The sequence below is a fragment of the Galbibacter sp. PAP.153 genome, assembly GCF_037029175.1.
GTDB classification, from domain to species: Bacteria; Bacteroidota; Bacteroidia; order Flavobacteriales; family Flavobacteriaceae; genus Galbibacter; species Galbibacter pacificus.
The window spans coordinates 115,344-173,014 of the sequence record NZ_JAZEUN010000006.1; the positions used below are offsets into that span (position 1 = coordinate 115,344).

Annotated in this window: 60 protein-coding genes (1 of these 60 only partly in view); 51 read left to right on the forward strand and 9 right to left on the reverse strand. The window is 37.0% G+C overall.

What is annotated here, in order from left to right:
• Window positions 1-10 precede the first annotated feature (10 nt).
• The 37 genes from UXI14_RS05000 (at window position 11) to UXI14_RS05180 (ending at window position 37,287) form a co-directional block, all read left to right on the forward strand.
• Window positions 11-1,537: an aromatic amino acid ammonia-lyase gene (locus UXI14_RS05000; RefSeq protein WP_335965149.1), complete on the forward strand. Its 1,527-nt coding sequence runs from the start codon at window positions 11-13 to the stop codon at window positions 1,535-1,537.
• Between the two features lie 46 nt (window positions 1,538-1,583).
• The gene (locus UXI14_RS05005) at window positions 1,584-2,714 is read left to right on the forward strand and encodes a WG repeat-containing protein (RefSeq protein ID WP_335965150.1); all 1,131 of its coding nucleotides are present in this window, start codon (window positions 1,584-1,586) and stop codon (window positions 2,712-2,714) included.
• 21 nt (window positions 2,715-2,735) lie between these two features.
• Window positions 2,736-3,491: a 3-oxoacyl-ACP reductase FabG gene (fabG, locus tag UXI14_RS05010; protein ID WP_335965151.1), complete on the forward strand. Its 756-nt coding sequence runs from the start codon at window positions 2,736-2,738 to the stop codon at window positions 3,489-3,491.
• A gap of 29 nt (window positions 3,492-3,520) precedes the next feature.
• On the forward strand, window positions 3,521-4,741 hold the full coding sequence (locus tag UXI14_RS05015; RefSeq protein WP_335965243.1) for a beta-ketoacyl-[acyl-carrier-protein] synthase family protein: 1,221 nt from the start codon (window positions 3,521-3,523) through the stop codon (window positions 4,739-4,741).
• Between the two features lies 1 nt (window position 4,742).
• Window positions 4,743-4,988 carry a phosphopantetheine-binding protein gene (locus tag UXI14_RS05020; protein ID WP_335965152.1) on the forward strand — a complete coding sequence of 82 codons (246 nt, stop codon included), beginning with the start codon at window positions 4,743-4,745 and terminating at the stop codon, window positions 4,986-4,988.
• Entirely contained in the window at window positions 4,981-5,874 is an 894-nt protein-coding gene (locus UXI14_RS05025; RefSeq protein ID WP_335965153.1) for a lipid A biosynthesis acyltransferase, read from the forward strand. Before UXI14_RS05020 ends, UXI14_RS05025 begins: the two co-directional genes overlap by 8 nt.
• 540 nt (window positions 5,875-6,414) lie before the next feature.
• The gene (locus tag UXI14_RS05030; RefSeq protein ID WP_335965154.1) at window positions 6,415-6,948 is read left to right on the forward strand and encodes a hypothetical protein; all 534 of its coding nucleotides are present in this window, start codon (window positions 6,415-6,417) and stop codon (window positions 6,946-6,948) included.
• A 23-nt stretch (window positions 6,949-6,971) separates the two neighbouring features.
• A complete protein-coding gene (locus UXI14_RS05035; RefSeq protein WP_335965155.1) occupies window positions 6,972-8,102 on the forward strand; it encodes a beta-ketoacyl-ACP synthase III in 1,131 nt (376 codons plus the stop codon).
• A gap of 58 nt (window positions 8,103-8,160) precedes the next feature.
• The gene (locus UXI14_RS05040; RefSeq protein ID WP_335965156.1) at window positions 8,161-8,535 is read left to right on the forward strand and encodes a hypothetical protein; all 375 of its coding nucleotides are present in this window, start codon (window positions 8,161-8,163) and stop codon (window positions 8,533-8,535) included.
• A gap of 10 nt (window positions 8,536-8,545) precedes the next feature.
• Entirely contained in the window at window positions 8,546-8,977 is a 432-nt protein-coding gene (locus UXI14_RS05045; RefSeq protein WP_335965157.1) for an ABC transporter permease, read from the forward strand.
• 5 nt (window positions 8,978-8,982) lie between these two features.
• Entirely contained in the window at window positions 8,983-9,390 is a 408-nt protein-coding gene (locus tag UXI14_RS05050) for a hypothetical protein (protein WP_335965158.1), read from the forward strand.
• Window positions 9,380-10,375 (forward strand): BtrH N-terminal domain-containing protein, encoded by a 996-nt coding sequence (locus UXI14_RS05055; protein WP_335965159.1) that lies wholly within the window; start codon window positions 9,380-9,382, stop codon window positions 10,373-10,375. The genes UXI14_RS05050 and UXI14_RS05055 overlap by 11 nt, the downstream gene beginning before the upstream one ends.
• A gap of 9 nt (window positions 10,376-10,384) precedes the next feature.
• On the forward strand, window positions 10,385-11,128 hold the full coding sequence (locus UXI14_RS05060; RefSeq protein WP_335965160.1) for an ABC transporter ATP-binding protein: 744 nt from the start codon (window positions 10,385-10,387) through the stop codon (window positions 11,126-11,128).
• Window positions 11,121-12,386 (forward strand): ABC transporter permease, encoded by a 1,266-nt coding sequence (locus UXI14_RS05065; protein ID WP_335965161.1) that lies wholly within the window; start codon window positions 11,121-11,123, stop codon window positions 12,384-12,386. Before UXI14_RS05060 ends, UXI14_RS05065 begins: the two co-directional genes overlap by 8 nt.
• On the forward strand, window positions 12,364-12,813 hold the full coding sequence (locus UXI14_RS05070; RefSeq protein WP_335965162.1) for an acyl-CoA thioesterase: 450 nt from the start codon (window positions 12,364-12,366) through the stop codon (window positions 12,811-12,813). Before UXI14_RS05065 ends, UXI14_RS05070 begins: the two co-directional genes overlap by 23 nt.
• A complete protein-coding gene (locus tag UXI14_RS05075) occupies window positions 12,806-13,960 on the forward strand; it encodes a beta-ketoacyl synthase N-terminal-like domain-containing protein (RefSeq protein ID WP_335965164.1) in 1,155 nt (384 codons plus the stop codon). The genes UXI14_RS05070 and UXI14_RS05075 overlap by 8 nt, the downstream gene beginning before the upstream one ends.
• The gene (locus UXI14_RS05080) at window positions 13,953-14,573 is read left to right on the forward strand and encodes a 3-oxoacyl-ACP synthase (protein ID WP_335965165.1); all 621 of its coding nucleotides are present in this window, start codon (window positions 13,953-13,955) and stop codon (window positions 14,571-14,573) included. The genes UXI14_RS05075 and UXI14_RS05080 overlap by 8 nt, the downstream gene beginning before the upstream one ends.
• A 1-nt stretch (window position 14,574) precedes the next feature.
• The gene (locus tag UXI14_RS05085) at window positions 14,575-14,832 is read left to right on the forward strand and encodes a phosphopantetheine-binding protein (protein ID WP_335965167.1); all 258 of its coding nucleotides are present in this window, start codon (window positions 14,575-14,577) and stop codon (window positions 14,830-14,832) included.
• Window positions 14,833-14,847: 15 nt separating this feature from the next.
• Window positions 14,848-16,053, forward strand: coding sequence for a beta-ketoacyl-[acyl-carrier-protein] synthase family protein (locus UXI14_RS05090; protein WP_335965168.1), 1,206 nt, complete (start codon window positions 14,848-14,850; stop codon window positions 16,051-16,053).
• Window positions 16,054-16,107: 54 nt separating this feature from the next.
• Window positions 16,108-17,169 carry a beta-ketoacyl synthase N-terminal-like domain-containing protein gene (locus UXI14_RS05095; RefSeq protein WP_335965170.1) on the forward strand — a complete coding sequence of 354 codons (1,062 nt, stop codon included), beginning with the start codon at window positions 16,108-16,110 and terminating at the stop codon, window positions 17,167-17,169.
• Complete coding sequence (locus UXI14_RS05100; protein WP_335965171.1) at window positions 17,163-17,942, forward strand: polysaccharide deacetylase family protein; 780 nt, start codon at window positions 17,163-17,165, stop codon at window positions 17,940-17,942. The genes UXI14_RS05095 and UXI14_RS05100 overlap by 7 nt, the downstream gene beginning before the upstream one ends.
• Window positions 17,932-18,552, forward strand: a complete 621-nt coding sequence (locus tag UXI14_RS05105) for an outer membrane lipoprotein carrier protein LolA (RefSeq protein WP_335965172.1) — start codon at window positions 17,932-17,934, stop codon at window positions 18,550-18,552. Before UXI14_RS05100 ends, UXI14_RS05105 begins: the two co-directional genes overlap by 11 nt.
• Before the next feature lie 52 nt (window positions 18,553-18,604).
• Window positions 18,605-19,138 carry a hypothetical protein gene (locus UXI14_RS05110; RefSeq protein WP_335965173.1) on the forward strand — a complete coding sequence of 178 codons (534 nt, stop codon included), beginning with the start codon at window positions 18,605-18,607 and terminating at the stop codon, window positions 19,136-19,138.
• Window positions 19,139-19,162: 24 nt separating this feature from the next.
• Window positions 19,163-19,531 carry a 3-hydroxyacyl-ACP dehydratase gene (locus tag UXI14_RS05115; RefSeq protein WP_335965174.1) on the forward strand — a complete coding sequence of 123 codons (369 nt, stop codon included), beginning with the start codon at window positions 19,163-19,165 and terminating at the stop codon, window positions 19,529-19,531.
• A gap of 25 nt (window positions 19,532-19,556) precedes the next feature.
• Window positions 19,557-20,036, forward strand: coding sequence for a hypothetical protein (locus UXI14_RS05120; protein ID WP_335965175.1), 480 nt, complete (start codon window positions 19,557-19,559; stop codon window positions 20,034-20,036).
• Window positions 20,037-20,047: 11 nt separating this feature from the next.
• Window positions 20,048-20,506 carry a hypothetical protein gene (locus UXI14_RS05125; RefSeq protein WP_335965176.1) on the forward strand — a complete coding sequence of 153 codons (459 nt, stop codon included), beginning with the start codon at window positions 20,048-20,050 and terminating at the stop codon, window positions 20,504-20,506.
• Between the two features lie 41 nt (window positions 20,507-20,547).
• Window positions 20,548-21,747: a DUF2062 domain-containing protein gene (locus UXI14_RS05130; RefSeq protein ID WP_335965244.1), complete on the forward strand. Its 1,200-nt coding sequence runs from the start codon at window positions 20,548-20,550 to the stop codon at window positions 21,745-21,747.
• A 58-nt stretch (window positions 21,748-21,805) separates the two neighbouring features.
• Complete coding sequence (locus UXI14_RS05135; RefSeq protein WP_335965177.1) at window positions 21,806-25,417, forward strand: 1-acyl-sn-glycerol-3-phosphate acyltransferase; 3,612 nt, start codon at window positions 21,806-21,808, stop codon at window positions 25,415-25,417.
• A gap of 40 nt (window positions 25,418-25,457) precedes the next feature.
• Window positions 25,458-27,005, forward strand: a complete 1,548-nt coding sequence (locus tag UXI14_RS05140; RefSeq protein ID WP_335965179.1) for an NAD(P)/FAD-dependent oxidoreductase — start codon at window positions 25,458-25,460, stop codon at window positions 27,003-27,005.
• Window positions 27,006-27,011: 6 nt separating this feature from the next.
• Window positions 27,012-27,878: a cupin-like domain-containing protein gene (locus tag UXI14_RS05145; protein ID WP_335965181.1), complete on the forward strand. Its 867-nt coding sequence runs from the start codon at window positions 27,012-27,014 to the stop codon at window positions 27,876-27,878.
• Between the two features lie 10 nt (window positions 27,879-27,888).
• A complete protein-coding gene (locus tag UXI14_RS05150) occupies window positions 27,889-29,571 on the forward strand; it encodes a C45 family peptidase (protein ID WP_335965182.1) in 1,683 nt (560 codons plus the stop codon).
• Entirely contained in the window at window positions 29,568-30,863 is a 1,296-nt protein-coding gene (locus tag UXI14_RS05155) for an AMP-binding protein (protein WP_335965184.1), read from the forward strand. Before UXI14_RS05150 ends, UXI14_RS05155 begins: the two co-directional genes overlap by 4 nt.
• A gap of 638 nt (window positions 30,864-31,501) precedes the next feature.
• Window positions 31,502-31,924, forward strand: coding sequence for a VOC family protein (locus UXI14_RS05160; protein WP_277900039.1), 423 nt, complete (start codon window positions 31,502-31,504; stop codon window positions 31,922-31,924).
• A gap of 156 nt (window positions 31,925-32,080) precedes the next feature.
• Window positions 32,081-32,518 (forward strand): VOC family protein, encoded by a 438-nt coding sequence (locus UXI14_RS05165; protein ID WP_335965186.1) that lies wholly within the window; start codon window positions 32,081-32,083, stop codon window positions 32,516-32,518.
• Between the two features lie 31 nt (window positions 32,519-32,549).
• Window positions 32,550-33,278, forward strand: a complete 729-nt coding sequence (locus UXI14_RS05170) for a sulfite exporter TauE/SafE family protein (protein ID WP_335965187.1) — start codon at window positions 32,550-32,552, stop codon at window positions 33,276-33,278.
• Window positions 33,279-33,425: 147 nt separating this feature from the next.
• Complete coding sequence (locus UXI14_RS05175) at window positions 33,426-35,084, forward strand: DUF1254 domain-containing protein (protein WP_335965188.1); 1,659 nt, start codon at window positions 33,426-33,428, stop codon at window positions 35,082-35,084.
• A 319-nt stretch (window positions 35,085-35,403) separates the two neighbouring features.
• Window positions 35,404-37,287: an OmpA family protein gene (locus UXI14_RS05180; protein ID WP_335965189.1), complete on the forward strand. Its 1,884-nt coding sequence runs from the start codon at window positions 35,404-35,406 to the stop codon at window positions 37,285-37,287.
• Window positions 37,288-37,436: 149 nt separating this feature from the next.
• Here UXI14_RS05180 and UXI14_RS05185 read toward each other — a convergent pair whose 3' ends face one another.
• Complete coding sequence (locus UXI14_RS05185; protein WP_277900024.1) at window positions 37,437-38,033, reverse strand: riboflavin synthase; 597 nt, start codon at window positions 38,031-38,033, stop codon at window positions 37,437-37,439.
• 268 nt (window positions 38,034-38,301) lie between these two features.
• On the opposite strand from UXI14_RS05185, the gene pdxA reads away from it, so the two are divergent.
• The 11 genes from pdxA to UXI14_RS05240 all read left to right on the forward strand — a co-directional run bounded on the left by pdxA (window position 38,302) and on the right by UXI14_RS05240 (window position 47,390).
• On the forward strand, window positions 38,302-39,348 hold the full coding sequence (pdxA, locus tag UXI14_RS05190; protein WP_335965190.1) for a 4-hydroxythreonine-4-phosphate dehydrogenase PdxA: 1,047 nt from the start codon (window positions 38,302-38,304) through the stop codon (window positions 39,346-39,348).
• A 99-nt stretch (window positions 39,349-39,447) separates the two neighbouring features.
• The gene (locus UXI14_RS05195) at window positions 39,448-39,984 is read left to right on the forward strand and encodes a DUF177 domain-containing protein (protein WP_277900022.1); all 537 of its coding nucleotides are present in this window, start codon (window positions 39,448-39,450) and stop codon (window positions 39,982-39,984) included.
• Between the two features lie 9 nt (window positions 39,985-39,993).
• Window positions 39,994-40,191 carry a 50S ribosomal protein L32 gene (gene rpmF / locus UXI14_RS05200; protein WP_277900021.1) on the forward strand — a complete coding sequence of 66 codons (198 nt, stop codon included), beginning with the start codon at window positions 39,994-39,996 and terminating at the stop codon, window positions 40,189-40,191.
• A 174-nt stretch (window positions 40,192-40,365) separates the two neighbouring features.
• Window positions 40,366-41,361 (forward strand): beta-ketoacyl-ACP synthase III, encoded by a 996-nt coding sequence (locus UXI14_RS05205; protein WP_335965191.1) that lies wholly within the window; start codon window positions 40,366-40,368, stop codon window positions 41,359-41,361.
• A gap of 30 nt (window positions 41,362-41,391) precedes the next feature.
• A complete protein-coding gene (gene accB, locus UXI14_RS05210; RefSeq protein ID WP_335965192.1) occupies window positions 41,392-41,898 on the forward strand; it encodes an acetyl-CoA carboxylase biotin carboxyl carrier protein in 507 nt (168 codons plus the stop codon).
• Between the two features lie 91 nt (window positions 41,899-41,989).
• On the forward strand, window positions 41,990-43,342 hold the full coding sequence (accC, locus tag UXI14_RS05215; RefSeq protein WP_277900018.1) for an acetyl-CoA carboxylase biotin carboxylase subunit: 1,353 nt from the start codon (window positions 41,990-41,992) through the stop codon (window positions 43,340-43,342).
• A 131-nt stretch (window positions 43,343-43,473) separates the two neighbouring features.
• Entirely contained in the window at window positions 43,474-44,604 is a 1,131-nt protein-coding gene (locus UXI14_RS05220; RefSeq protein ID WP_335965193.1) for an FAD-dependent oxidoreductase, read from the forward strand.
• Entirely contained in the window at window positions 44,597-45,283 is a 687-nt protein-coding gene (gene mtgA / locus UXI14_RS05225) for a monofunctional biosynthetic peptidoglycan transglycosylase (protein ID WP_335965194.1), read from the forward strand. Before UXI14_RS05220 ends, mtgA begins: the two co-directional genes overlap by 8 nt.
• 15 nt (window positions 45,284-45,298) lie before the next feature.
• A complete protein-coding gene (locus tag UXI14_RS05230; protein ID WP_335965196.1) occupies window positions 45,299-45,763 on the forward strand; it encodes a 3-oxoacyl-ACP synthase in 465 nt (154 codons plus the stop codon).
• A gap of 96 nt (window positions 45,764-45,859) precedes the next feature.
• Window positions 45,860-46,411: a DUF5004 domain-containing protein gene (locus UXI14_RS05235; protein ID WP_335965197.1), complete on the forward strand. Its 552-nt coding sequence runs from the start codon at window positions 45,860-45,862 to the stop codon at window positions 46,409-46,411.
• 148 nt (window positions 46,412-46,559) lie between these two features.
• Window positions 46,560-47,390: a hypothetical protein gene (locus UXI14_RS05240; protein ID WP_335965198.1), complete on the forward strand. Its 831-nt coding sequence runs from the start codon at window positions 46,560-46,562 to the stop codon at window positions 47,388-47,390.
• A gap of 14 nt (window positions 47,391-47,404) precedes the next feature.
• Here UXI14_RS05240 and UXI14_RS05245 read toward each other — a convergent pair whose 3' ends face one another.
• From UXI14_RS05245 to UXI14_RS05260, 4 genes are all read right to left on the reverse strand, one after another.
• Entirely contained in the window at window positions 47,405-48,346 is a 942-nt protein-coding gene (locus UXI14_RS05245; RefSeq protein WP_335965199.1) for an ABC transporter ATP-binding protein, read from the reverse strand.
• Window positions 48,347-48,384: 38 nt separating this feature from the next.
• On the reverse strand, window positions 48,385-48,918 hold the full coding sequence (locus UXI14_RS05250) for a DUF1697 domain-containing protein (protein WP_277900011.1): 534 nt from the start codon (window positions 48,916-48,918) through the stop codon (window positions 48,385-48,387).
• A gap of 201 nt (window positions 48,919-49,119) precedes the next feature.
• Entirely contained in the window at window positions 49,120-50,670 is a 1,551-nt protein-coding gene (locus tag UXI14_RS05255; protein WP_335965200.1) for a M20/M25/M40 family metallo-hydrolase, read from the reverse strand.
• A gap of 11 nt (window positions 50,671-50,681) precedes the next feature.
• A complete protein-coding gene (locus UXI14_RS05260; RefSeq protein ID WP_335965201.1) occupies window positions 50,682-52,841 on the reverse strand; it encodes a prolyl oligopeptidase family serine peptidase in 2,160 nt (719 codons plus the stop codon).
• Here UXI14_RS05260 and UXI14_RS05265 point away from each other — a divergent pair.
• On the forward strand, window positions 52,840-52,992 hold the full coding sequence (locus UXI14_RS05265; protein ID WP_335965203.1) for a hypothetical protein: 153 nt from the start codon (window positions 52,840-52,842) through the stop codon (window positions 52,990-52,992). The two genes, UXI14_RS05260 and UXI14_RS05265, sit on opposite strands and share 2 nt — an antisense overlap.
• A 21-nt stretch (window positions 52,993-53,013) precedes the next feature.
• Here the strand turns inward: UXI14_RS05265 and UXI14_RS05270 are convergent, their stop codons facing one another.
• The 4 genes from UXI14_RS05270 to UXI14_RS05285 form a co-directional block, all read right to left on the reverse strand.
• Entirely contained in the window at window positions 53,014-54,003 is a 990-nt protein-coding gene (locus UXI14_RS05270; protein ID WP_277900007.1) for an aspartate-semialdehyde dehydrogenase, read from the reverse strand.
• 203 nt (window positions 54,004-54,206) lie between these two features.
• Window positions 54,207-54,629, reverse strand: coding sequence for a large-conductance mechanosensitive channel protein MscL (gene mscL / locus UXI14_RS05275; RefSeq protein ID WP_335965204.1), 423 nt, complete (start codon window positions 54,627-54,629; stop codon window positions 54,207-54,209).
• A 133-nt stretch (window positions 54,630-54,762) separates the two neighbouring features.
• On the reverse strand, window positions 54,763-55,869 hold the full coding sequence (gene alr / locus UXI14_RS05280) for an alanine racemase (RefSeq protein ID WP_335965205.1): 1,107 nt from the start codon (window positions 55,867-55,869) through the stop codon (window positions 54,763-54,765).
• A complete protein-coding gene (locus UXI14_RS05285; protein ID WP_277900004.1) occupies window positions 55,835-56,518 on the reverse strand; it encodes a thymidine kinase in 684 nt (227 codons plus the stop codon). Before UXI14_RS05285 ends, alr begins: the two co-directional genes overlap by 35 nt.
• Before the next feature lie 310 nt (window positions 56,519-56,828).
• On the opposite strand from UXI14_RS05285, the gene UXI14_RS05290 reads away from it, so the two are divergent.
• Window positions 56,829-57,521, forward strand: coding sequence for a hypothetical protein (locus UXI14_RS05290; RefSeq protein WP_335965206.1), 693 nt, complete (start codon window positions 56,829-56,831; stop codon window positions 57,519-57,521).
• Between the two features lie 135 nt (window positions 57,522-57,656).
• Window positions 57,657-57,671, forward strand: partial view of a 16S rRNA (cytidine(1402)-2'-O)-methyltransferase gene (rsmI, locus tag UXI14_RS05295; protein WP_335965207.1) — the 5' end (the start) only. Its footprint extends 657 nt past the window's final position; the window shows 15 of its 672 coding nt (coding positions 1-15); the start codon lies at window positions 57,657-57,659; the stop codon falls past the right edge of the window.

Below are 57,671 nucleotides of genomic sequence, written 5' to 3' on the forward strand. Positions count from 1 at the left end.
AACTTTTTAGATGTTAACACTCAATGGTAAATTGGAGATAGAAGACTTTTATAGTGTTCTATTCCAGGGTTGCACAGTTCGAGTAGATGAAGGTGTATATAAAATAATTGATAAAAGCCATAATTTCTTAAAAAAATTCTCCGAAAATAAGATTATATATGGTGTTAATACAGGCTTTGGCCCAATGGCCCAATACAAGATAGAGGATTCCAAGAGGGTTCAGCTACAATATAATTTAATAAGAAGTCATGCATCGGGAACAGGAAACCCTATCCCTCCCTTATATGTAAAAGCGGCAATGTTGGCCAGGTTAAACACATTGTCGTTGGGGAATTCGGGGGTCCATAAGTCTGTTATTGAATTAATGACAGTATTAATAAACAAGGACATTACACCTCTGATATACGAGCATGGTGGCGTTGGTGCGAGCGGGGACTTGGTTCAGTTGGCTCATTTGGCACTGGTGTTAATTGGTGAAGGAGAAGTTTTTTACAAAGAAGAATGGAAAAAAGCCTCAGAAGTGTATAAGGCAGAAGGCATAACTCCCATTAATGTTGTATTGCGTGAAGGGCTTGCATTGATAAACGGGACTTCTGTAATGACGGGAATAGGAATTGTGAATTCCATATATGCCCGACGACTATTGAATTGGTCTATTGGTTGCTCTGCAGCAATAAATGAAATTGTACAAGCCTACGACGATCATTTATCTCAGGAGCTAAACAATACAAAAAAACATATTGGCCAACGGGCTATCGCTAAAATAATGAGAGATCATTTAAAAGACAGTTCGCTGACCAGAAAAAGGGAACACCATTTGTATGATGTGAAGGAGGAAGTATCGGTATTTGAAGACAAAGTACAAGAATACTATTCATTACGTTGTGTGCCACAAATTTTAGGACCTGTTTTAGACACGCTTAATTGTACCGAAAGGATTTTAATAGAAGAAGTAAATTCAGCTAACGATAACCCTATTGTGAGCATTGAAAGCGAGCACGTATATCATGGGGGGAATTTTCATGGCGATTATGTGTCGCTAGAAATGGACAAATTAAAAATTGTAGTGGCCAAAATGAGCATGCTGGCCGAAAGACAATTAAACTATCTTTTAAATTCTAAATTAAACAATATACTTACACCATTTGTTAACTTAGGTACGTTAGGGCTCAATTTTGGGATGCAAGGCGTGCAATTTACAGCAACTTCCACAACTGCCGAAAACCAAATGTTGTCCAATTCCATGTATGTGCACAGCATCCCTAACAATAACGACAATCAGGATATTGTGAGTATGGGGACAAACTCGGCTCTTATCACAAAAAAAGTTATAGAAAACACATTTGAAGTTATAGGTATTGAGCTTATTACCATTGTGCAGGCCATAGAATATTTAGGTGTCCAGAATAAAGTATCCTCAAAAACTAAAGCCATGTACGATACAATTAGAAAAGTTGTTCCGGCTTTTAAAGAAGATCTTGTTATGTACCCATATGTAAATAAGGTAAAAGAGATTATAATGAATAGCGAAATTTAAATTTTTTAAGTAATTTATTGGCATACAAACACTAAAATTCAATCAGATGAAATCATTAACGCAATTATTTGCTATTCTATTGTTTCTTAACGTGCACTATATTGATGCTCAGGAGCTGGCCTTAATAAGGCAGAATGATCTTTTTGGATATATAGACAATTCGGGGCAATATGTTATAGAGCCTCAATTTGAAAAAGCCGACAGCTTTTCCGACGGCCTTGCACCAGCATTAAAAGACGATAAATGGGGGTTCATCGATAAATCGGGGAACTGGTCCATAAAGGCAGCGTATGACAGGGTGAAAGCGTTTAACTCGGGATATGCCTTGGTATTGAAAGACGATAAGTGGAATTATATAAATGGAAAAGGAGAAATACTGCATACACCGGTTACCGATAAATTTTATGATTTTCAGGAAGGCGGGATTGCATTTTTTAGAAAAGAAGACAAAGTTGGTTTGATAAACACTTCCGGAAAAGTCGTTTTAGAACCGAAATATTCAGAAATAAAACCATTTCATAATGGGCATGCAAAAGTGAGAGAAGATGACTTGTGGGGGCTGATCAACAGTTCTGGAAAAGAGACAGTTCCAGTTTTGTATGAAGAAATTGGAAATTATAGTAAAAATGGGATTTGGGCCCGTAAAGGAGATGTATTCGGCATTTTTGTTGATAGTGAGTTTAAAGAAATTGAAGGCGTTGACAAAATTTGGGATTTTCCCCAAAGTTCTACTTTGACGTATGCCCGGAGTAATAAAAAAATAGGTTTTATAAACAATATTGGAAATTGGGTCGTTGAGCCTATTTACCAAGGAGCCAAAGCTTTTAATAAGGGATATGCACCCGTAAGTATTAAAAACAAGTGGGGTTATATAGACGAAAACGGAAAACAGCTGGTAGATTTTATTTATAAAGATGCTGAAGTGTTTTCAAATGATGGATTGGCAGCAGTAAAGGTAAAACGGTGGGGATTTATCACTACCGAAGGAACGCTTGTAATTCCTATGGAATATGATATTACAGCTGGTTTTTCATTCTTCGACAAGAATCAGCAAAAAGGATTTATAAACGGATTGGCACGTGTGAAATATAATAAACAATGGGGGTTTCTTAAAAAAGACGGGGAAGTTCTGGGCGATAAATGGTTTCAAAATGCCGAATTATTTTGTAAGCACTAAACAGAAAAACTACTAATACACATGAATGAGGCTAAAAAAGAATTAAAAAAATATGCACTCGTTACGGGAGGTTCCCGGGGAATAGGGCGTGCAATATGTATTCAATTAGCAAAAGATTTCGATTATAATATTCTTATAAATTACCATCAAAATGAAAGTGCAGCGCAAGAAACACTTAAATTAGTCAGGACAATAGGTGGTAATGGTGAAATAATCCAGTTTGATGTAGCTTCCATCAACGACGTTAAAATAAAATTGGATGATTGGCAGGAAAAAAACAAGGAAGGTATTATTGAAGTTATTATCAATAATGCCGGAATAACAAAAGACGGTTTGTTTATGTGGATGCAGCCAGACGACTGGAAAAATGTTATAGACACTAGTTTGCAGGGCTTTTTTAACGTAACCAATCATTTAATTCAAAAGTTATTAGTGCATAGGTACGGAAGGATTGTAAATATAGTCTCGGTTTCGGGTTTAAAAGGAACACCCGGTCAAACCAACTATTCTGCCGCAAAAGGAGCTATTGTGGCAGCAACCAAAGCATTATCTCAAGAAGTTGCAAAAAGAAATATTACTGTAAATGCTGTTGCTCCGGGGTTTATAGAAACCGATATGACGACCGATTTGGACGAAAAAGAGTTAAGAAAGTTAATTCCGGCAAATAGATTTGGTAAACCTGAAGAGGTGGCTCATGCAGTTTCTTTTTTAACTTCAGAAAAATCATCTTATATTACCGGCGAAATTATAAATATAAATGGGGGGATATATTCATAATATAATATTATAAATAGAATGCTATTGTGATGAGAAGAGTGGTGATTACAGGAATGGGAATTTATTCTTGTATCGGTAAAAACTTACAGGAAGTAAAAACATCCTTATATAATGGAACTTCCGGGATTATTCTGGATGAAGACCGAAAGAATTTTGGTTATAGATCTTGCTTGACGGGAATGGTAGGGCTACCGGATTTAAAAAAACATTTGTCTAGAAGACAAAGAGTAAGTATAGGAGATGAAACAGCCTATGCATATACAGCTACCGTTGAAGCACTGGAAAATGCAAAATTAGATCAAGATTTTTTAAACAATAATGAAGTTGGGATTATTTATGGAAACGACAGCACAGCTAAATCCGTAATAGAGTCTGTAGACACCATAAGAGAAAAAAAAGATACAGCCCTTGTAGGTTCTGGTGCTATATTTAAGGGCATGAATTCTACCGTAACCATGAACCTTTCTACTATATTTCAATTAACGGGAATCAACTTTACCATAAGTGCTGCCTGCGCAAGTGGTTCTCATGCAATCGGGATAGCATATCAGTTTATTAAGAGTGGCATGCAGGATTTTATAATTTGTGGGGGCGCACAGGAGATTAATAAATTTGCCATGGGCAGTTTTGACGGCTTAGGTGTATTTTCAACAAATGCCAATCCCGTTAAAGCTTCAAGACCATTTGATGCAGGTAGGGACGGATTGGTGCCAAGCGGAGGAGCCGCCACGTTGATAATAGAAAGTTATGAAAGTGCCATTAAAAGAGGGGCCCCGATTTTAGGGGAAATTGTAGGATATGGATTTTCTTCAAACGGGGGACATATTTCAACACCCAATGCCGAGGGGCCAGCAACTGCAATGCAAAGGGCTTTAGACCAAGCTATGCTAGCACCGCAAGATATCGATTATATAAATGCCCATGCTACATCAACCCCGGTAGGAGATGCCAACGAAGCCAAGGCAATTTGTAAGGTATTTGGAGATAATGGCCCTATGGTGAGCTCGACAAAAGGAATGACAGGGCATGAGTGCTGGATGGCCGGCGCCAGTGAAATAGTGTACTCTATGTTGATGATGCAAGATTCTTTTGTGGCGCCCAATATAAATTTTGAACAATCTGACGAGGATACAGAGAAATTAAATATTGTTAAAAAAACCTTAAATAAAAAAATAGATGTATTTTTGTCGAATTCTTTTGGGTTTGGAGGTACAAACTCAGCGTTAATTGTGAAGAAAAATGGAAGTTAAAATGAATATAGAAGAGATTAAGGAAAAAGCTAACCTTATTTTTGTTGACGAATTTGAAGTAGAACAGGAGAGTTTGGTTTCTGATGCAGTATTGAAAGACGCTTTAGAGTTGGATAGTTTGGACTATGTAGACCTTGTTGTGGCCATAGAATCTTGTTTTTCTATTAAATTGGTAGCTGAGGATTTTAAAGGGGTGGAAACACTACAAAACTTTTACGATTTATTAGAAGAAAAGATAAATGACTAAATGGTCTGGGAAATCCAAAGGTACTGTTTTAGGGTATAAAATTTTTATTTTCTTTATTAAAAACGTAAATGTCCAAGCGGCATATTTTATACTTTATTTTGTAGCCCTATATTATTTCCTTTTTTCATTTAAAAGCAATAAAGCCATCTATTATTATTTTAGCAAAAGGCGGCAATATCCCTTTCTTAAATCAATAATCGCCATTTACAAAAGCTATTTTATTTTTGGGCAAACGCTAATCGATAAAACAGCAATTTCGGCCGGATTAAGAAATAACTTCACATATGAATTTGACGGCATAGACAAGTTAAAAAAACTTCTTGATGATGGAAATGGGGGCATTTTAATTAGTGCTCATGTTGGTAATTTTGAAATAGCCGAGTTTTTTTTGAATGAAATTGATGAAAATTCACAGATAAACATAGTTACGACAGACAGTGAGCATAAGGCAATAAAAAATTACCTTGAAACGGTTACCTCCAAATCAGAAATAAAATTTATACTCATTAAAGACGATTTATCCCACATTTACCATATAAACAGCGCCCTGAATAATAATGAGCTGGTATGCTTTACTGGAGATCGTTACTTTGAAGGAACTAAATATTTAGAGATTGATTTTTTAAATAAACCAGCAAAATTTCCAGCAGGACCATTTCTTTTGGCATCAAGATTACAAACACCCGTAGCTTTTGTGTATGTAATGAAAGAAACCCTAAAACATTATCATTTATATACCCGAATGTCTCCGGCAAAACATAGAGACGAAAAAGGGTTGCTTAGAAGCTATGTTGAAAGTGTAGAAGAAATGTTGAACAAGTATCCTTATCAATGGTTTAATTACTACGATTTTTGGGAGGATAAAACACAAAAACTAAATTTATAAATAAGAAGCTAATAGAATTTTAACCAAACCCAAACTACTAAAATATAGAAATTTTTTAATGATATCCCACATTAAACCGGAACAAAACTTCTGTACGAGATTGAAATAATTTTGATGACGCTGTTTTTAATCGGGATTGTTGAAAATGTTAAGCTCATGAAAAATATACTTATAGTCTACTACTCTCAATCCGGTCAATTGTCTGAAATAATGGAGTCGGTCTCAAGCACCATGGATATTACAAATGGCATAATTGTAACAAGGCATAAAATAGAGATGGAGGAGCCATTTCCTTTCCCTTGGTCAAAAAAAGATTTTTTTAGTGTTTTTCCCGAATCATTTCTACAAGTTCCTGCCAAACTAAAACCCATACCCGAACATATTTTGAATACTAAGTTCGATTTGATTCTTTTGGGGTATCAAGTATGGTATTTGAGCCCGTCAATTCCTGTTAATTCTTTTTTAAGCATGCCGGAGGTAAAACAACTTTTTTCAAAAACCCCAGTAGTTACCGTAATTGGGTGCAGGAATATGTGGGCAATGGCTCAGGAAAAAATTAAACGGTCGCTAAAATCATGCCAAGCACAGTTGGTCGGGAATATAGCATTGGTGGATAAGCATATTAATCATATAAGCGTAATAACCATTGTACATTGGATGCTTACAGGAAGTAAAGACCGCCTTTGGCATATATTTCCAAAACCGGGTGTTTCAAAAAAAGATATTCAAGGTGCTTCAAAGCATGGAGAGGTTATAATAAATCATTTGAAAAATGACACTTTGCCCACATTAAACGGTGCACTCATAAAACAAAAGGCGGCATATATAAGTTCATTTTTACTTTTTGCCGATAAAAGAGGAAATGTGTTGTTTAATAAATGGGCAAAATATATAAAATCTAAAGGGGCTCCAAATACCATCAAACGAGATTTTTGGCTGAAAATTTTTAAATTTTATCTATTATTAGCTATTTGGATTATTATGCCAATAGTTTTTATTCTATTTTTGCTTGGATACATACCATTTTATGGAGCAATAAAAAAAGCAAAACAAAGAATTTACCAATTGAACTAAATATGGGTAACCAAAAACCTATAGTGTACATAACAAGAGTTTCCAAATTTTTACCTAATAATGCCGTGTCCAATGATGAAATGGAGAGTGTTTTAGGGCAAATTAACAAAACACCTTCAAAAGCACGTCGAATAGTTTTGCGTAATAATGGCATAAAAGAGCGTTATTATGCGATTGACAAAGAAGGAAATATAACTCACACAAATGCCGAATTAACAAGGAAGGCGGTAGAAAATCTTTTTGACGGTTCTTTTACCGGTCAAGATATCGAGGTCCTTTCCTGTGGAACTTCCTCTCCAGACCAAATAGGACCATCTCATGCCGCAATGGTTCATGGACTGCTGGCCAATAAGAATTTAGAACTAAACTCGGCCTCGGGAATTTGCTGTGCCGGAATTGCATCCTTAAAATATGGCTTTTTGTCTATTAAGGCCGAAAATTCTAATAATGCTGTCTGTACGGGATCGGAAAGGATTTCTACTTGGATGTTGGCAGATAAATACGATAAAGAAACAGAAAACTTAAAGAAACTCAAAGCACAGCCCATAATAGCATTCAAAAAAGACTTTTTACGTTGGATGCTGTCTGATGGAGCTGGTGCCATGTTGCTTGAAAACAAAAAAAATGAAAAAGGCATTTCTTTAAGAATAGACTGGATAGAAATATATTCTTATGCGCATGAACTAGAAACCTGTATGTATGCAGGAGCAGAAAAACAAGAAGACGGAACCTTAAAGTCTTGGAGCGAATACCCTTCAGACGAATGGTTGAAACAGTCGTTGTTTTCTGTAAAACAAGACGTAAAGCTTCTCGATGAAAACATTTTGGAAAAAGGAGTGGACAGCTTAAAAATGGCTTTTGAAAAAAACAGGGTGGACGAAACAAAAATAAACTATTTTTTGCCACACATTTCATCTTTCTATTTTGCTGATAAGCTAAATAAACTCTTTAAAGAAAGGGGCTTAAATATTCCTGATGAGGCATGGTTTACTAATTTAGACCGAGTTGGAAATATAGGCTCTGCTTCCATATATGTAATGTTGGAAGAGCTTTTTAATTCTGGAAAGCTACAAGAAGGAGACACAATTATACTTTCAGTTCCAGAAAGCGGCAGGTTCTCTTATGCTTATGTACATTTAACCGTATGTTGTTAGTTTGATGATTGCTATAAATAAAATTGAACACTTAATACCTCAAAAAAAACCATTCGTAATGGTAAATAAACTTGTTGATTATGCAACAACTAAAATTATATCGTCTTTTACGCCTTCAATAGACAACATTTTTTTAAAAGAAGGCATTTTTATTGAAGCAGGGATAATAGAAAACATGGCACAAACCGTTGCACTGCACACAGGCTATACATATTTTTTAAAAGGAGAAGAGCCGCCAACGGGGTACATCGGCTCAATTAAAAGAGTAACAATAAATAAACTTGTGGGTATAGGGGAACAAATAACAACTGAAGCTAATATTCTACATGAAATTATGGGAGTAACTTTGGTAGAAATAAAAGTAAAAAACGCTCATAGTGAAGAAATTGCTATAGGCGAAATGAAAACGGTCATTGCAAGCCCAAATGAGTAAAAACCGTATTTTGATAGATATCACTCAATTTTTACCACATAGAAAACCATTCCTTTTTGTAGATAAAGTACAGTTGTTGGAGGCCGAAAAGGTAACAACTTCTTTTCATATAAAAAAAGACTGCATTTTTATAGATAACAACTATTTTACTGAAATTGGCTTAATTGAAAATGCCGCACAAACATGCTCTGCAATTGTAGGGAAAAGCTATTATGACAATGACCTTAATGTAAAATTAATAGGTTTTATAAGCGCAATTAAAAATGTAAAAGTATATAAGCTCCCTAAAGTAAATACCAAAATTACGTCAAAAGCATCTCAAAAAAACAGGTATGACTTTGAAGAACACAGTATTTCCACATTACAATGTAATATCTTTGATGAGGTTAAAACAGAATTATTATCTTGTGAGATAAACTTGTTTATTCAAAAATCACCGTAGTTTTTATGAAGAAAGAAGAAGTGCCACAGGATAAAAGTAGCTTAAACACCATGAATGCCAAAGAGCTTTATTATGCTGTTGATGAGGACGGGAATTACACAACCGCAAAAAGCTCAGGGTGGGAAGCAAAAACCATTGCATTAAAAAACGCGATACAAGAAATTAATGAGCGTATTGAAGCCGCAAGACAACAAGTTATAACCGGAAAAGCAAGCCCAATAGTATATTATATGGAATTCCATAAAATGGAAATAGGTATATTGTCCAGCTATGTTGGCATGTGTAGGTGGAGGGTGAAAAGACATTTCTCGCCCAGAAATTTTAAAAAACTTTCAATTAAAGTTTTACAAAGATATGCTGATGTATTTGAAGTTAGTATTGAAGAATTAAAAGAAATACCTAATGAAGATTAATTTTACACACCATCAATCGGCGCACTGCGAGAATGGAGTGGTATCAAATCTGATGAAATATAATGGTTTTGAAGTAAGCGAGCCAATGGTCTTTGGCATAGGTTCAGGGCTTTTGTATTGCTATATCCCGTTCTTGAAAATCAATCATGGTCCTGCAATTACCTATAGAATATTACCGGGACACATATTCAATAGGTTCGCAAAACGAGTTGGGGTTAAAGTTAAGCGGGAAAAATTCAAAAACACGTCAAAGGCTAAGGCCCGGTTAGACCAAAACCTAGAAAACAATAATCCGGTAGGGGTACAAGTAGGCGTGTATAATTTAGTGTATTTTCCCGATGCGTACCGTTTTCATTTTAACGCCCATAATTTGGTAGTTTATGGAAAAGAGAACAACGAATACCTTGTGAGCGATCCGGTTATGGAAAACACAACCAAGCTTACCGAGAAACAACTGGAGAAAGTAAGATTTGCAAAAGGGGCATTTGCACCAAAAGGGCATTTGTATTATCCGATAGATTTCCCTAAAAAACTTAAATTAAAAGGCGCTATTGTAAAAGGGATAAAAAATACATGCAAAGATATGTTGGCGCCTATTCCCATAGTTGGGGTTAATGGCATGAAACTGGTAGCAAGGCTCATTAGAAAATGGCCTGAAAAAAGAGGAGTGAAAAAAGCCAATCATTATTTAGGTCAGATTGTAAGGATGCAAGAAGAAATAGGTACTGGGGGCGGGGGTTTTAGATATATTTATGCGGCTTTTTTACAGGAGGCCTCGGAAGTACTTAAAAACAAAAAATTAGCAGAGCTATCAAAAGAAATGACCATTATCGGTGATCTGTGGAGGGATTTTGCCTTAGAGGCTTCTCGGATTTATAAAAACCGAAATGCTAAAAGCGAATCATATGAATCGGTAGCTCTTCAATTGGAAAATTTAGCGATGAAGGAAAAGGAATTTTTTAAAAAATTGAGAAAAGCAGTATAAATTGGCACGATGATTCACATTCAAAAACTATCAAAAAAATATAAAGGGACCGATAAATTTTCGCTGAAGGACTTTGATTTAAATGTTCATGAAAATGAGATTTTTGGCATAATTGGGCCAAACGGTGCCGGAAAAACCACATTAATATCAATTTTATGTGCTTTAATCGAGCCTACATCAGGACGCTTTACCATTAATGGGCTTAATTATAAAAACAATAAAAAGCAATTGAAAAAAATGCTTGGCGTTGTTCCACAGGAATACGCTTTATACCCTTCGTTAACTGCTTTTGAAAACTTGATGTATTTTGGTAGTATGTACGGATTAAAAGGCGCTGTTTTAAAATCCAAAATTACCGAAATAATAAAAAAACTAGGGTTGGGGCAATTCTCAGGAAAAAAAATAGAAACATTCTCTGGGGGAATGAAAAGGAGAATTAATTTAATTGCAGGAATATTGCACAGCCCTAAAGTTTTGTTTTTAGATGAACCTACGGTAGGCGTAGATGTCCAGTCTAAAAATGTTATTATAAACTACCTTCAAGAGCTTAATAAAAACGGAACTACAATTGTTTATACATCGCACCATTTAAACGAAGCCGAAAACTTCTGTACTAGGGTGGGAATTGTAGATTACGGGAAAATAATTGCCAAGGGAACTCCAAAAGAGCTTATCGATACATATGAAAATGCGCATAATCTTGAGGATGTATTTATAACGCTTACCGGAAAAAATTTAAGAGACCATGCATAAATTTTGGGCTTCAGTTAATAAAGAGATTTTATTGCTCAGCAAAGATTTGGGTGGGCTGGTCATACTTTTTATTATGCCCATAGTCTTGATAATTACAATTACGCTAATTCAAGACAGTACCTTTAAAGCGGTTGGGGAAATTAAAATTCCAATAGTATTGGTAAACAATGACGGAGGAGAAGTTTCAAAAACCATTCTTGAGGGCATGGAAAGTTCAGGTTCCTTTAATATAATAACTATAACGAACGAAGAACAAGCAAGGGAAGCCGTGCATAAAGGGACATACCAGATCGGGATTGTAATACCTGAAAATCTATCTGCAAACCTGCAAGTAAAAGTTGAGAGAAACGTAAATGGGATTTTAGAAAGATTTATGGGCGAAGATTCAGTACCTATAAATAAAGGCAGGTCGGTGCCTGAAAATGAAATAAAACTCTATTTTGACCCTACAACCCAAAGTTCTTTTAAAAGTGCCGTAAAAAATGAAATAGATAAAATGATTTATAAAATTGAAACCGAATCAATTTATAAAGCATTTCAAGACCAATTGTCGGATGATAGTGAACCCATTTTTGAAAGAGGAGACATTATTACATTCAAGGAGGTTTCTCCAATGGCTGAGACAGAAGCATTGGTTCCTAATTCTGTTCAACATAATGTTCCTGCGTGGACACTTTTTGCCATATTTTTTATAATTGTACCATTATCTATTAATATTGTAAAAGAAAAAAATCAAGGGACCAATGTCCGCTTGAGAACATGTCCGGTTTCGTATACTACAATTATTGGGGGTAAAACAGCGGTATATTTACTAGTTTGCATCATACAATTTATGTGTATGCTTGGCATAGGCGTTTACCTTTTTCCAGAAATGGGGTTGCCGGCACTCGAGATATCTGGTAAAATAATACGCCTCTTTTTAGTAGCCATAGCTGCTGGAACGGCTGCAATTGGTTTGGGCATACTTTTGGGCACACTTGCAAAAACCCAAGAACAGTCGGCACCATTTGGAGCTACTTTTGTTGTAATTTTGGCAGCCTTGGGCGGTGTTTGGGTCCCGGTTTTTGTAATGCCAGAATTTATGCAAGCTTTGTCTCGGATATCTCCCATGAATTGGGGGCTAAATGCATTTTATGATGTATTTTTGAGAAATGCCGGGTTTGCTCAAATATTGCCTGAAATAATATTGCTGATTTTATTTTTTGTCGTAACAACATTAATTGCCATAATTTATAATGAAAAGAAAAATGCTGTTTAAACAGAACAAGGAGATAAGTTATACCATTAAAGTAAGGGTCAGGTTTGTTGAAACAGATCCTTTAGGGATTGTATGGCATGGAAATTACATTCAATATTTTGAAGACGGAAGAGAAGCATTTGGCAGGCACCATGGAATTTCATATCTCGATCAAAAGCGAAATGGATACACTACACCAATAGTAAAATCTACTTCAGAGCATAAACGCCCATTACGTTATGGAGATACAGCAACCGTAAAAACAATTTTTGTTGATAGCCCAGCCGCCAAACTGATTTTTAGATATGAGGTTTTTAACGAACAGAATGAATTGGTATGTACTGGAAGTACCGTACAAGTTTTTGTAAACGATTCAGGAGATCTGTCGTTAAATATGCCGGAGTTTTTTATTGAATGGAAGAAAAAGATAGGGCTTATAAATGAATAATGCTTACTTGTCATACAACAATATAGTTTCTGCATTGGGGAATAATTCGAATGATGTTATAGATAAAATTACGAATGAGCAAAGCGGACTTGAATTAATCGATGATAAGAAAATTCTTTCCGAGCCCTTTTGCGCATCGCTTATAGACAATTTGGCTTTGAATACTATTTTTGAAGATTTTTCCGATAAGAAAAACGAATATACCCGCCTTGAAAAAATAATGATAGTTTCATTAGGGCAAGTTATTCAGAAGGCAAACATTTCCTTAACCGAAAGAACAGGACTTATAATTTCTACAACAAAAGGGAACATAGACGTACTGGAAAAAAACAGTATTTTTCCTAAAAACAGGTCTTATTTGCATGTTTTGGGGCAGGCCATAAAAAAACATTTCGGTTTTATAAACGATGCTATTATTGTATCAAACGCATGTGTTTCGGGAATCTTATCGGTTGCTATTGCAAAACGGTATATAGATGCTAATGTTTATGATGATGTTTTAATTGTTAGTGGCGACATGGTAACCCGTTTTGTCCTTTCGGGATTTCAATCGTTTCAAGCATTAAGTCAAACACCATGCAAACCTTATTCTATTTACCGAAGCGGTATTAATATAGGCGAAGCGGCAGCTAGTGTTCTGGTAACGGGCAAAATAAACAATTTAACCACCGAATCGGTAGAAATATTGGGCGATGGTTCTTGTAATGATGCCAATCATATATCTGGTCCCTCCAGAAAAGGGGAAGGTTTATACAGGAGCATTAAAATTGCCATTAAAGAGGCAAAAATATCACCAGCTGAAATCGATTATATTTCTGCTCATGGAACAGCAACCTTGTTTAATGATGAAATGGAAGCGATTGCTTTTAATAGATTAGGATTAAGCAAAACACCTCTTAATAGTTTAAAAGGCTATTTTGGCCATACACTTGGAGCCTCCGGGCTAATTGAAACTATTGTAGGCATGCATGCATTAAAAAATAACATGCTGTATACCTCATTAGGGTTCGATAAATTGGGGGTGTCGCAAAACATAAATATTATAAAAAAAGGTGCAAACCAAAAGCTCGACATTTTTTTAAAAACAGCCTCAGGTTTCGGGGGTTGCAATACAGCCGTAATTTTTAAAAAAGTACAATATGCATAAAAGAGAATGGTATATTAAATCATATTGTACAATTAAGAATCAAACAATTGTATTGGATGATAAGGTGGTTTTCCAAGATAATGAGAAGGAATTTTTAAAATTCATAAAAACAGCCTATAAAGAAAAGCTTGACCAGTATCCAAAATTTTACAAAATGGATGCGCTCAGTAAACTTGCCTTTGTAGCCTCAAATATATTATTCGAGAGCGAAGACATAAATCCCGAAGGTGAAAATAATATAGCCGTCGTGTTTTCAAATAGGGCCTCTAGTTTGGATACAGACAGAAAACACCAAGCTTCTATTGAAAATACTGGAGGGTATGGGGCGAGCCCTTCGGTTTTTGTTTATACATTGCCCAATATTTGTATAGGAGAGATAAGTATAAAATATAAACTTTATTCTGAAAATAGTTTTTTTATCTTTGACCGCTTTAATGCAACTCATTTACACCTGAATGCCGAAAGCTTAATGCGGGCAGGAAAAGCAGATAAAGTTTTATGCGGATGGGTTGATATGGATAAAGATTCTTATAATGCATTTGTGTATTTAGTTTCTTTTGAAGGAAAAATTAAACACAACGAAGAAGAAATTTATAGACTTTATAACAAATAATATGGATGCTTTAAAACTGGAATTAAAAAATAAGATACTCGATCAGCTTAATATTGAAGATATGACTGCCGACGATATAGCCGATAACGATGCGCTTTTTGGAGAAGGGCTAGGCTTAGACTCTATTGATGCATTAGAGCTTATAGTTTTGATGGATAAAGTATATGGAATAAAATTATCCGACCCCAAAGAAGGGAGGGCTATTTTTCAGTCAATAGAGGTAATGGCCAAATATATTTCAGAAAACCGGTCCAAATAATTAATATCAAATTCAATGGGCAAGGGCATAGCAATTACGGGCATGGGAATTATTTCTGCAATAGGAAATAATTTGGAAGAAACCTATACGTCGCTCATTGAAGAAAATACCGGTATTTCTAAGGTTAAAAAAATAGATACAGTCCATAAGGATAGTATACTTGTTGGCGAAATAAGCGCCACAAACCAAGAATTGGCACAGCATTTAGATCTTTCTGTAGATAACAACTATACCCGAACTGCACTGTTGGGTGCATACGCAGCTAAACAGGCCATAAATAATGCAGGAATAACCAATATAAACATGTATAGAACAGGCCTTATATCGGCTAGCAGTGTTGGGGGAATGGATATGACAGAAAAGTATTATTACAGATACTTGGAAGATAAAAGTGTTCAAAAATATATTGAAGCCCATCCTATTGGCGATTCTACCCATAAAATTGCACAATATATAGGCATACAACAATCCATGATTACATCTATAAGTACGGCATGTTCATCTGGAGCCAATGCAATTATGTTGGGGGCAAGGCTTATAAAATCAGGAAAACTAGACAGGGTAATTGTAGGAGGTGCAGACTGCCTGTCTAAATTTACAATAAACGGTTTTAAAACGTTAATGATTTTATCAGATGGCCACAATACACCTTTTGATGCCAATAGAAAAGGATTAAACTTGGGTGAAGCAGCTGCCTTTCTGGTTTTGGAATCAGATGAAGTAATCAAAAAGAGCAAAAAAAAAATACTGGGATATGTAAGAGGATATGGAAACGCAAACGATGCTTTTCATCAAACAGCTTCATCAGAAAATGGAAACGGCGCTACGCTGGCAATGAAAAAGGCAATTCAAGTAGCAAAACTAAAGCATAATGAAATTGATTATATTAATGCTCACGGGACTGCCACGGAAAATAATGACTTATCAGAGGGGAGGGCTATTATACGTGTTTTTGGTGAAAATAACATTCCTGATTTTAGTTCGACAAAACCTTATACGGGACATACTTTGGCTGCCGCAGGGGCAATTGAGGCCGTTTTTGCAGTTTTTGCACTTCAAAACAATGTCGTTTTTCCGAGTTTGAACCATAACACCCCCATGAATGAACTTGATTGCATTCCTCAGACAAGCCTTAAAAAGAAGGAGATCAGGAATGTATTATCAAATTCATTAGGCTTTGGTGGTAATTGTACGGCAATCATTTTTTCTAAGGAGCCATAGAAAAGAAGAATGCTGTAATCGAAACATATAAAAAACATTAAGAAATTTAAACGCGTGAAAAATGTTTATGTAAATAGTGTAGCGTCTATTTCGCCTCAAGAAACCCTAGATAATACTATTTTTTTATCTGAAACCATTTCTTATAATGATAATGTACTTTTTGCCTTAGAACCAAATTATAAGGAATATATCTCTCCAATAGCGGCCAGAAGGATGGCAAAAGGAATAAAAATGGGCGTGGTAGCTGCAAAAAAAGCAATTAAAGAAGCCGGGGCAAATACCATTGAAGCAATTATAATGGGGACTGGAATGGGCTGCGTAAGAGACTCAGAACGATTTGTAAGTGCAATAATAGATAATCAGGAAAACTATCTAACCCCAACATCGTTTATACAATCAACCCACAATACCGTTGGCGGGCAAATTGCATTAGAATTACAGTGTAAGGGCTATAATTATACATATGTACAAGGGAGTACTTCTTTTGAAACAGCCCTTTTAGATGCTATAATGCTTATTTCAAGCAATGAAAACAATACTGTTTTACTGGGCGGAGTGGACGAAATAGGTGACCAAACTTTAGAATTCTACAAAAAAATTAACCATGTAAAGGTCGAAAAAATAATAACAGAAGAATTGTTGGATAGTAAAACCAAAGGAGCGGTTTTTTCTGAAGGGGCAAATTTCTTTATGCTGTCCGGAACGAAACAAACCTCCACATATGCCGAGGTGATTGATGTACAAACCTATAATACAGTTACCGATAGAATAAGCGATGTAGCAAAACAGTTTATAGAAACACACGAATTAACAACCGAGGATATAGATGTTGTCGTATTAGGGTATAACGGCGATATTGATTTTGATTTTTATTATGATGAATTGAAAAGTGAACTGTTTAAAAACACACAACAGGTTTTCTATAAACATTTGTCGGGAGAGTTTAATACAACATCTGCCTTTGGCTTTGGATTGGCTCTAAAAATTATAAAGAATCAACATATCCCCGATTGTGTAAAATTAAATTCAACTGTACAAAAACCTATTAAAAAGATATTATTGTACAATCAATACAGAGGAAACGACCATAGTTTTATCCTGCTTCGTCAATGTTAAAATATAGAACTGTAAATATAGTTGCCACCTTACTTATATTAATTGCAGCAGTTGCAAACTATATAATAGGGTCTACGCCATGGACAATAGGTGTTATAGCAATATGTTGGTTACTGCTTACAGTTATCGGGTCTTTCCATGTGCGGTGGAATTATCATATAAACCATTATAATAAAAACGGATTAACAAAAAGGGATATAGTGTCTATTACTTTTGATGACGGACCTAACCCCGACTTTACACCGCAAATTATTTCTATTCTAAAGAAATATAAGGCAAAAGCAACTTTTTTTTGCGTAGGAGAGCAAGTAAAAAAACATCCTGAAATTTTAAAAAAGATAATAAGCGAGGGCCATACAATAGGGAATCATACCTATTCCCATGCTAAAAATTTTGGCTTTTTTAGCACGAATAAAGTGGTTGACGAATTAAATAGAACAAACACAATTGTTAAAGAAATAACGGGACTCAACATGAAAATGTACCGCCCTGTATATGGTGTTACAAACCCCCATATTAAAAAGGCCCTAAAAACCACAAAACACCACCCTGTTGGCTGGAGCATACGCTCTTTGGATACAACAGGGATAAGCTCCAATGCCGTATACAGCAGAATAACAACCCGAATAAATAAAGGAGATATTATTTTATTACATGACACTAACCTAAAAACCATTGAAGTATTGGAACGGTTATTGCTATTTCTAACGCAAAAGGGAATACAATCTGTTAGTGTAGATTCGCTATTAAAAATCAATGCATATGATAACTAAAATTAGTTGCTTTTTTTTATTGCTTGGAATTTCGGTGGCCGCTCAAAACAAGATGGCACCGGAAGAAATAAAAGACTTGACGGTTACCGTAAAAGAAAGAGCTGCGCTAACTGAAACCATTACGTGCGATTTTGTTCAGTACAAACACCTCGATTTTTTAGCCAACGACATTGAAACATCAGGCCGTTTGGCATATAAATCGCCAAATATAGTTAAATGGGAATATAAGGCACCGTTTAAATATGCAATACTTTTTAAAGGAGAAACGCTGTATATTAACGACGAAGGAAAGAAAAGCGACATAGACATGAGCTCTAATGAGTTGTTCGAACAGCTAAACAAACTTATTGTAAATAGTATAAAAGGAGATATGTTTAACAAAAGCGAATTTAATATTTCATACTATAAAGATGGAGCGAATGCCGAAGTGCATTTTAACCCTAAAAAAGAGGGATTTGCTAAATATATTAAAACCTTTCTTATATGGTTCAACCAAAAGGGGGACGTAGAGACATTTAAAATGATAGAGCCTTCTGGAGATTATACCAAAATTCTTTTCAAGAACAGAGTAATTAACAAACCGTTACCCGATGAGGTCTTTACTCCTTAGTTTATGCATTTTCTTACTTTCGTGTGGAAACTACCCTAAAAGCAATGACTTTATGCCAAAGCAGATGCTTGAGGGGGAGGTAATCAATCCGTATTTTTCAAATGAATTAACAGACTATGTTTATAAAGTATCGATTAGCTTACAAAAGCAATCCTTTAGTGGGATATTAATACTGAAAAAAATAGACACTAATCATCATAGGGTCGTATTTACTACAGAAATGGGAAACAAGATTTTTGATTTTTCTTTTTTTGAAAATGACTTTAAAGTGAATTTTATCCTTAAAAAAATTGATAGAAAAATGCTTGTAAATATGCTTAAAAACGATTTCAACACCCTGACAAAAGAGGTAAATCCAGTTACAGGCACCTATATAAAAGAGAACACAATAGTCTACCAAACAAATATGTACGAAAAAAACCATTATTATTTTATCCGCAACGAACAACTGATTAAAATTGTGAAGACCGTTGGCAGAAAGGAAAAAACAATATTTCTGTTTTCGAAAATAAATAATAATATTGCACAAAACATTCAAATTTTGCATAATAGCCTTAAATTAAAAATCAATTTAACGGCATTATAACAAGCATTAAAACAAATCCAAAATATGCTTTTAAAAGATTTCTATAAAGTAAATACCTTGGTAATGGAAGAAGGTAAATTAAAGGCTTCAATTACTATAAACAAAAAGCACGAGGTATTTAAGGGGCATTTCCCGGGCAATCCGGTTACGCCTGGCGTATGTATGATGCAGATTATAAAAGAATTGGTAGAAGAGATAACAGGTAAAAGTTTGTTTATGGAATCTTCCAGTAATGTTAAGTTTATGGCAATAATAAATCCGGAAATTACACCCGATTTAAATTTGACAACAGAATTTACAGAAATCGAGAACGGGGTTAAAATAAAGAACATCACAAAATTTAACGATACTATAGCACTTAAATTGAACGCAGTTTTTATAGAGAAACCATAAATTTAGAGCAAAAAACATATCTAAAATGAAAATTTTACTAATAGTGCTTTTTTCCGTGAACTTTATAGTGCAGCCTAATATAGATACCATTAGAGAAGCATTTAAAGAAGCAGGTAAAGACAATGCAAAAATTATTTATTTTAATAGCTTGACAGCAAATGTTAGCATAGAAAACAACAATGCTACTTTGGTTGCATATAAGGGTGCAGCATTGACGTTGCAAGCTAAAATTGCGAAAAAAGTAAAAGAAAAGAAAACTCTTTTTAAAGAAGGAGTTGCCTATATTGAAAAAGCAATAAAAAAAAATCCGGACGAAATAGAAACAAGGTTTATACGATTGGTTATTCAAGAAAATACCCCTGAAATTTTAAAATATAAAAGCAAGATAGAAGAAGATAAAGAATTTGTTCTTGCACATTTTGACGAAATCGAGTCCCCTTTGCTAAAAAAAGATATAAAAGCTTATATTGTGCAATCAGGAACATTTAATAACACACAAAAATAATACCATATACTATGAAAACATGCTTTTACTTACTACTGTTTACATTTATTAATTTAACGTATGCTCAAGATACGAATGTAGAGAATGGCTCTAAAGATGAAACTAAGCAAATAATAAAAAAGTACATTGACGAATATAGCTATCATAGCAACGCCGACAAACATTCGATTATTGCTACTTTTGAAGGAGATTATTTGAGACTTACCGAAATGAATACTAAGGGAACCAAAGAAAAAGAAAGTTTAATATTCGACTTTTCTCATGTATACAAGTTTCAGAAAATATCAAAAAGATCCCGAAATACAGCATTTTTAAACATATATGTGTCTTTTTTAAAAAACGAGAAAAGAGATAAATGGGATAAATATAAACTTGTATTATTAGTTAAAGGGCATGATAAGGCAGAAATCATTCAAAATGCATTAAAACATTACAATGAATTATTGCTAAAGGAGAAAATAGCTAATTAACACCAATTTATAGAGAACCGTAAAGAGGCATTTATACTTTGATATCATTGAAAACAGGCGTTAGAAATAGTATAATTGACGATATATGTGTATTGATACCCACCTATAATAATGAAAAAACATTAGCGGGAATTATAGACGGGGTACTTAAGCATACAAAAAACGTTATTGTTGTAAATGACGGTTCGAGCGATTGTACTGCCGAAATCTTAAAAAAATATGAAGGAGAAATTTATGTGTTGCACATAAAGAAGAATAAGGGAAAAGGGAATGCACTTCGAATAGGGTTTAAACACGCCATATCTTTAGGGTTTTTGTATGCAATTACAATTGATTCAGATGGACAACATTTTCCTTCAGACATACCGTTTTTTATAAAGGAATTAAAAAATGCTACAGATAAAAAAACATTGTTTATTGGGGCGAGAAATATGGTGCAGGACGGGGTGCCGCGAAAAAGTAGCTTTGGAAACAAGTTCTCTAATTTTTGGTATTGGGTTGAAACGGGAATTAAATTAAGCGACACACAATCTGGATTTCGTTTATACCCATTGGCGGAAATAGCAAAACTTCATCTTTATACTGTTAAATTTGAATTTGAAATTGAAGTAATTGTTAAGGCAGCTTGGAACGATGTAAAGGTTAAAAATATCCCTATAAAAGTTCATTATGACCAAGAAAACAGGGTATCTCATTTTAGGCCATTTAAAGACTTCACCAGAATTAGCATCCTCAATACTTGGCTGGTATGCGTAACGCTTTTCTATATAATACCCCGTAACCTATACAGAAGGCTTAAAAAAAAAGGAATTAAACGGTTTTTTGTAGAAGATTTTTTGCACAACTACGATTCACCAAAAAAAAAGGCATTATCAATGGCTTTGGGTACTTTTATAGGCATATCCCCGTTTTGGGGGTTTCATTCCGTTATAGTAATCCTGCTTGCCATTTTTTTTAACCTGAACAAGGTAATAGCCTTTACCTTTTCTAATATAAGTTTACCACCATTTATTCCATTTGTAGTGTTGGCGAGCCTTTATACTGGTAATTTTGTCCTGGGCCAAAAAACAACGTTTTCAATAGAAGATGTAAAGAATAGCTTTGAATTCCTAGGGCATATAGAAGCTTATATTATAGGAAGTTTTTCTTTAGCTACAATTGCCTCACTAGTTGTTGGGTTGATTGGGTTTTTATTTTTCTCTCTTTTTGACAAGAAAAAAATAGTATTGAAAAGTGGTTAATTTTTTTTATAACATATATCAATATCTAACTTCTAAAAAGGGCTTTGCTATAGGAATTATGGTTATAGTATTCCTAACATTGGGATGGCTGGCTACTAAAATTCAATTTGAAGAAGATATTACTAAATTAATTCCGGCAAGCGGCAAAGCCAAAGAGGCACAAAAAATATTAAAAAATGTAAACTTTGCCGATAAAATCATTGTAAACATTACTAGAGAATCAAATGGAGGTATTAACGACCTTACTCAATATGCAACGGCATATATAGACACTCTTAATAAAAATGCAGCCCCCTATATTAAAAATATACAAGGGAAAATAGACAATAAAGAGATATTTAAAACATTTGATTTTTCGTATGAGAATCTACCTATTTTGCTCGACCGGGAAGATTATGCTTATATCAAGCAAAAAATAAACAACGATAGTATTAATGCAATTACAGAGCGTAATTATAAAACCTTGATCAGTCCGTCGGGAATAATAGCAAAAGAGACTATACTTAAAGACCCACTAGGACTTTCCTTTATGGCATTAAAAAAGTTGCAGCAGCTTAGTTTCGGTAAAGATTTTACTCTAAAAGACGGGTTTTTAATAAGTAAAGACAATAAACATTTGCTTTTGTTTATTACACCAACCCACCCGGCAAGTGAAACAGAGCAAAATGCAGCCTTAATTGCAAGCCTTGAAAAAACACATTCTATTTTAAATAAAAAATACGAAGAAAAAGTATATAGTGAATATTTTGGAGCAACCCCGATAGCTGTTGCAAATGCCAAACAGATAAAAAGCGACATACAATTTACTGTGGGAATTGCGGTAATGCTACTCCTTATTGCATTTATATTTTTTTACAGGAAATTACTTATTCCGGTTATTTTGTTTACCCCTACTGTCTTTGGGGCATTGTTGGCAATTGCCTTTCTATTTGTGATCCGAGAAAAAATTTCTGCCATTTCGTTAGGAATTGGGTCTGTTTTATTGGGAGTAACACTAGATTATTCGTTGCACATACTAACACATATTAGAAACGGTAACCAAACAAGAAAACTGTACAAAGATATTACATGGCCTATATTAATGAGCAGCCTTACAACGGCATTGGCCTTTTTATGTTTATTGTTTTTAAATTCTCAAGCACTGCAAGACCTCGGTATTTTTGCTGCAGTAAGTGTTATAGGATCCTCGATTTTTGCGCTACTTTTTATACCACAGGTATACAAAAAAAGCGTTCAAAAACTTAAAAAAGACAACAAAATAGATGCTATTGCTGCATATCCATACCATAAAAATAAGTGGCTACTCATACTTGTTGGAGCACTTTTTATTACGAGCTTGTTTACATACCATCGTGTGGGGTTTAATAACGATTTGGAGACTTTAAATTTTGAGCCTCAAAAATTTAAAGAAGCTCAGCATAGATTAGATGCACTTACCAATATATCGGCAAAATCAATTTATCTAATTGCCCATGGTAAAAATGAGGAGGCTGCTTTTGAGGCAAATGATTTAATTTATAAAAAGCTTAAATTATTAAAAGAAGAGAGAAGGATTATGGATTATAGTTCTATAGGTGCTTTAATCCATTCTAAAAAAGAACAACAAACAAAAATAGATTTATGGAATTCCTTTTGGGATGAAAATACCATTGCCATTACAAAACAAAACCTTATAGAAAGTGGCCGGAAATTGGGATTTAAAGAAAATACCTTTGCCCAGTTTTACTCATTGTTAAACAAAGACTTCCATCCGTTGAACAGTCGGGAGTTCGCTAAACTTAATGCCACTCTTTTTGAAGATTATATAAGCAGTAAAAACGATCTTACAACAGTTGCATCGGTTGTTCAGGTAAAAAATGAAAACCTTGAACAAATCGAGGACATTTTTAAAGATAAACCTGGTATTTTAATAATAGATAGGAAGCAAATGAGCGAAACACTTCTTGGAAATTTAAAGACCGATTTTAATGATTTAATTAAATATTCACTCATTGTTGTCCTGATACTTTTGTTTGTATTCTATAGGAGCTTATCGTTAACTATTATTACAGCCATACCTATATTATTGACATGGGTTTTAACCATTGGTATTATGGGAATGCTACATATCGAGTTCAATATTTTCAACATTATTGTTTCAACATTTATATTTGGCCTCGGCATAGATTACAGCATTTTTATAACAAACGGGCTACTGGCAGGGTACCGCACGGGAGAAAAAGCGCTCCCTACTTACAAAACATCTATCTTGTTATCTGTAATGACAACGGTTTTAGGCATTGGAGTATTAATTTTCGCCAAACATCCTGCTTTATACTCCATTTCTTTGGTATGCATCATCGGGATTTTCTCAGCAATGGCCCTTGCATTTACAATTCAGCCACGGTTGTTTAAATATTTTATTGGAGATGAAATAAACAAGCCGAAACCGATAAGGCCTTTTATTCATTCTGTTTTTTCGTTTGGGTATTTTGGTTTGGGCGGATTAATCTTGTCTGTTTTAAGTACTACCGTACTAAAAATATTACCCATAAGCAATAAAATAAAAATGAATTGGTTTCATAAAATTGTATCAAAGATTATGAAATCGGTGCTATACACCAATGGGTTTGTAGAAAAGAAGGTAATAAACCCGGGGAATGAAACATTCGAAAAGCAATCGGTAATAATAGCTAATCACACTTCGTTTTTAGACATTTTGGCTATTGGTATGCTTCACCCAAAAATCATTTTTTTAGTTAACGATTGGGTATACAATTCGCCTGTATTCGGTAAGGCGGTCCGGTTGGCAGGGTTTTATCCTGTTTCCGAAGGAATTGAAAAAGGACTTTCCCATTTACAGAAAAAGGTAGACCAAGGATACTCTTTAATGGCTTTTCCCGAGGGGACACGTTCTAGTTCGAATAAAATAAAACGCTTTCACAAAGGGGCTTTCTTCTTGGCAGAAAAGTTTAAGCTCGATATTGTTCCAGTGCTGATTCATGGAAATTCCGAGGTGTTGCCCAAAGGGAGCTTTGTTATAAAAGACGGGAGCATAACACTAAAAATTTTAAACAGGATAAAGGAAACCGACACAAATTATGGAGATACCTATTCTACAAGAGCCAAGTATATAGGAGCATATTTTGGATCGGAATTTAAAAAATTCAGAAATGAGATAGAGACCCAGACATATTTCAACAGGGTCATAAAAGAGGCATATCGATATAAGGGAGACGCTATATATGGCAAAGTAAAGGAGAGTCTTGAAGACAACAAAGAGATATATTATAAAATAATAGGGACTTTAGAAGCAAAAGATGTGATAATACATTGGTCTAAAGAGCATGGCCAACTGGATTATTTAATCTCGCTCGATGCCATTGACAGAAAGGTAATTACTCACTTAAAGAATAACACATCCCGAACAATTCTAAATAATAGTTATATTACTAATGGAGTACACAAAATTATGGCTGTAGACAATATTGAGCAAACATACAGTTACAAAGCCGATACACTGCTAATAGATTATGAAGTTGGCGGGGAACATATTAAAGACATGAGCAATGAAGTTTCAACTATAATTATGTACAATGAAGGGCGATCGCTTTCTAAGCTTTTGGAGCAACAAAAAAACTTCAAGATAATTTACCAATCGGACGGGTTAATTATTTATAAAAAGAAGTAGCTATAAAAACATGAACAGGGTTTTGCAAAAAACAAATTTTATGGGTAACCAATACGATGTAGTTATTATAGGAAGTGGATTAGGAGGTTTAGCCTCCGCCATAATTTTGGCCAAAGAAGGGTATAAAGTCTGTGTGCTGGAAAAAAACAATCAATATGGAGGTAATTTACAAACATTTGTAAGAGATAAAACAATTTTCGATACGGGGGTACATTATATTGGCGGGTTGAGCGAAGGACAAAACCTACACCATTATTTTACATATTTAGGGATAATGAAAGACCTGAATTTGAAAAAATTAGACGAAGATGGGTTTGATGTTATTACTTTTGATAATGATGATAAAGAATACAAACACGCACAGGGATACGATAACTTTGTACGTACTTTGTCGGCCCAATTTCCCGAAGAAGAACAAAATATAATAGCATATTGCCATAATTTGAAAGAAATGTGCAGGAAATTTCCTTTATATACCTTAAAAAAAGGAAAACCATATTACGACAAGATTGAGATATTCCAAGAGAAAGCAAAATCCTGTATAGAGTCGTTTACAAGAAACGAAAAATTAAGAGCAGTATTGGCCGGGACAAATTATTTATATGCCGGAGATAGTAAACGAACCCCTTTTTATGTCCATGCATTATCGGTAAATTCGTATATAGAAAGTGCCTACAGGTGTATCAACGGAGGAAGCCAAATATCTAAAACCTTAATCAAACAACTTAAAAAATACGGTGGAGAGACATATAATCACCAAGAAGTTGTTAAATTCGAATTTGACGGTTCAGGAAAATTATCAAGTATTAAAACCAATAAAGGGGATGAGATTAATGCCGATATTTTTATATCCAATATAGAGCCTAAAACAACGCTTAAATTAATAGGGGAAGATCGATTTAGGAAATCGTATGTAAACAGGATAAAAAATATTGAAAATACAATTGCTGCCTTTAGTATGTACCTGGTATTAAAACCAAGAACATTTAAATACCAAAATAGAAATTATTATCATTTTAAAGACCATAAAAATATTTGGGACACACAAGAATACACAGAAAAAACATGGCCGGAGGGCTATATGCTGTCTATGGGCGTAAAGAAAGGTATGGGAGAATGGGCAGATAGCATAACAGTAATGACTTATATGAGTTATGGCGAAGTAAAACAATGGGAGGGCACATATAACACGGTAAATAGAAAAAATGAAAGAGGACAAACATATGAAGAGTTTAAGGCAAACAAGGCCGAAATTTTTATAAGTGAAATAGAGAAAAAATTTCCCGATATTAGAGACTGTATAGATAAAGTATATACCTCAACCCCATTATCGTATAGAGATTATATAGGAAGCTCCAAAGGTTCCATGTATGGGTATGTAAAAGATGTGCAAAACCCAATGATGTCCTTTGTTTCCCCAAAAACAAAAATTAAAAATTTATTTTTTACCGGACAAAGTTTAAACATGCATGGGATTTTAGGAGTGACTATAAGCGCAATTATAACATGCTCCGAAATTGTGGGAAGGGATTACCTTGTCGATAAAATATTAAAAAGCAGCAAAAAGGACAAGAAACCATTTAATTAAAAACATATGGGGAGTTTTAATACCACACCTATAACAGTAGTGAAAAACATTACCAAAGAAGATTTTATTGAAAAGTTTTACAAGCCTCAACGCCCTGTTTTAATAGAAAACCTTACCAAAGATTGGGGCGCATATAACAAATGGAACCTGGATTACATTCAGGAACTTTCCAAAGACCAGGTAGTGCCGCTTTTTGATAACAATCCCGCTAAAGGTAAGCAAAGCGTATATGCCCCCGTTAAAGAGATGAAGCTTTACGATTACATTCAACTGCTTAAAACAGAGCCAACCGATTTACGTATCTTTTTTTATAACATTTTGGACAGCATGCCCCAATTGCTCCAAGATTTTAAATATCCGGATATAGGGTTGAAGTTTTTTAAAAGATTGCCCGCATTGTTTTTCGGCGGCGGTAATTCAAAAGTATTTATGCATTACGATATTGACTTGCCAGACAGCATGCATTTTCATTTTCATGGAAATAAAAGTGTTACGTTGTTCCCTCCCCAGCAAACAAAATATTTATATAAAGTTCCTTTTTCCATTCACAATATCGATAAAATTGATATGGATAATCCTGATTTTGAAAAATACCCCGCGCTCCAATATGCCCAAGGTATACAGGCCAATATGAAGCATGGAGACGCCCTGTACATGCCCAGTGGATATTGGCATTATATAAAATACCTAGATGGAGGGTTTTCAATGACCCTTAGGGCACTTCCAAGACGCCCGGGAGTATTTGTTAACATGCTTTATAACGTTTTTATAATGAGACATTTAGACAATTTAATGCGAAAGTTTTCAGGACAGAAATGGCTAAATTATAAAGAACAGCGGGCAATTAAGAAAACAAATAAAAATATAAAATAAACCATTTGAAATGGTATTTAAAAAAAAAGTCAATTTTTGGCATCTGTATTCTTGGCTCTTACTTTTTATATTGTCTGGTTGTGGAATATCCAAGTCTATTCACAACCGGCCGGATATTGACAACTACAATGCAAATATTCCGGAACGGGTAGAAATTTCAGATACAACCTACACCCAAGGTGTAAATTTTTTACAAAAAAACAAATATGGCCTTTGGGAGTTATACGTGCAGGGCGATCCACTTGAAAGAGGCTTGTTGTCGGGAAGTTTAACGCGCGAGCTTTTTCAATACCAGGAAAAAACTTTTTTCTCTAAGGTAGAAGAGCTAGTCCCTTCAAAATTAAAGCAGGCTTTATTAAGAAAGTTTTTGGCATGGTATAACCGTAAAATGTATTTATATATTCCAGAAGAGTACAAGGCTGAAATTTATGGGCTTTCACGTTATGCATCTCCTAGGTATAATAATATTGCCCCACCCTATTTAAGGGTTCTGTACCTTCATGGGGCACACGATATAGGACACGCCGTACAGGATCTTGCTTTGGTTGGCTGTACTTCTTTTGCCGCTTGGGGAGATAAAACAGAAGACGGAAGCTTGATTATTGGAAGGAATTTTGATTTTTATGCGGGAGATGATTTTGCAAAAGAAAAGATAGTTGCATTTATAGACCCCATAAATGGATATAAATTTATGTCGGTTATCTGGGCAGGGATGATAGGGGTTGTTTCAGGGATGAACGAAAAGGGACTTACAGTTACCATTAATGCAGGAAAGTCGGATGTTCCCTTGATTGCCAAAGACCCTATCTCTATAGTAACAAGAGAAATATTGCAATATGCAAAAAACATAGATGAAGCCATAGCAATTGCAAAAAAACGCAGTGTTTTTGTTTCAGAATCTATATTTGTGGGAAGTGCAGAAGACAAAAAGGCTATAATTATTGAAGTTTCCCCTGATAATTTTGGTGTTTACCAAGTTGAAAACACCAATGAATTAGTTTGCTCTAACCACTTTCAAAGTAACCCATACAAAAACGATAAAAACAATCAAGAACGCATAGCCGAAAGTCATTCCATGTATCGTTTTGATCGTATGACGGAATTACTTGATGCCCACCCCAAAATCACCCCAAAAATAGCAGTAGATATTCTTAGGAACAAAGATGGGCTGCACGATGAAAAAATAGGCTATGGTAACGAAAAGGCAATAAACCAACTCTTGGCACACCATGCAGTAGTTTTTAAACCAGAACAGCGGTTGGCCTGGGTTTCAACAAACCCATATCAATTAGGGGCTTTTGTAGCATTCGATCTTAATGAAGTGTTTAGTCAAAAAACTTTAAGAAAAGATTTAACTTTAGACAGGGAAGAATTACAAATTCAAAAAGACTCGTTTCAATACACGCAGGCGTATAAAAATTACGAGCGGTACCGCAGGATGAAGCATGATATTCAAAAGAAAATAAACGAAAAGGATAACATAGCCCCGCAAACAATACAAGATTTTATAAACAGCAACCCATATAATTGGGAGGTATATACATTGGTTGGCAGCTATTATTATCAAAAAAAATATTATTCGGCAGCCTTGCAGGCATACATAAAAGCACTTCAGTTAGAAATAACAACGGTGCCCGATAAAGAATATGTAGAAAAGTATATAAAGAAATCTAAAAGGAAAATAAATAAATGACCGCTTCCATAGAAAAAGCTTCGGCAATCGAAATTAAAAAATTCCAAGAAGAAAAACTGAACGGGCAATTAGCTTATTTGAAAGCAAGTTCGCCTTTCTATCAAAATCATTTTAAAAAGCACAAAATAGAAACTACCACTATTAAAACACTGGAAGACCTAACCAAAATACCCCCCACGACCAAAGAAGACCTGCAAAATCACAACGATGACTTTTTATGTGTGCCCAAGCATGAAATTATAGATTATGTTACCACTTCGGGCACATTGGGTAACCCTGTTACTTTTGCGTTAACAAATAAAGACCTAGACCGGCTAGCCTACAATGAGGCATTGTCTTTTGCCTGTGCAGGAATTACCAAATACGATACTTTACAGCTCATGACAACCATAGACAGGCGGTTTATGGCAGGATTAGCCTATTTTTTGGGCGCAAGAAAACTTGGCGCCGGTATTATAAGGGTGGGCCCGGGAATTCCGGAATTGCAATGGGACTCCATTTTAAAATTTAAGCCTACCTATTTAATTGCCATCCCTTCATTTTTATTAAAGCTTATTGCCTATGCCGAACAAAACAATATAGCTTTTGCCAATCAAGGCATAAAAGGAGTTATATGTATCGGGGAACCGCTTAGAAACCAAGATTTTTCGTTGAATGCCCTTGGACTGAAAATTAAGTCGAAATGGAAAGAGGTCAATCTTTATTCTACTTATGCATCTACAGAGATGAGCACGGCATTTACAGAATGCGAAATACAGCAGGGAGGTCACCATCATCCTGAATTAATTATAGCCGAAATTTTAAATAACAACAATATGCCGGTTTCCACCGGCGAAACAGGAGAACTTACCATAACCACATTGGGCATAGAAGGGATGCCATTGCTCCGGTTTAAAACGGGCGATATTGTACAGGCACACACAGGGCCCTGTGCCTGTGGAAGAAATACCATGCGGTTAGGCCCGATTATAGGAAGAAAAAAACAAATGATAAAATATAAAGGTACTACCCTTTACCCGCCAGCCATAGACAATGTGCTAAACGATTTTCCCGAAATAAAAAGTTATGTTATTGTAATTGATCATAACTCCTACGGAATCGATGAGATATGTGTTAAAATAGCCGCTGTCAATACTACTCAATTGCTATTGAACAAGGTTCGAGACCATTTTAGAACAAAATTGCGCGTAATACCTTTAATAGAATTCCATGATTATGATACTATTGAAAAATTGAAATTCCCAAAGATGGGCAGGAAACCTGTTATAGTTATCGATAATAGAAAAGATTAAGGGGCCTACGTTCTTTGTTTATCTCTTCCAAAGGTAGCTCCCTGTCTTTATATAGCTCTTACAATCTCATTCAAAATGTTATAATTGTGGTCAAGCTCTTCATAGTCCATAAAGTTGGGGGACTTATTTTATATACATTTTTGCTTTGTCTACTGAGTTTTTAGATGTAGTGACCAATTGATGAGATAAATGAATGATAGCTTAAAATGCCATATTTGATAATTTCTTTATCTTTAAAAAAGAATTTCCCGCCCGCTGTTGGGTCATTGTCAGAGATAGCTTATAGTTTGGGTTTTGAGGATTATGCTTATTTTTCAAGGTGGTTTAAATTAAGAACCGGAAAGGAACCGTCAAAAATGATAAAAGGCTGATCGTGTTGTCAGAGAATAAAACGTCTCAGGACATACCATTTATGTCTGCTATTTTCCTAAAACCGGGAATGGAAAGGATGCAGGCGATTTGGGATAAATTAATGATTGAGTATTATTCATTCCAATCCAAAGGCATCTTTGGAAATGCCCCCTGGGGTCGGTTGTTGACGGCGAAATAATATTTTACTGGCTAAATATACTTTAAAACTAATTATTTGCTACTTTAGTATAGTGACAGTATACGCTATAACCTTATAAAATCAAATTATGGCAGTTATAAACCCTCACATTAACTTCAATGGAAATGCCGAGGAAGCATTCAATTTTTACAAATCGGTCTTTGGTGGAGATTTTGTAAAAATTGTGCGTTTTAAAGAAATATCAGATCCTGAACATCCAATAGCGGAAAAGGATTTAAACAAGCTAATGCATATCGCACTGCCTATTGGCAAAAACTTTTTAATAGCCAATGACGTTCCGGAAAGCATGGGACGGGTTAATGAAAAGGAAAACAGGTCTAAGATATCTGTTGCTGCCGATAGCCGAGAAGAGGCCAAGAGGTTATTTAATGGGTTGTCAGCGGGGGGCGATGTTGAAGTGCTTAATGAGGGCAGTAATATGAACTCGTTTTTTGGAATGTTCAGGGACAAGTTCGGTATTGAATGGATAGTGAGCTTTGACGCTATATAAAATCGACAAGGAAATTTCAAAAACAGAAAATCCGGTTTGAAAACCGATTATGTGATACTGAAAGGGAGCTTGTGGAAAAGAAAAATTAGTAATAATAAAAAGCCTTACAACAGAGACTTTGATACGTTGTACGTGGACAATCAAAAAACAAATACGATGGCGGATAATAGAAACAAAGCGGAAAAATCAACTTCTCCTATTGATACGACCATACCAAAAGTAAAAGGTGTTGGAGGAATATTCTTTTGTTCCGAATATCCGGACAAAACGAAAAAATGGTACGTTAAAAATCTGGGAATTGAAATCAATGATTGGGGTTCATCGAGTTTTGAGTCCAGAAACCTTCACAATCCTGATACGATAAATTCGCTCCAATGGAAACCTTTTAAAAACGGCGATAAATATTTTTCACCTTCAAAAAAGGACTTTATGATTAACTATCGGGTTCAAAACATCGAAGGGCTTTTGTGCAAGCTAAAAGAAAATGGGGTAACCATACTTGATAATATAACGGCTTATGACGGGATTGGGAAATTTGCCCATATCATGGATTTGGATAACAACAAAATAGAATTATGGGAACCCGAAAATTAAGAGAACAGGGTTCCGATAAAGCATGTGTTTAATGACCTTTTACATTTTAGTAATTATCTTTATTGCTACACTAGTCCGTTCCACCTTTGGTTTCGGGGAATCTTTGATTGCTGTTCCATTGCTTGTTCTTTTAATGCCTATCGAAATTGCCGTTCCGCTTTCTGTACTAATTTCGATTTTAATTGCAGCATTTGTAGTGGTGCAGGACCGAAAACAAATACATTTTAACAGTGCAAAATGGTTGATAATTTTTGCAGCTATGGGAATTCCGATTGGATTATTACTGCTGGTTTACGGAAATGAAAACCTGATAAAATTAATTTTAGGATTCCTTATCATTTTATACTCAATTTATTCCTTGTTTTCTAAGAACCGTTTTAAATTAAAAACTGATAATAAATTTTGGTTGTTTTTCTGTGGGTTTTTTTCAGGTGTATTTGGGGGAGCATACGGCCTAAATGGGCCTCCACTTGTCATGTATGGAAATATGCGTAATTGGACAGCTAAAAATTTTAGGGCTACTTTGCAGGCTTATTTTTTGCCTGCAAGCACTATAGGAATGTTTGGCTATTGGTACAAAGGGCTTTGGGTTTCGACAGTCACATACTATTTTTTGATTTCTATTCCGGTCATCGTTCCTGCCATTCTCCTGGGAAGATATTTTAACCGCCGATTAAAGGATGGTACGTTTTTAAGATATGTTTATTGTGGTTTAATTGCCGTGGGCATTGTATTATTAGGGCAATCGTTAAGAAGGTAACGGAATTGAAGAATAAAAAAGGAAGCTTAGAATGCCCATATAATTTAATTTCTTTATCTTTAGGAGAGATTTCCCTCCCCCCTGCACTACACTATAACGTACCATTACTTAAAATAAAAACCAAAGAAAAAAATAACCATGGTATTTTTGTGCATATCTACTTTTCTTGGATGTGTACAAAATAAAACGGAGGAAAAACAAACAGCAAGTTCTTCATCCACTGAAAACGGAGGAAGCCATTACGAACAATTAGCGAGCCTGCCTTTTGAAAGCGGGTATCCGACCGAAGAGAACAGTTCTAAAATTTTAGCCGATGAACTGTACTTTCAGCGGGCCACACAAGTATATTTATGGGCCCTGCCAGCGGTAAATATGTATGCCATGAAAGAAGGTTTGGGAAAAACCTTTGGCGAAGGCTACAATGTAATATCGGTTTTTGAAAAACGCTTAAAGCCCAATACGGTTATTACCACACCAAACTCAGACGTTATTTATGCACTGGGTTTTGCCGATTTAAGTAAGACCGGACCATTGGTGCTCGACGTACCACCCATGCTCCAGGGATTATTAGATGACTATTGGCACAGGCCTTTACAAGGCCCCAAAAGGCCCGACGTCACCCATTTCTTGGGCGACATCGGCTTCCCCGGGCCCGATAAGGGAAAAGGGGGCAAATACATAGTTGTTCCCGAGGGGTATAAAGGAAAAGTCCCCGATGGCTATTTTGTATATACCAGTAAGACCAACGGTGTTTTTATTTTTCAAAGAGGCTTTTTTAAGTCGGTGGATAATTTAGAACCCGGGGTAAAAGGCGTAGAAGGGATAAAGGTTTACCCGCTAGAAGGTGAGGCAAAACCTATGGATTTCCAACATGCTTCAGATATCGACTCATATGCATTATTTTCTCATGATGCCAGTTATTTTGAAATGCTGGACCGCTTTATCCAAAGTGACAAGGTAGACGATGTAGATCCCTATATGCATGGAATGCTTGCAGCTATTGGTATAAAAAAAGGCAAAAAGTTCAGCCCATCGCCCCATGAAAAAGAACTGTTGGACAAAGCGGCCGAAACAGCCTGGCGTATGGCCAAGAATATTTCGGCAAATTTTGATGAAGAAAAAGATGGAATTTGGTGGAAAGACAGAAAATGGGTCGCCCACGCACATACCAAGCTAGACGACTTTATGCACACCTTGCTCGATGAAGAGTTCAGGGACCGGGAAACAGGCCATGTAGATGTAAACGCCAAAGTACATATGTATGTTAACCATTATTCCATTAGTACCGGAATGATGTCGTCTATTGTCGGGCTTGGGGCCAAATACGGAAATGCCTATAAAGACAGCGACGGAAATTATTTAATGGGGGAGAACACCTACAAAATAACCTTTCTGTTGCCGACCCGAACCAACGAAAGCCTAGGGAGTAACCGCGTAAGCATAGGGCCATCTGCACTTGTGTATTATGCAGGCGATAAATTTTCCGGCGGGGCAGTTGTACAGAATTATTGGTCTTTGGGAGGTACGGGCATTAATAAGGTAAACTTGTTTAGCTGCCAGTATATAGCATATTACAATCTACCTGAGGGATGGTTTTTAGAGAGCAATACAACAGCTCAGGCAAATTGGTTGGCAGACCAAGGGCAAGAATGGTTTATTCCTATTGGTGGCGGGGGAGGAAAGACCTTTAAAATTGGCGATGGAAAGCTTTTTTATTGTGCTACGGCACAACTTTTCTATAATGCCGTTAAACCTGATATTGTTGGAGATTGGGAGGCAGTATTACAATTTCAGATTATTTTTTAATATAATGTGAGTCCCAAAATCTTCAAACCTTTCTGGAAGGGCCATAAAGTCGATTCATAATATGTCTTATTTATATGTCGAAACTATTTAGACTGTTGAGCAACAATATCTAATATCTTGAATATGGTGTTCATAATCATCATTTTATCCATATAAATTTGTAGTTCACCCAAAAAATGTTCGATGTATCAATTTTTGTTAAATATTTACATCATAAAATGTGTGTATAACAAAAAAAGGTCCCCCGTAACCTACATATCAAATAAATTATAAATAATATGTTTTTGTTATACGCACATAAAAACCAACATTCCCCCGCATGAAACCGTGCTTTTTCATTATAGTATTTTTTTCCCTTGCATTTTCCTTTGGTTTAAAGGCACAAGACAAAAAATTAAAAAAGGCAGACAAGGTCTACCAAAAGTTTGATTATGTAAAAGCAATCAACCTATATGAAGGTATAGCCGGCAGGGGATATTCTTCACCAGAGCTATACAAAAAACTGGGCAATTCATATTATTATATGGCCAAACCAGAACAAGCGGCTTCTTGGTACCAACAACTCATGGAAGAAAGCGAAAAACCCGAAGCCAATTATTACTATCGTTATGCCCAGTCATTAAAAGCAGGTCGGCAATTCAACAAGGCAAATAGCATGCTCGGCGAGCTTGCAAAAAACTACCCAAACGATATAAGAGGGAAGTTGTACAAAGAAAACCCATTGTATTTGGAGCGTATTTTCAAGGACTCTTCAAAATATACAGTTTCCCATGTTGCATTTAATTCCCCATACTCAGATTATGCACCTTCGATAACAGAAAACAATATTGTATTTACTTCTGCTAGGGACACAGGCTTTCTGGCCAAAAATATTCAAAGCTGGAACTACCGTGCGTTTACCGATATCTATACTGTTAACGATAAGGGAAACCGTGCAACCAAACTCCCAAAAAAAATAAATTCAAAATACAACGAGTCGACGGCTTTTTTTACCAAAAACGGCAAAAAAGTCTATTTTACCCGTAACAATGCCGATAAAAAAAAGCTGATAAACGGAAATGACAACATAAACCGCTTGCAGATATTTCAGGCAGACGTCATGGAAAATGGCGAATGGGCAAATTTAAGGCGCCTGCCATTTAGCAGTGATGAGTATTCGGTGGCGCACCCAACGTTAAATAAAGAAGAAACCGTAATGTTCTTTGTTTCAGATATGCCCGGAGGCAAAGGTATGTCCGATATTTACGCAGTTGCCATAAATACAGACGGGAGTTATGGGGAACCTACTAATCTGGGGGCACAGATCAATACAGAGTCCCGGGAGAGTTTTCCGTATATAAGCCCCCAAGGAAAGCTTTATTTTGCAAGTGATGGACAACCTGGTTTGGGCGGGTTCGATATTTTTTCTGCCGAAATCGACAGCCAGCTTCAAATACAAAACGTTGCCAACCTTGGCGCGGGGATCAATAGTCCGCAAGACGATTTTAGCATCACCATGTACCCAGATGGAAAAAGCGGCTATTTTGCATCCAATCGCAAAGGCGGAACCGGGAGCGACGACATCTATATGTTCGCCAACAATTGCCTCAGCACCATAACCGGGAATATTGCCAACAACCAAGGAAGCATGTTGGAAAATGCCATGGTAGTTATTTCAAACCACAAAAAAACATACAGGACCACAACCGACACCCAAGGAAATTATATGCTCGGTGAAAATTTCGATTGCGGGTCCCGACTTTCGCTTCATATTGAAAAAGAAGGGTTTCTGCCTATCGACACCGTTATCGAGACCGGTAGCGGCAAAACCTACAACTTTACGCTGGAAACAGAAAGCCTTAACGAGCGCTTGGCCCTAAACGAGATATATTTCGGTTTTGACAAATCGGACGTAACAGACAATGCCAAGCAAGAACTCGATAAAATCGTAGCGTTCCTAACGGACAATAAAGGCTATCGCCTTGAGATCGTTTCTTATACCGATAGAATTGGCAAGGCCAGTTACAACTTAAAACTGTCGCAACAAAGAGCGCAGGCAACGGCCAACTACCTTATTTCCCATGGGATTTCAGCCAACAGGATAACTTCCCAGGGAAAAGGGGAGGCACAACTGGCAACAAAATGTTTTACCGAAGGACCGTGCAACAAACCGACGTATAAAGAAAACCGACGGTCGGAGTTTAAACTTATAAAAACAAACTGATTTTTATTCAGGACGTACCCCTCGCCAATTTAGCATGGATTGGGTCTTCGGGCCTGGCTTTCGTTACTTACCTGCTTTCCGGATGAAAACACCGGGGAGAGCTCAAACACGCGCTCAATCACTCCTGCAAAAAAAATGAAATGATCAGATCAATTGTTTTTTCGTAATTCCATCAACCTGGAAACATATTTCCCGATGACGTCAAACTCCAAGTTTACCACATCGCCTATTTTGTAATTTTTAAAACGGGTATGTTCAAAAGTATATGGAATAATAGCTACGCTAAATTCATCTAACTTAGAGTCTACCACCGTTAAGCTAGTGCCGTCAATGGTAATAGAGCCTTTTTCAATGGTAACGTTGCTTTTTGCCGGGTCGTAAGCAAAAGTGAAACGCCAACTTCCGTGCTCGTCAACAATACCTTTGCAAACCCCAGTCTGGTCTATATGCCCCTGAACAATGTGCCCATCAAGGCGAGTACCCATTTTCATGGCCCTCTCCAAGTTAATTTCATCTCCAGCCTTTAAACTGCCCAAAGCCGTTTTGTCCAAGGTTTCTTTAATAGCGGTAACCACATATTCGTCTCCGTTAACCGAGACTACCGTGAGGCATACCCCATTATGGGCAACGCTCTGGTCTATTTTTAATTCGTTGGTAATAGTGCTCTTTATGGTAAGGTGTATATTTTCTTCATCCTTTACAATATTGGTGACCAATGCCAACTCTTCTATAATTCCCGTAAACATTTCTATTTTTATTAATTAAATTTGCATATGTCCATAAGTAAAATGGTTAGTCGCAAATACAATAACAAACCTACTAAATAGTACCGCAAACTACAATAGTTATTTGTTTAAGTAGGCGATAGAGGGCAAGGGCATGCAAGGTTAAAACCAGCATAGGGGTGTTTTTTGGGCCATACGTCAAAAGAGATGACCAAATTTGCGTGCCGGTTCGGGAAAACGGAAAATTAAAAAACAAGCTGTTTCCCAAAAAACCTAAAATTAAAAACAGATGAAAAACGACGATAGCATAAAGGTAGGGATTTCCATTGGGGATTTAAACGGAATTGGGTGCGAGGTAATTTTAAAGACCTTTGAAGACAATAGAATGTTGGAATTATGCACGCCTGTTATTTTTGGTTCTACCAAGGTGATAAATTACCAGCGTAAAATGCTCGACATGAACCTAGCTTATAACGGTATAGATTCGGCAGTCAAGGTAGTCCCCGGAAAATTCAATGTGGTAAATGTATGGAAAGAAACCCCGAACATAGAGCCGGGAAAAGAGACCGAAGAAGGAGGGAAATATGCTTTTTTATCGTTAAAGGCTGCCGTAACGGCGTTAAAGAACGGCGAAATAGACGTATTGGTGACCGCTCCCATCAACAAACACAACATACAGTCGGAAGAATTTAAGTTTCCGGGCCATACAGATTACCTTGCGCAAGAGCTCGAAGGAGAGGCATTGATGTTTATGGTTACCAACGACCTAAAAGTGGGATTGTTAACAGACCACGTGCCCGTAAAAGAAGTAAGCAATAAAATAACCCCAAAATTGGTAGAAGGGAAAATCAATAAAATATACAATTCTTTGGTACAGGATTTTAGGGTACGTAAACCAAAGATTGCTGTTTTGGGCATCAATCCACATACAGGGGATAATGGCGTCATTGGCAAAGAAGACGATGAGGTATTGCGCCCCGTAATCAATAAAATAAACGACAGCGGGAAACTGGTATACGGTCCTTATGCCGCCGATAGTTTTTTCGGTTCCGGGCTACACCATCAATTTGATGCTATTTTGGCATCTTATCACGATCAGGGCTTAATCCCGTTTAAGACCCTATCTTTTGGAAAAGGGGTGAACTATACGGCCGGACTGTCCAAAGTGCGCACCTCTCCCGACCATGGAACCGCCTTTGAAATTGCAGGAAAAGGAGAGGCCAACCATAAATCGTTTGAAGAGGCCGTTTTTACGGCAATTTCAATATATAGAAATAGAGAAGAATACAACGAATTAACCAAAAATCCCTTAGAAAAGGCGACAGGAAAGTTATAAACAAAAAAAAGTTAATATGATTATTATCATAAATAAAAATTTATATCTTTGCACCCGCCTTATAATTAAGGAGTAAGGTTTTTAAAACTGATGTTTACAATGAAGAAGTTTAAGGAGTTTGAGATTCCTTTTGTAGGATTAAAACAAGGAAAACACCAGTTCGATTTTGAAATTAAGAAAAAGTTCTTTGATGCTTTCGAGTTCGACGAGTATAACAATGCAGACGTAAAGGTTAAACTTATATTGGACAAAAAAAGCAACATGCTGGAGTTAACCTTTGAAAACAAGGGGTCTGTAAACGTAAATTGCGATTTGTCCAATGAGCCGTACGACCAAAAAATAAAAGGAAAGCTTCACTTATTGGTAAAGTTCGGGGAGGAATATAACGATGAAAACGAAGAAATCCTTATAATCCCCCATGGCGAGCATCAAATAAATGTAGCACAATACATTTATGAGATGATCGTACTTTCGGTTCCCAGCAAAAGGGTACACCCAGGGGTGAAAGACGGGACTTTATCGACAGAGATCTTGGAGAAACTGGAAGAGTTTCAACCAAAAGAAGAAAAAAAGAATAACGACGGTGAAACCGATCCCCGTTGGGATCAATTGAAAAAACTATTAACGGATAAATAAAGATTTAAAATGGCACATCCTAAAAGAAGACAGTCTAGCACAAGAAGAGATAAGAGAAGAACGCATTACAAGGCTACTGCTCCTCAAATTGCTACAGACCCAACAACAGGGGAACAGCACGTGTATCACAGAGCTCACTGGCACGAAGGTAAACTTTATTACAGAGGCCAAGTGCTTATTGACAACACTACTGAAGAAGTAGCATAACATGAAATTTTAGTAAAAAGAATAAAACTCTCACAAGAAGTGGGAGTTTTTTTATTCAAAATTTTTCTAAAAGTCAAAAACACCCTATTTTGCACCACTATTCGAATAAAAATTAGTAATTTGGACTGATTTTCATCGAATTTTTGCACGTTTTTGATAAAAACTAAGCGAATTATGAATAGACTTAAAGCAGCTATTACAGCTGTAGGAGCATATGTGCCCGAATATATATTGACCAACCAGATGTTGGAAACGATGGTGGATACGAATGATGAGTGGATTACCTCAAGAACTGGAATTAAACAAAGGCACATTTTAAAAGAAGAAGGTAAGGGGACTTCTTATCTAGCCATTAAGGCAGCAGAAGATCTACTTCAAAAAAGCGGCGCAAACCCGCAAGAAATAGACATGGTTATTGTAGCCACTGCAACCCCCGACTTACCCGTGGCGGCAACTGCTGCTTATGTAGCCTCGAAAATAGGGGCCATAAACGCATTTTCATACGATTTACAGGCAGCATGCTCCAGCTTTTTATACGGAATGTCTACCGCCTCCAGTTATATAGAAGCAGGTAGATATAAAAAGATATTGCTCATAGGGGCCGATAAAATGTCTTCCATTATAGATTATACAGACAGGACAACCTGTATTATATTTGGCGATGGCGCCGGGGCCGTACTTTTCGAGCCCAATGAAGAAGGGCTAGGTTTGCAGGACGAATACTTAAGGAGCGATGGCATTGGCAGGGACTTCTTAAAGATCGATGCTGGCGGATCCATACTTCCGGCCTCAGAAGAAACAGTGAAAAACAAGCAACATTATGTATATCAAGACGGGAAAACAGTTTTCAAGTTTGCCGTGTCAAATATGGCAGATGTTGCAGAAAGAATAATGGTTCGCAATAACCTTACAAAAGACGACATTCAATGGTTAGTGCCACACCAGGCCAACAAGCGCATTATCGATGCCACGGCCAACCGTGTAAACCTCGATTCGTCCAGAGTAATGGTTAACATTGAAAAATACGGTAACACCACATCGGCAACCCTGCCTTTATTACTCAACGATTACGAAAAGCAGTTAAAAAAAGGGGACAATTTAATATTTGCAGCCTTTGGCGGTGGCTTTACCTGGGGATCCATTTATTTAAAATGGGCATATAACGCATAACAGAACTCAAATTACTAACAAAACTCAATCATGGATTTAAAAGAGATTCAAAGTTTAATCAAATTCGTGGCAAAATCCGGCGCAAGCGAAGTAAAGCTTGAAATGGAGGATGTAAAGATTACCATTAAAACAGGGTCTGAGGACAAAAAAGGAGAAGCTACTACCTATGTTCAACAAATTCCTGTAAATCAGCCAATGCCCCAACAGGGTACAGCTCCACAACCTGCAGCGGTACCAGCGGCAACTCAAGCCGAGGCCGAGGCCACTCCGGCTAAAGCCACTGAAGACGATAGTAAGTACATCACTATAAAGTCGCCGATCATAGGGACATTGTACAGAAGGCCATCACCAGACAAACCAAATTTCGTTGAAGTTGGCGATACCATTGCAAAAGGAGATGTTCTTTGTATCATTGAAGCAATGAAACTGTTTAATGAAATTGAATCGGAAGTATCTGGTAAAATCGTAAAAGTATTGGCTGACGACTCTTCTCCTATAGAATTCGATCAGCCATTATTTTTGGTAGACCCATCATAGAAATTTTGAATGTTCAATTTTGAATGATGACTTTAAGTGCGTCATTTAAAATAATTTAAAATTTAGAATCGATAATTTAAAGTTTCAAGAGATGTTCAAAAAAATATTGATTGCAAATAGAGGCGAAATTGCACTTCGTGTAATTCGAACTTGCAGAGAGATGGGGATTAAAACAGTAGCCGTGTATTCTAAAGCAGATGAAGAAAGCTTACACGTTCGTTTTGCCGATGAGGCCGTCTGCATTGGCCCTGCACCTAGCAAAGATTCATATCTTAAAATATCCAATATTATTGCAGCTGCAGAAATTACCAATGCCGATGCGATTCATCCTGGGTATGGCTTCCTGTCAGAAAATGCTAATTTTTCAAGAATTTGTAAAGAGCACGGCATAAAATTTATAGGTGCCGGACCTGAAATGATTGAAAAAATGGGAGACAAGGCAAGTGCAAAAGCAACCATGAAAGCAGCTAAGGTACCAACAGTGCCCGGATCAGACGGGTTATTGGGATCTTTAGAGGAAACCAAGAAATTGGCAAAAGAAATGGGCTATCCCGTTATGCTAAAGGCCACCGCAGGCGGTGGAGGAAAAGGGATGCGAGCCGTTTGGAAAGAAGAAGACATACAAAAAGCATACGAAAGTGCCAAGCAAGAAGCAGGTGCAGCCTTTGGAAACGACGGGATGTACATGGAAAAACTTATTGAAGAACCGCGGCACATAGAAATACAGGTTGTGGGAGATCAATTTGGTAAGGCTTGCCATCTTTCAGAAAGAGACTGCTCGGTGCAGCGTCGACACCAAAAGCTTACGGAAGAAACACCGTCCCCTTTTATGACCGATGAACTCCGTGAAAAAATGGGGAAAGCTGCCGTAAAAGCCGCCGAATATATAAAATACGAAGGAGCCGGGACCGTAGAATTTTTGGTGGACAAACACCGGAACTTCTATTTTATGGAAATGAATACCCGTATCCAGGTAGAGCACCCTATTACGGAACAGGTAATAGATTACGACCTGATCCGAGAGCAAATACTGGTAGCCGCCGGCGTGCCTATTTCAGGGAAAAATTACTTTCCGAAACTGCATTCTATTGAGTGTAGGATCAATGCAGAAGATCCCTATAACGATTTTAGGCCATCGCCAGGCAAAATCACTACGTTGCATGCTCCCGGTGGACATGGTGTGCGTTTGGACACACATGTGTATAGCGGATATATTATCCCGCCCAATTACGATTCGATGATAGCCAAGTTGATAACAACAGCCCAAACAAGAGAAGAGGCCATCAATAAAATGAAACGCGCCTTGGACGAGTTTGTAATCGAAGGGATAAAAACAACCATTCCTTTCCATAGGCAGTTAATGGACGAGCCAGATTATGTTTCCGGTAATTACACCACCAAGTTTATGGAAACCTTTAAAATGAAACCCATGGAAGAGGAGTAAAGACCCTCTTTTTCTATAGTAAACAATAAGCGGCCTACAGTATTTGTAGGTCGTTTTTTATGGTAGTCCAAGACCTGGGACAAAGTCAACATCAATATAGGAATCACCAAAAATATGTTTACCTTAGGGATATGTCATTTCAATTGTCATATTGGGAGCAGGAAACCTATTTTTCCAAGGTTGACTTTACAATAATCGGTGGCGGTATTGTAGGGCTCCATTGTGCTTTGTCGCTTCGCAAAAAATATCCAAAAAACAAAATCGTGGTTTTGGAGCGCGGGTTGCTTCCCAGAGGAGCCAGTACTAAAAATGCGGGATTTGCCTGTTTTGGAAGCATTTCAGAATTGCTGGACGATCTTAATACGCAAACCGAAGAAGCAGTGGTGAGCCTGGTTGAAAAGCGGTACCTGGGATTGCAAAAACTTAAAAAAGGTCTTGGGAGCAAAGGTATCGGTTACAGGCACCATCGCGGATTTGAGTTGTTTCAAGAAGGCAACCCGGAGCTTTACGAGGCCTGTTTGGAAAACAGAAATCGGATTAATAACCTTTTATTCCCCTTGTTTAAAAAAGAAGTTTTCTCCGTTGAAAAGAATTCCTTTGGTTTTGCGGGAATCCAGGATTATTATATGGCAAATGCTTTTGAAGGGCAGATTGATACCGGGAAAATGATGTATGCACTTTATTCAAAATGCATTAAAGAAAAGATTAAAATTTTATATGGCACAGAAATGCTCGGTTATGATGATGCCGGTTCCCATGTTGAGGTACAAACCGACCTTACCAACTTCTATACCCAAAAATTGTGCCTGGCTACCAATGGCTTTCTCTCATTGAAAGAATTTGAGGACATACAACCGGCCCGTGCCCAAGTACTTATTACCAAACCGATAAAAAACCTTCATATAAAAGGGAGTTTTCATTTGGATAAAGGATATTATTATTTCAGGAACATACATAACCGCATTCTTCTGGGCGGCGGTAGAAATTTAGATTTTAAAAAAGAAGCAACCGCAGAATTTGGGACGACCGAAATAATTCAAAATAAGTTAAAAGAAATTCTAAAAACCGTTATCTTACCAAATACAGTCCCCGAAATAGATTATTCGTGGAGTGGTATTATGGGCGTTGGAAGTATAAAGAAACCCATTATAGAGGCACTTTCAAACAATATTTTTTGTGGGGTCCGTTTAGGGGGTATGGGTATAGCCATTGGCGCCCAAGTAGGCGAAGAATTGGCAAAAATAACTATAGAGCATGTTTAAAAGATTACTGCGTTTTATTTTTAAGCTATTGGTTTGGTTTGTAATAATTAGCTTGGGGCTTGTACTCTTGTATAAATGGGTTCCGGTGCCAGTTACACCCCTTATGGTAATAAGAAGCATTCAACAAAAACAATCGGATAAAGCGATTGTATGGAAACATGAGTGGATTGCGTTGGATAAAATTTCCAAAAACCTGCAATTGGCGGTGATTTGTAGTGAGGACCAAAAATTTGTTTACCACAATGGTTTTGATGTTCAGGCAATCGAAAAGGTAATCAATAAAGCTTCCGATGGCGGAAAGCTTCGTGGTGCCAGCACCATAAGTCAGCAGACCGCTAAAAATGTATTTTTATGGCCGGGCCGTAGTTGGGTACGTAAAGGTTTTGAAGTGTATTTTACATTTTTAATAGAACAACTTTGGGGCAAGGAACATATTTTGGAGGTGTATTTAAACAGCATCGAAATGGGGAATGGTATTTATGGCGCCGAGGCCGCTTCTCAATATTGGTTTCATAAAAAAGCAGGGGGGCTATCAAAATACGAAGCTGCTGCCATTGCGGCCATATTGCCAAACCCGTTAAAAATGAAAGCTGCGCCGGCATCAAACTATATTCAGCAAAGAAAAGAATGGATCGTGACTCAAATGGGCTATTATGGAGCTTTTTCGTTGCCGAAGTAAAACATAGTAATAATTATGGACGAAATTAAACAACAATTTATAAAAGAATGCCTTGCGCTTTTAAACAAGAGGATGTACCAAATACAGAAAAGCATCAAGAGTATTGAAGAATCTTTGGCCTCTGAGACAAAAAGCAGTGCGGGCGACAAGCATGAAACCGGCCGTGCCATGCTTCAGTTGGAACGTGAAAAAGCAGGATTTCGCTTAAAGGAAATTGAAGAAATGCTTCAAACATTTTCGCGTATCAATTTCAATAGAACTTCCGAAGAAAACAATAAAAGGGTAATTATTGGAAGTATGGTTAAAACAAGCGGGCATACTTATTTTATTGCAGTTTCCTTAGGAGAAATAATCATAAACAATTTAAAAATCTATTGTATTTCACCACAGTCGCCAATTGGCAAATTATTGGTTGGAAAAACCAACAAAGACATTGTCTCTTTTCAATCTTCAAAGTTTACCATTCTGGAAATTTGGTAGCAACGCGTAATTTCTTATAAAAATTAACAAGTATGTACGCAACCTTTTTTCGTTTTTCGCTTCTATAGGTTGAATAACAAAACTTAATAGCAAAAAATGAAAAATCAAAAACTAATTGCAACAACGCTGTTTGTTGCCCTTATGGGTGTATTTGTAAGCTGTACGGACGACGATTCTGACAATTGTGTTCCGGATTATACGGGCGCTTTGTCTGAAGCTGAAACAGCATTTGTAGGAGAATGGAGATTGTCGGCCATAGAAGCCGATGAAGAAGTAGACCTCACCGATGATGACGAAGACAACCCAAGTACGGATATATTTGCACAACAAACCGCTTGCCAGAACGATCAGGTATACGAATATAATTCCGACAGGACTTTTACATACAGTGCAGGTCAAAACGAGGAAGATTGTGAAGGTGCCGGGTCTATTGCCGGAACATGGAAACTTGGAGGAGATACGTTGGGACTTGTTTACAACTGTTTTGAAGACATTCTAGCGTTGGATTTTGATGCACAAAGAACAAGCTACAGAATTAATTCTAATGTGCGTATCGAAGATGTAGACGGAAAAGTAATCCAAACACAAATAACGCTTACTTATACCAAGGCGGGAGCAGAAGAACCTGCGCCAGAAGAAGAGAACTAATAAAAATTATAGTTAAGTTTTAGGTTGAAAAGCCGGGGTGTTGACTAAGGTCAGGCTCCGGCTTTTTTATGAAATTTCTTACTTACATTGTAAGGAACGGGATATTTATATATTTTTATGGAATAAATACGGCCAAAAATAAAAAACGATGAAAAAAACAACTATCCTTTCAGGTTTAATCCTATTATTTGCATTCTCCCCAATTACCACAAATGCCCAATTTTGGAAAAAAATTCAAGATAAGGTCGAAAAAAAGGCCGTGGATGTAACAGACGATATGTTAAATGGTTCAAACGATCAAGAAGAAAGTACTACTGCTCAGGGAAATGCTTCAAAAGGACAGGTGCCTTACGTGGAAGAAGTTTTTTCTTTCGTTCCGGGAAGTAATATATATTTTCAGGATGATTATGATAACGAAAACCTCGGTTCCATGCCCAGATACTGGAAAACCAATGGCACCGGATCTATTGTTGAAATACCGGGACTTCCCGGAAAATGGCTAAAACTGGGAGACCGGTCCAGTTATAAGCTAGATACTTTATTGGCCATGCCCAAAGGAAACTTTACCTTAGAGTTTGATATCGTTACAAGAAGCGATAAAGCTAAAGATATAGGCGGGATGAATTTTGGTTTTAGTAAAGACAATGCTGTCCGTTCATGGATATCCGATGCTTATAATGATAATTCCATAACATCAACAGAACTGCATTTTTGGAACAGGGATGTCTCTAATAGCAGCAGCGACACAAAAGTTAGCAATACACTGGACTTTCCTTTGGATAACTACGGAAATGCTTTAATACATGTTTCGATTGCTGTAGATGGGGGTCAAATGCGGTTGTATCTTGACAAGTCTAAACTGTTGGACGCGAAGATGTTCTTAAACGAGCCTACAAAGTATTTTTATATAAGCGCCCCACTTGATATGGATCAAGGAGCTCAACTATTTATAGGGAATTTAAAGATAGCCAATAATTAAAGATAGTTATTTTTTTAAATAGATAACGATACTTCTTTTTCTATAGGCAACGCTTTTGTATGGTTAAAATAAATGGTTTTCCTTTTTCTTTTAGCTTCAATTAAGTAATGCGAACCTTGAAAATAACAGGCTTTTACCTTCACTTTAAAAATAGAGGTAGGTACAACTTTTAGTTCGTGGGGATACAGTAAAATTTTTTTTGTTGAAGAATCTCCCTCGATAAGTTGGTTCATGGCAATTTCATTGACTTCGCCAAACAAAGAAGCCACATAGCGGTTTTTTGGCCTTTGGTAAAGCTCTTTTGGGTTATTAAAATCAATCTTTTTACCTGCTTTTAAAACCATTGTTGCATTGGCATAAGCCAAGGAATCTGTATTATCGTGCGTGGCGGTAATACAAGTTATGTTTTGCGACTTTAAATACGTAAATAAATCACGTCTCAGTCGGTTTTTCTTAAAATTGTCAATATTGCTAAATGGCTCATCAAGAAGCAGTAATTCGGGTTTGTTGGCCAAGGCTTTTGCAATAGCTACGCGTTGTTGTTGCCCACCGCTTAACTCTGTGGGCTTGGTGTTGGCGTAGGCTGTCATGCCAACGACTTCCAATAATTCGGCGATACGCTTTTTCTTTTTTCTCAAATAAAAGTTTGACAAGAATTTTCCCACGTTTTCTTCAACGGTAATAAAGGGCATCAAATCGTAATCCTGGGCAACATATTTTATAAAATCTTCCCCCGGCACAATATTGTAATTCGGACCCATAAGTTGCTTGTTGCCCCAATATAATGTTCCTTTTTCTAGATGATATAAACCATAAATTATTTTGAGCAATGTACTTTTTCCAGAACCACTTTCGCCAATAATGGATAGGTGTTCTCCTTTTTGAAGTTTAAAGCTGATATTTTTTAAGACGGGGGCCTCTTTATATTGAAAAGAAACGTTTTTTACTTCAAGCATTCCAGGAAAGTTTTTGGTAAAGATATTGATTATGAATTTTAAATCATATCCCGTAATTTAAGCATGGTTTTCCAGTTTCGTGTGGTAGCGCCAAGCTTTAATTTTTTCTCTATAAACGGATTGGAAATTTTTGCTTTTCCATAACCGTTATGGTAACAAAAGTACAGGATATTATCGCGGTGCGTATATTCTTCATCATCAACACGGTATTCATTTAAGTTTTGTATGGATTCTGGTAGAGGAGTACCTTCTAAAAAGGTGCAGTACAATTTTTCAATAGGTTCGCCTTTTTTTAAAAAGGGATTGTTCTTTATAATAGCGGTAAATTTTTTTTCAGAAATAATAAAGCACTTGACATCAAACCCAAAATGGGCTGCAATGTGCTGTTCTATCTTTTGCTGAATTTTTGAAACGTCGCTTTCATCTGAAGAAAAAATAACATTCCCGCTTTGAATATAAGAAGCCACTTTTTGAAACCCGATCTTTTCCAATGTAGCCCTTAAATCGGCCATTTTTATTTTTCTATGTCCGCCTACATTTATCCCACGAAGTAACAATATATATGTTTTCATTTTTACCCTGTTTGACTTTTTTAATACAGAACCTGTTGATGGACTAAAAATACGAACAAAATAAACCCCTTAAAATGAATCCAATTCATTTTAAGGGGTTTGTAATATTTTGAATCTTAAAATTCCTCGACGGCTTTACCTTGAGGTTTCCGCTTTATCTCTTTTTGGAGAGGTCGGAACCGTCTCTTTTTGGCAGGTTTGTTAGTCCAATCCACCTTTTCTGTTTGGTTCTCTTGCTTCTGGCCATTCGCGTGGCTTTCCTGTTTCGTCATCAATTGGTAAAACACTTTTTACATTGGATGTTTTTTGCGGATCTTCACAGGCCATATATGCTAAAATAGCGGTTAGAATGACATTGTTTTGCACATCGTCAAAAACAATTTTGTCGTAAGTGTCCAGATTGGTATGCCATGTATAATTCCAATAAGCCCAACTTAAGGAGCTTAAGGAAAATGCCGGAGCGCCTTCGGCCACAAACGAGGCATAATCTGATCCGCCTCTCGCGGGAGTACCGGGAAAGTGTGTTTCAATTTGTTTTGTGATGCTTTCGGGAACTGCATGTAGCCACCTTCCCAAATATTCATAAGAATTTAAAAACCCTTGCCCTGATAAATTTACTACGCGTCCCGTTCCATTATCTTGATTAAAAACGGCTTGTACGTTCGCAACAATTTCAGGATGATCTTCTACAAAGGCCCTCGACCCGTTTAACCCTTGTTCTTCGCTTCCCCACAAACCAATAATAATAGTCCGTTTAGGGTTTGGGTATATTTTTTTAAGAATACGCGCAGTTTCCATCATGGTAATGGTTCCCGTACCATTATCGGTAGCACCCGTACCGCCATCCCAAGAATCGAAATGGGCAGATAGAATTACATATTCGTCGGGTTTTTCCGTACCCTTGATGGTTGCAATGGTGTTGAAAGTGGGCACAGTGCCTAAATTTTTAGATTCGGCAACAATTTTAATTTCGGGTTTTTTACCGTGTTCCACCAAGCGGTAAAGCATTCCGTAGTCTTCCAGGGCCACATCGACCATAGGGATTTTTTTTGTTCCGGCGCTAAATATTTTGTTTGCCCCAAAGCCTTTGGACCAATATGATTGTACAATACCAACGGCGCCGGCTTTTTCCAGGGCCTCGGGCAACGTTCTGCGCGTATATCCGGTTTTACGCATATTGTCCCGCCATGCATCTTCAAGGGAGTCCCTGTTTTTTTTCATTTTTTCAAAAGATTCAGGAGTTGCAAATTCTTCCCAATTATCATCGGGTCTTCCGGTAGGTTGTTTCATGGAAACCATTACTATTTTTCCTTTTACTGAAGGAAGCCATTTCTGGAAGTCAATGGAATCTTTTACTTCGGGAAGGATGATCAATTCTGCCGTAACTCCTTTTTTAGAAGTGCTTGGGTTCCATGCCAACTGCATTCCTTGGATAGATTTTACGCGAGGGGAAACCATATCGATATGGGTTATGCCACGTTCCCAGCCTTTCCATTCGCCCCATTGTTGGTTCTCGGCCGTGATATCCCAAGAGCTGTATTTTTTTACGGCCCAATCGTGTGCCTGTTGCATTTGTGGAGTGCCTACCAAACGCGGACCAATACCGTCCATGAGTTCGAAGGCAAGCTCCTTTAATTGAGAGTTTTCTGAGGCCTCTTTTACAATGGCATCTACAACTTCTTGTTGTGTTTGTGCTTGCGCTAAAGAAATAAAAGCCAGAAAGGCTGCCAAAAAGATTGTTTTATTTATCATATGTGTTGGGTTTAGTTTTTAAATTCTTTTAAAGCAGCTTGGTTTGGAAGTTCTTTATACCCCATATTGAAAAGGGTAAATCCAAAAATATCTGCATATTGATCGATGGTTTTGCTCACCGGGGTACCGGCACCATGCCCCGCATTGGTTTCAATACGGATAAGAACAGGGTTCTTGCCTTGTTGTTTTTCCTGTAATTCGGCAGCAAACTTAAAGCTATGTGCCGGTACTACACGGTCGTCGTGGTCTCCCGTTGTAATTAATGTGGCTGGATATCGTGTGTCTTTTTTTACATTGTGGACAGGGGAATAGCCTTTTAAGTAATTAAACATTTCTTTGCTGTCCTCTGCGGTGCCATAATCATAGGCCCATCCGGCCCCTGCGGTGAAAGTGTGGTAGCGGAGCATATCCAAAACACCTACAGCCGGTAAGGCTACTTTCATTAGGTCTGGGCGTTGTGTCATAGTGGCACCCACTAAAAGCCCTCCATTAGAACCCCCACGAATGGCTAAATATTCGGAAGAGGTGTAATGTTGATCGATTAAATATTCGCCAGCGGCAATAAAATCGTCGAACACGTTTTGCTTATGGAGCTTTATGCCGGCATCGTGCCATTTTTTTCCATATTCGCCACCGCCACGAAGGTTTGGTACAGCATAAATCCCACCTTGTTCCAGCCATACCGCCATTGCTGTACTGAACGAAGGTGTTAAACTAATGTTGAAACCTCCATAACCATAAAGAATGGTCGGGTTTTTCCCATTGAGTTCAATCCCTTTTTTGTAGGTTATGATCATGGGGATTTTTGTGCCGTCTTTTGAAGTGTAAAATACCTGTTCAGACTCATAATCGTTGCCATTGAAGTCGATCTTAGGTTTCCAATAAGCCTCAGATTCTCCCGTTTCCGGGTTAAATTTATAAATACTCCCCGGGGTATTGTAATTGGTAAATGAATAATAGAGTTCTTTGTCTTTTTTCTTGGCGCCAAAGCCACCAATGCTTCCCAGTCCCGGAAGTTCAATGTCCCGAACTAGTTCCCCTTTATAATTGTATTGTTTCACTTGAGAAACGGCATCAACCATATATTCGGCAAAAAAATATCCGCTTCCTGTATTTGGATTTAACACATATTCTGTTTCAGGGATAAAATCTTTCCAGTTTTCCGGGGTTGGAGCGGAGGCATCGACGGTTACGATTTTTTTATTGGGAGCGTCTAAATCGGTTAACAGGAACAATGTGGAACCTTTATTTTCTATAACATAGGTATCGCTTTCCGTAGTTTCAATAATAGGTGTTAAGGAAGCATTTTCCTTTGTTAAATCTTTTAAATAAAGTTTGTTCCCAGAGGTTGATATAGATGCGCTGATTATTAAATAGCGGTTGTCCTCGGTGACATTGCCCCCTACATAACGATGCTTTTGTTCTTCGGTTCCCCCAAAAATAAGTTTATCGTCCTTTTGCGGAGTGCCGAGTTTGTGGTAATAAAGCTTATGTTGATCGGTTTTTGCCGAAAGTTCGCTTCCTTTAGGTTTATCGTAACTGGAATAATAGAAGCCTTCATCTGCTTTCCACGAAATACCGCTAAATTTTACATCTGCAAGCGTATCTTCAATAATTTCCTTGGTTTCCGCATTTTTTACAATGATTTTTCGCCAGTCGCTACCACCTTCAGAAATGGAATAGGCAGCCAATTTTCCGCTTTTGGAGAAGCTTAAACCGCTAAGAGATGTGGTCCCGTCTGTAGAAAAAGTATTGGGATCAAGAAAAACTTCTTCTTTGTTATCGCCTGTTTTTTTTCGGTATACCACATATTGGTTTTGCAAGCCGTCGTTTTTGTAGTAATACGTATAATCGCCTTCTTTAAAAGGTGCCGAGAGTTTTTCGTAGTTCCATAATTGCTCCAGTCGTTTTTTTAGCTGTTCCCTAAAAGGAATTCTTTCAAGATAGCCAAACGTTACTTCGTTTTCGGCTTTTACCCATGCGGCCGTTTCATCAGAGCGGTCGTCTTCAAGCCAACGATACGGGTCTTTTACTTCAGTTCCAAAATAAGAGTTTACGGTATCTACTTTTTTAGTAGCTGGATATTTCAAGGTGAGCATTTTTTTAGATTTTGTTGTGGCACAAGAATTTAAAATCCCCGCAACCACCACAAAAGCGATTAATTGTTTCATGGGTTCAAATTTATTGTTTTTAAAGGTCAATATGGAATATGGCACTGAGCATTTAGGATATGGCCTACTTCATTCCATTGGATTGATTAAAATTAGCGGGGATAATTTAAAGAAAAAGCCCTTGACCATATCAGGAAAAGGGCTTTTTTAACATATTTTTACAGAATCTTCTTTATACAAGATTGTTTTTTACCAAATACTCAGCAATCTGAACTGCATTGGTGGCCGCACCTTTTCGAAGGTTATCGGCTACAATCCACATATTTAAGGTGTTGGGTTGTGATTCATCCCGTCTAATCCTTCCAACAAAAACCTCGTCTTTATCATGTGCATAAATGGGCATTGGGTAAGTATTGGTATCTGGATTGTCCTGAACCACGACCCCCGGGGTGTCGTTTAGCAACCTTCTAATGTCTGCCAAAGTAAAATCGTTTTCAAACTGTACATTCACAGCTTCCGAATGTCCGCCAGATGTTGGAATACGAACGGCAGTAGCCGAAACTGCAAATGAGTGGTCGCCGAATATTTTTTGAGGCTCCCGTGCCAGTTTCATTTCTTCTTTGGTATATCCATTTTCTTCAAAAACATCGCAATGCGGCAAAGCATTTCTGTTGATCGGATATGGATAAGCCATTTCACCTTCCACGCCTGCAAGCTCATTTTCCAGCTGTTTAACGGCTTTAACACCTGTCCCTGAAATAGATTGATATGTAGAAACTACCACGCGCTTCATTTTATAGGCTTTGTGCAGTGGGGCCAAGGCCATTACCATTTGTATGGTGGAACAGTTTGGATTGGCAATGATTTTATCTTCCGGGGTTAATTCGTTGGCATTGATTTCCGGGACCACCAATTTTTTGGTGGGGTCCATGCGCCATGCCGAAGAGTTATCGATAACGGTTACACCGGCATCTGCAAATTTTGGTGCCCATTCCAAAGAAGTGCCACCACCAGCCGAAAAAATGGCAATATCCGGTTTTTCGGCCACCGCATCGGCCAAACCAATTACTTTATATGTTTGTCCTTTGAAGGATAATTCTTTACCTACAGATCTTTCTGATGCTACAACTAATAATTCGGTAATCGGGAAATTGCGTTCCGCTAAAACTTTAAGCATTACCTCGCCTACCATTCCGGTAGCCCCTACAACAGCTATTTTCATGTTTTATTTAATTATGATGTCTTCTACATTTTATTTGAAGACAAAAGTAGTTAATATTCACGGTTCTACCATCGGAAAAACAACAATTGTTTTAATTGTAACAAAATGTTATAATTATTGATTGAATTAAAAATAACCACGCTTTATGGGCGTGGCTTTAATTACTATTGCTTGTGCAGCGGTTTGCCCCGAAAAGGGGTATTTTATTTGGTATTTTGCTTTTTTAACTCGTCACGAATTTCAATTAACAATTCTTCGGTAGTTGGCCCGGCAGGTGCCGCGGGAGCTTCTTCTTTTTTCTTTTTGGTTTTTTCATAGGCTTTCAGTACCACAAAGATACAAAAACCGATAATTATAAAATCTATAACCGTTTGTATAAAAAGGCCATAATTGATGGTAACGGCTTCCGAGACCATCTCTTCACCATTTAGGACAGCATCTTTCAATACAATTTTAAGTTCGGTAAATTTTACACCGCCGAGAAGCATCCCTATAGGCGGCATTAAAATATCTTTGGTCAAAGAAGTTACGATTTTTCCAAAGGCGCCACCAACGATAACAGCAGTGGCCAAGTTTACAATGTCACCTTTAAGCAAAAAGGCCTTAAAATCTTTAAAGAATCCCATATAAATTATTTTGTTGATTAGTCAATGACTAAATATATAAAAAAATACGATAAGTATTGAAAGCGTCAACAAGTGAAGCCATTTTTTGCTTCATAGCCAGAAAAAATATAACGGCCTTATTATTTGGAGGTGCTCAATGTGTAATTATTTTGCGCCGTACCCGCTGGGAAATGCCCGCAATGAGTTCGTAAGATATGGTGCCTGCTGTTGCCGCAAATTCACCGGCGGTAGGACTTTTGCCAAAAACCAGCACTTCGTCGCCTTCCTTGCATTGCACTTCGGAAACGTCTACCATGAGCATGTCCATGCACACATTACCAACTATGGGGCATTTATGTCCATGAATGGTTACATGTGCCTTGCCTTTTCCGTACTGGCGCCCTATTCCATCGGCGTGGCCCAATGGAATGGTGGCTGTTTTCATAGCCTTATCGGCAATATGCCCTTGATTGTACCCGATACTGTTACCAGGGGCAATATTGTGTATCTGTGAAATAACACTTTTTAAGCTGAGCACTGTTTTAAACCAAGCATCGTATTGTGCGTCGTTTCCAAAACCATACAGCCCGATACCGCTCCTGACCATATCAAACTGTGCACTAGCTGTATAATTTAATATTCCGGATGTATTTAACAAATGGTATAGGGGTTTATGCGAAAATTTCTCGGCCAAAGATGCTTTTATTTCTTTAAATGAAAGGATTTGCCGCATCGTGAAATCTTTTTCATTTAAATCTTCCGAAGCTCCCAAGTGAGAAAATACAGATGCTACATGAACGTTTTTTTGATGAAGAAGCTTCCCTGAAATAAGTGCTATGTCCATTTTGACAAATCCTAAACGGTTGAGTCCGGTGTTAAATTTAAGATGAATTGGATACTCTTTTTCGTTTTTGGCAGCCTCCAAAAAAACTTCCAAAACATTCAAGCTATATAAACTTGGTTCCAGCTTATAATTTATGATCTCGCTAAAATGAACCGGAAGCGGATGTAATACCAAAATAGGTTTGGTTATACCGGCATTTCGTAGTGCAATACCTTCGTCGGTGTAGGCAACTGCAAAATAATCTACACCTAGTTTTTCAAGAAAAACGGCAATTTTAGGGGCATCGCTTCCGTAGGCATAGGCTTTTACAACAGCCATGAATTTGGTAGTGGGTTTAATTTTGCCCTTTAATAAGTTGTAATTGTGTTTTATTGCCGGAAGGTTAATTTCCAGTGTGGTTTCCCTGGTGTGCGTCATCGTCATTTTTTTTAACCTTTTCTTTTAAAGAAATATCCTCAGGATCTTTAACGTCCATTTTATTTACTTTTTCGCGAAGCATGGCCTTAAAAAAAGCGGCCCTGCTCAAGGGCTCGTATTCTTCTGTTTCTCCCAGCAGTACCAATTTGTCGTTGGTGGATTTTCTAAAGCTGTAATTGGCAAGGTTTCCGGTACGGGTACAAATGGCATGTACTTTGGTAACGTATTCGGCAGTGGCCATTAATGCCGGCATTGGCCCAAACGGATTCCCCTTAAAGTCCATGTCCAGGCCCGCAACAACTACACGCACCCCTTTGTTGGCAAGGTCGTTGCATACCGAAACAATTTCATCATCAAAAAACTGGGCTTCGTCTATTCCCACAACATCACAGCCATCTGCCAAAAGACGGATGTTGGCCGCAGCAGGAACCGGAGTAGACCTAATCTCGTTGGCATCATGAGAAACTACCATTTCGTCGTCATAGCGCACATCTACCGCGGGCTTGAAAATTTCAACCTTTTGCCTTGCAAACTGGGCGCGTTTAAGCCTTCGGATCAATTCTTCCGTTTTACCGGAAAACATAGACCCGCAAATGACTTCTATCCAGCCAAATTGCTCTTTATGATTTACTGTATTTTCGAGAAACATTTTGTAATTTTCTAGGCGAAAAAGAAAAGAGATTTCTTTTTGAGAAAAAACTAAACAAACTTAAGCAAATAATTAAAGTCTAAATTTAAGAAAAGAGAAATAATATCAACAAATACAAAGTTTTTAATATACCGTCGATATTTCATTGTAATTGTTCATGTTGCGGTATTTAACAACCCATTATTTAGGGCTTAAGAAGACTTTAAGTAAATAATTATTAAAAAATAACTATCTTATATGCATATTAAAATACAGGTTATAAAAAAATTGCTGTAAGAACGGAATAGTCTCAAAACACAAAAAAGCAGTCATGAAAAAGAAATTAGAAGCAGAGTTGATAAGCATAGCTCATCGAGTCTTGAAATTAAAGGGAAAGGAAGATCTGGCCACCATGCACACCGAAAGCAGGGAACTGTATGAAAAACTTACGTTGTTGAAGTTTGTCGAAGATAATTTTGGGGAAATCCAGCCAACAACCGGCAGGAACGAAGTAGCCGACAAGTTTGAGCAATTAGCCAATTCGGTGTTGAAAGGAAACTCGGACGTGCCCGAAAGCAATCCCAACGAAGATGCAATTATGACGCCCGTAATAGATACCATACGGGATATGGTTGAAGAAATGCCCGAAGAAGAAACCTTGGACGAAATTTTATCGGGAATATTGCCCGAGCCCACCTTTGTAAAAAGGGACATGGAGGTGGTAACACCAAAAATGTCCAGTGGAAATACCATAACGGTAGAAAAAAGGGCATCGTCGCTAAACAATCGGTTAAAAGCGGGCCTTTCTATTGGGCTGAATGATAAATTGGCATTTACCAAACACTTGTTCGACAATAGCGATGAAGATTATATCCGGGTGATATCTCAAATCAATACTATGGATTCTTACGAAGATGTCCATCAGTTTATTGTTGAAATGATAAAGCCGGATTACGATAATTGGGAAGGAAAAGAAGCTTATGAAAACAGGTTTTTAGAAATTATTGAAAAAAAGTTTTCTTAAAACACATATAAAGAGTTCAATGAACGAACCGTTAGCAATTGGACGTCATTTTTGTCTGCAGCTTCGATTTAACAGGATTGTTAGAAAAAAATTCATAAAAATAAAACTTCCTTTACCTTTGCCATAAATGTTGTTATGTCAAAACTGTAT

Coding starts and splice junctions, on each gene's coding strand:
- UXI14_RS05000 (WP_335965149.1), top strand. CDS start 11: ATGTTAACACTCAATGGTAAATTGGAGATAGAAGACTTTTATAGTGTT.
- UXI14_RS05005 (WP_335965150.1), top strand. CDS start 1,584: ATGAAATCATTAACGCAATTATTTGCTATTCTATTGTTTCTTAACGTG.
- fabG (WP_335965151.1), top strand. CDS start 2,736: ATGAATGAGGCTAAAAAAGAATTAAAAAAATATGCACTCGTTACGGGA.
- UXI14_RS05015 (WP_335965243.1), top strand. CDS start 3,521: ATGAGAAGAGTGGTGATTACAGGAATGGGAATTTATTCTTGTATCGGT.
- UXI14_RS05020 (WP_335965152.1), top strand. CDS start 4,743: ATGAATATAGAAGAGATTAAGGAAAAAGCTAACCTTATTTTTGTTGAC.
- UXI14_RS05025 (WP_335965153.1), top strand. CDS start 4,981: ATGACTAAATGGTCTGGGAAATCCAAAGGTACTGTTTTAGGGTATAAA.
- UXI14_RS05030 (WP_335965154.1), top strand. CDS start 6,415: ATGGCTCAGGAAAAAATTAAACGGTCGCTAAAATCATGCCAAGCACAG.
- UXI14_RS05040 (WP_335965156.1), top strand. CDS start 8,161: ATGGTAAATAAACTTGTTGATTATGCAACAACTAAAATTATATCGTCT.
- UXI14_RS05050 (WP_335965158.1), top strand. CDS start 8,983: ATGAAGAAAGAAGAAGTGCCACAGGATAAAAGTAGCTTAAACACCATG.
- UXI14_RS05055 (WP_335965159.1), top strand. CDS start 9,380: ATGAAGATTAATTTTACACACCATCAATCGGCGCACTGCGAGAATGGA.
- UXI14_RS05060 (WP_335965160.1), top strand. CDS start 10,385: ATGATTCACATTCAAAAACTATCAAAAAAATATAAAGGGACCGATAAA.
- UXI14_RS05065 (WP_335965161.1), top strand. CDS start 11,121: ATGCATAAATTTTGGGCTTCAGTTAATAAAGAGATTTTATTGCTCAGC.
- UXI14_RS05070 (WP_335965162.1), top strand. CDS start 12,364: ATGAAAAGAAAAATGCTGTTTAAACAGAACAAGGAGATAAGTTATACC.
- UXI14_RS05075 (WP_335965164.1), top strand. CDS start 12,806: ATGAATAATGCTTACTTGTCATACAACAATATAGTTTCTGCATTGGGG.
- UXI14_RS05080 (WP_335965165.1), top strand. CDS start 13,953: ATGCATAAAAGAGAATGGTATATTAAATCATATTGTACAATTAAGAAT.
- UXI14_RS05085 (WP_335965167.1), top strand. CDS start 14,575: ATGGATGCTTTAAAACTGGAATTAAAAAATAAGATACTCGATCAGCTT.
- UXI14_RS05090 (WP_335965168.1), top strand. CDS start 14,848: ATGGGCAAGGGCATAGCAATTACGGGCATGGGAATTATTTCTGCAATA.
- UXI14_RS05100 (WP_335965171.1), top strand. CDS start 17,163: ATGTTAAAATATAGAACTGTAAATATAGTTGCCACCTTACTTATATTA.
- UXI14_RS05105 (WP_335965172.1), top strand. CDS start 17,932: ATGATAACTAAAATTAGTTGCTTTTTTTTATTGCTTGGAATTTCGGTG.
- UXI14_RS05110 (WP_335965173.1), top strand. CDS start 18,605: ATGCCAAAGCAGATGCTTGAGGGGGAGGTAATCAATCCGTATTTTTCA.
- UXI14_RS05115 (WP_335965174.1), top strand. CDS start 19,163: ATGCTTTTAAAAGATTTCTATAAAGTAAATACCTTGGTAATGGAAGAA.
- UXI14_RS05120 (WP_335965175.1), top strand. CDS start 19,557: ATGAAAATTTTACTAATAGTGCTTTTTTCCGTGAACTTTATAGTGCAG.
- UXI14_RS05125 (WP_335965176.1), top strand. CDS start 20,048: ATGAAAACATGCTTTTACTTACTACTGTTTACATTTATTAATTTAACG.
- UXI14_RS05135 (WP_335965177.1), top strand. CDS start 21,806: ATGGTTATAGTATTCCTAACATTGGGATGGCTGGCTACTAAAATTCAA.
- UXI14_RS05140 (WP_335965179.1), top strand. CDS start 25,458: ATGGGTAACCAATACGATGTAGTTATTATAGGAAGTGGATTAGGAGGT.
- UXI14_RS05145 (WP_335965181.1), top strand. CDS start 27,012: ATGGGGAGTTTTAATACCACACCTATAACAGTAGTGAAAAACATTACC.
- UXI14_RS05150 (WP_335965182.1), top strand. CDS start 27,889: ATGGTATTTAAAAAAAAAGTCAATTTTTGGCATCTGTATTCTTGGCTC.
- UXI14_RS05155 (WP_335965184.1), top strand. CDS start 29,568: ATGACCGCTTCCATAGAAAAAGCTTCGGCAATCGAAATTAAAAAATTC.
- UXI14_RS05160 (WP_277900039.1), top strand. CDS start 31,502: ATGGCAGTTATAAACCCTCACATTAACTTCAATGGAAATGCCGAGGAA.
- UXI14_RS05165 (WP_335965186.1), top strand. CDS start 32,081: ATGGCGGATAATAGAAACAAAGCGGAAAAATCAACTTCTCCTATTGAT.
- UXI14_RS05170 (WP_335965187.1), top strand. CDS start 32,550: ATGACCTTTTACATTTTAGTAATTATCTTTATTGCTACACTAGTCCGT.
- UXI14_RS05180 (WP_335965189.1), top strand. CDS start 35,404: ATGAAACCGTGCTTTTTCATTATAGTATTTTTTTCCCTTGCATTTTCC.
- UXI14_RS05185 (WP_277900024.1), bottom strand. CDS start 38,033: ATGTTTACGGGAATTATAGAAGAGTTGGCATTGGTCACCAATATTGTA.
- pdxA (WP_335965190.1), top strand. CDS start 38,302: ATGAAAAACGACGATAGCATAAAGGTAGGGATTTCCATTGGGGATTTA.
- UXI14_RS05195 (WP_277900022.1), top strand. CDS start 39,448: ATGAAGAAGTTTAAGGAGTTTGAGATTCCTTTTGTAGGATTAAAACAA.
- rpmF (WP_277900021.1), top strand. CDS start 39,994: ATGGCACATCCTAAAAGAAGACAGTCTAGCACAAGAAGAGATAAGAGA.
- UXI14_RS05205 (WP_335965191.1), top strand. CDS start 40,366: ATGAATAGACTTAAAGCAGCTATTACAGCTGTAGGAGCATATGTGCCC.
- accB (WP_335965192.1), top strand. CDS start 41,392: ATGGATTTAAAAGAGATTCAAAGTTTAATCAAATTCGTGGCAAAATCC.
- accC (WP_277900018.1), top strand. CDS start 41,990: ATGTTCAAAAAAATATTGATTGCAAATAGAGGCGAAATTGCACTTCGT.
- UXI14_RS05220 (WP_335965193.1), top strand. CDS start 43,474: ATGTCATTTCAATTGTCATATTGGGAGCAGGAAACCTATTTTTCCAAG.
- mtgA (WP_335965194.1), top strand. CDS start 44,597: ATGTTTAAAAGATTACTGCGTTTTATTTTTAAGCTATTGGTTTGGTTT.
- UXI14_RS05230 (WP_335965196.1), top strand. CDS start 45,299: ATGGACGAAATTAAACAACAATTTATAAAAGAATGCCTTGCGCTTTTA.
- UXI14_RS05235 (WP_335965197.1), top strand. CDS start 45,860: ATGAAAAATCAAAAACTAATTGCAACAACGCTGTTTGTTGCCCTTATG.
- UXI14_RS05240 (WP_335965198.1), top strand. CDS start 46,560: ATGAAAAAAACAACTATCCTTTCAGGTTTAATCCTATTATTTGCATTC.
- UXI14_RS05245 (WP_335965199.1), bottom strand. CDS start 48,346: ATGCTTGAAGTAAAAAACGTTTCTTTTCAATATAAAGAGGCCCCCGTC.
- UXI14_RS05250 (WP_277900011.1), bottom strand. CDS start 48,918: ATGAAAACATATATATTGTTACTTCGTGGGATAAATGTAGGCGGACAT.
- UXI14_RS05255 (WP_335965200.1), bottom strand. CDS start 50,670: ATGATAAATAAAACAATCTTTTTGGCAGCCTTTCTGGCTTTTATTTCT.
- UXI14_RS05265 (WP_335965203.1), top strand. CDS start 52,840: ATGGGTTCAAATTTATTGTTTTTAAAGGTCAATATGGAATATGGCACT.
- UXI14_RS05260 (WP_335965201.1), bottom strand. CDS start 52,841: ATGAAACAATTAATCGCTTTTGTGGTGGTTGCGGGGATTTTAAATTCT.
- UXI14_RS05270 (WP_277900007.1), bottom strand. CDS start 54,003: ATGAAAATAGCTGTTGTAGGGGCTACCGGAATGGTAGGCGAGGTAATG.
- mscL (WP_335965204.1), bottom strand. CDS start 54,629: ATGGGATTCTTTAAAGATTTTAAGGCCTTTTTGCTTAAAGGTGACATT.
- alr (WP_335965205.1), bottom strand. CDS start 55,869: ATGACGCACACCAGGGAAACCACACTGGAAATTAACCTTCCGGCAATA.
- UXI14_RS05285 (WP_277900004.1), bottom strand. CDS start 56,518: ATGTTTCTCGAAAATACAGTAAATCATAAAGAGCAATTTGGCTGGATA.
- UXI14_RS05290 (WP_335965206.1), top strand. CDS start 56,829: ATGAAAAAGAAATTAGAAGCAGAGTTGATAAGCATAGCTCATCGAGTC.